Annotated in this window: 46 protein-coding genes, 3 tRNA genes and 1 other RNA gene (2 of these 50 cut by a window edge); 32 read left to right on the top strand and 18 right to left on the bottom strand. The window is 60.0% G+C overall.

Translation table 11 applies throughout. The features are described 5' to 3' along the window. The 4 genes from SSARUM2_RS16510 to SSARUM2_RS16525 form a co-directional block, all read left to right on the top strand. Positions 1-142 carry the 3' portion of an NUDIX domain-containing protein gene (locus SSARUM2_RS16510; protein WP_033635266.1) on the top strand. Its footprint begins 281 nt before the window's first position, so only the last 142 of its 423 coding nucleotides appear in the window; its start codon lies off the left edge, out of view; it ends in the stop codon at positions 140-142. 232 nt (positions 143-374) lie between these two features. Then, entirely contained in the window at positions 375-1,535 is a 1,161-nt protein-coding gene (locus SSARUM2_RS16515) for a NapC/NirT family cytochrome c (protein WP_033648001.1), read from the top strand. 12 nt (positions 1,536-1,547) lie between these two features. Next, positions 1,548-4,022 (top strand): trimethylamine-N-oxide reductase TorA, encoded by a 2,475-nt coding sequence (gene torA / locus SSARUM2_RS16520; protein ID WP_033648002.1) that lies wholly within the window; start codon positions 1,548-1,550, stop codon positions 4,020-4,022. 165 nt (positions 4,023-4,187) lie between these two features. Beyond that, positions 4,188-5,363: a sugar efflux transporter gene (locus SSARUM2_RS16525; RefSeq protein WP_033653799.1), complete on the top strand. Its 1,176-nt coding sequence runs from the start codon at positions 4,188-4,190 to the stop codon at positions 5,361-5,363. Here SSARUM2_RS16525 and SSARUM2_RS16530 read toward each other — a convergent pair. After that, the gene (locus SSARUM2_RS16530) at positions 5,360-5,614 is read right to left on the bottom strand and encodes a YkgJ family cysteine cluster protein (RefSeq protein ID WP_015378527.1); all 255 of its coding nucleotides are present in this window, start codon (positions 5,612-5,614) and stop codon (positions 5,360-5,362) included. The genes SSARUM2_RS16525 and SSARUM2_RS16530 overlap by 4 nt on opposite strands. A gap of 263 nt (positions 5,615-5,877) precedes the next feature. On the opposite strand from SSARUM2_RS16530, the gene mtr reads away from it, so the two are divergent. Then, complete coding sequence (gene mtr / locus SSARUM2_RS16535; protein WP_049234614.1) at positions 5,878-7,122, top strand: tryptophan permease; 1,245 nt, start codon at positions 5,878-5,880, stop codon at positions 7,120-7,122. Positions 7,123-7,248: 126 nt separating this feature from the next. Beyond that, positions 7,249-7,821, top strand: a complete 573-nt coding sequence (gene yeiP / locus SSARUM2_RS16540; protein WP_004935725.1) for an elongation factor P-like protein YeiP — start codon at positions 7,249-7,251, stop codon at positions 7,819-7,821. 43 nt (positions 7,822-7,864) lie between these two features. Here the strand turns inward: yeiP and uxuA are convergent, their stop codons facing one another. Continuing rightward, on the bottom strand, positions 7,865-9,055 hold the full coding sequence (uxuA, locus tag SSARUM2_RS16545) for a mannonate dehydratase (RefSeq protein ID WP_049234612.1): 1,191 nt from the start codon (positions 9,053-9,055) through the stop codon (positions 7,865-7,867). A 293-nt stretch (positions 9,056-9,348) separates the two neighbouring features. Here uxuA and SSARUM2_RS16550 point away from each other — a divergent pair, with 293 nt between their 5' ends. Continuing rightward, positions 9,349-10,821 (top strand): fructuronate reductase, encoded by a 1,473-nt coding sequence (locus tag SSARUM2_RS16550; RefSeq protein ID WP_060438466.1) that lies wholly within the window; start codon positions 9,349-9,351, stop codon positions 10,819-10,821. Between the two features lie 62 nt (positions 10,822-10,883). On the opposite strand, the gene SSARUM2_RS16555 is transcribed toward SSARUM2_RS16550, so the two are convergent. Continuing rightward, positions 10,884-11,192, bottom strand: a complete 309-nt coding sequence (locus tag SSARUM2_RS16555) for a type 1 fimbrial protein (RefSeq protein WP_033635274.1) — start codon at positions 11,190-11,192, stop codon at positions 10,884-10,886. A gap of 318 nt (positions 11,193-11,510) precedes the next feature. On the opposite strand from SSARUM2_RS16555, the gene SSARUM2_RS16560 reads away from it, so the two are divergent. The 9 genes from SSARUM2_RS16560 (at position 11,511) to yejF (ending at position 21,898) form a co-directional block, all read left to right on the top strand. Then, positions 11,511-12,485 (top strand): GTP-binding protein, encoded by a 975-nt coding sequence (locus SSARUM2_RS16560; protein ID WP_060438465.1) that lies wholly within the window; start codon positions 11,511-11,513, stop codon positions 12,483-12,485. A gap of 77 nt (positions 12,486-12,562) precedes the next feature. Continuing rightward, the gene (locus tag SSARUM2_RS16565; RefSeq protein WP_033648008.1) at positions 12,563-13,273 is read left to right on the top strand and encodes a phosphatase PAP2 family protein; all 711 of its coding nucleotides are present in this window, start codon (positions 12,563-12,565) and stop codon (positions 13,271-13,273) included. A 410-nt stretch (positions 13,274-13,683) separates the two neighbouring features. After that, a complete protein-coding gene (gene mepS / locus SSARUM2_RS16570; RefSeq protein ID WP_033635277.1) occupies positions 13,684-14,259 on the top strand; it encodes a bifunctional murein DD-endopeptidase/murein LD-carboxypeptidase in 576 nt (191 codons plus the stop codon). Between the two features lie 12 nt (positions 14,260-14,271). After that, positions 14,272-14,520 (top strand): hypothetical protein, encoded by a 249-nt coding sequence (locus SSARUM2_RS16575; RefSeq protein ID WP_125460721.1) that lies wholly within the window; start codon positions 14,272-14,274, stop codon positions 14,518-14,520. Positions 14,521-14,671: 151 nt separating this feature from the next. Further along, on the top strand, positions 14,672-16,255 hold the full coding sequence (locus tag SSARUM2_RS16580; protein ID WP_049234609.1) for a cyclic di-GMP phosphodiesterase: 1,584 nt from the start codon (positions 14,672-14,674) through the stop codon (positions 16,253-16,255). A gap of 93 nt (positions 16,256-16,348) precedes the next feature. Next, the gene (locus SSARUM2_RS16585; RefSeq protein ID WP_060452525.1) at positions 16,349-18,160 is read left to right on the top strand and encodes an extracellular solute-binding protein; all 1,812 of its coding nucleotides are present in this window, start codon (positions 16,349-16,351) and stop codon (positions 18,158-18,160) included. A gap of 9 nt (positions 18,161-18,169) precedes the next feature. After that, positions 18,170-19,264 carry a microcin C ABC transporter permease YejB gene (locus SSARUM2_RS16590; RefSeq protein ID WP_041035980.1) on the top strand — a complete coding sequence of 365 codons (1,095 nt, stop codon included), beginning with the start codon at positions 18,170-18,172 and terminating at the stop codon, positions 19,262-19,264. After that, positions 19,261-20,286, top strand: a complete 1,026-nt coding sequence (locus SSARUM2_RS16595; protein WP_049234607.1) for a microcin C ABC transporter permease — start codon at positions 19,261-19,263, stop codon at positions 20,284-20,286. The genes SSARUM2_RS16590 and SSARUM2_RS16595 overlap by 4 nt, the downstream gene beginning before the upstream one ends. 1 nt (position 20,287) lies before the next feature. Beyond that, positions 20,288-21,898 (top strand): microcin C ABC transporter ATP-binding protein YejF, encoded by a 1,611-nt coding sequence (gene yejF / locus SSARUM2_RS16600; RefSeq protein WP_047571257.1) that lies wholly within the window; start codon positions 20,288-20,290, stop codon positions 21,896-21,898. Positions 21,899-21,906: 8 nt separating this feature from the next. Here the strand turns inward: yejF and SSARUM2_RS16605 are convergent, their stop codons facing one another. The 3 genes from SSARUM2_RS16605 to rsuA all read right to left on the bottom strand — a co-directional run bounded on the left by SSARUM2_RS16605 (position 21,907) and on the right by rsuA (position 24,798). Continuing rightward, entirely contained in the window at positions 21,907-22,251 is a 345-nt protein-coding gene (locus SSARUM2_RS16605; protein ID WP_004935763.1) for a YejG family protein, read from the bottom strand. Positions 22,252-22,846: 595 nt separating this feature from the next. Beyond that, the gene (locus SSARUM2_RS16610; RefSeq protein ID WP_025303559.1) at positions 22,847-24,043 is read right to left on the bottom strand and encodes a Bcr/CflA family multidrug efflux MFS transporter; all 1,197 of its coding nucleotides are present in this window, start codon (positions 24,041-24,043) and stop codon (positions 22,847-22,849) included. Positions 24,044-24,084: 41 nt separating this feature from the next. Continuing rightward, complete coding sequence (gene rsuA, locus SSARUM2_RS16615) at positions 24,085-24,798, bottom strand: 16S rRNA pseudouridine(516) synthase RsuA (RefSeq protein WP_033648013.1); 714 nt, start codon at positions 24,796-24,798, stop codon at positions 24,085-24,087. A gap of 318 nt (positions 24,799-25,116) precedes the next feature. On the opposite strand from rsuA, the gene SSARUM2_RS16620 reads away from it, so the two are divergent. Continuing rightward, positions 25,117-26,874, top strand: coding sequence for a DEAD/DEAH box helicase (locus tag SSARUM2_RS16620; RefSeq protein ID WP_033635283.1), 1,758 nt, complete (start codon positions 25,117-25,119; stop codon positions 26,872-26,874). A gap of 162 nt (positions 26,875-27,036) precedes the next feature. Next, positions 27,037-27,321 carry a 50S ribosomal protein L25 gene (gene rplY / locus SSARUM2_RS16625; RefSeq protein ID WP_004935776.1) on the top strand — a complete coding sequence of 95 codons (285 nt, stop codon included), beginning with the start codon at positions 27,037-27,039 and terminating at the stop codon, positions 27,319-27,321. 84 nt (positions 27,322-27,405) lie between these two features. On the opposite strand, the gene yejK is transcribed toward rplY, so the two are convergent. Beyond that, on the bottom strand, positions 27,406-28,413 hold the full coding sequence (gene yejK, locus SSARUM2_RS16630) for a nucleoid-associated protein YejK (protein WP_039565050.1): 1,008 nt from the start codon (positions 28,411-28,413) through the stop codon (positions 27,406-27,408). Positions 28,414-28,623: 210 nt separating this feature from the next. Here yejK and SSARUM2_RS16635 point away from each other — a divergent pair, with 210 nt between their 5' ends. The 4 genes from SSARUM2_RS16635 to SSARUM2_RS16650 all read left to right on the top strand — a co-directional run bounded on the left by SSARUM2_RS16635 (position 28,624) and on the right by SSARUM2_RS16650 (position 30,961). After that, positions 28,624-28,851 (top strand): YejL family protein, encoded by a 228-nt coding sequence (locus SSARUM2_RS16635; RefSeq protein ID WP_004935782.1) that lies wholly within the window; start codon positions 28,624-28,626, stop codon positions 28,849-28,851. A gap of 9 nt (positions 28,852-28,860) precedes the next feature. Beyond that, complete coding sequence (gene yejM, locus SSARUM2_RS16640; protein WP_060438464.1) at positions 28,861-30,642, top strand: LPS biosynthesis-modulating metalloenzyme YejM; 1,782 nt, start codon at positions 28,861-28,863, stop codon at positions 30,640-30,642. 78 nt (positions 30,643-30,720) lie between these two features. After that, a tRNA-Pro gene (locus tag SSARUM2_RS16645) sits at positions 30,721-30,797 on the top strand. Positions 30,798-30,831: 34 nt separating this feature from the next. Beyond that, positions 30,832-30,961, top strand: a non-coding RNA gene (locus SSARUM2_RS16650) — RtT sRNA. A 47-nt stretch (positions 30,962-31,008) separates the two neighbouring features. On the opposite strand, the gene ttrA is transcribed toward SSARUM2_RS16650, so the two are convergent. The 3 genes from ttrA to ttrB are packed head-to-tail and all read right to left on the bottom strand — an operon-like array spanning position 31,009 to position 35,838. Further along, positions 31,009-34,080: a tetrathionate reductase subunit TtrA gene (ttrA, locus tag SSARUM2_RS16655; RefSeq protein WP_060452524.1), complete on the bottom strand. Its 3,072-nt coding sequence runs from the start codon at positions 34,078-34,080 to the stop codon at positions 31,009-31,011. Beyond that, complete coding sequence (gene ttrC, locus SSARUM2_RS16660; RefSeq protein WP_060430661.1) at positions 34,073-35,104, bottom strand: tetrathionate reductase subunit TtrC; 1,032 nt, start codon at positions 35,102-35,104, stop codon at positions 34,073-34,075. Before ttrC ends, ttrA begins: the two co-directional genes overlap by 8 nt. Continuing rightward, entirely contained in the window at positions 35,101-35,838 is a 738-nt protein-coding gene (gene ttrB, locus SSARUM2_RS16665) for a tetrathionate reductase subunit TtrB (RefSeq protein WP_060452523.1), read from the bottom strand. The genes ttrC and ttrB overlap by 4 nt, the downstream gene beginning before the upstream one ends. 229 nt (positions 35,839-36,067) lie before the next feature. Here ttrB and ttrS point away from each other — a divergent pair, with 229 nt between their 5' ends. The 3 genes from ttrS to SSARUM2_RS16680 all read left to right on the top strand — a co-directional run bounded on the left by ttrS (position 36,068) and on the right by SSARUM2_RS16680 (position 38,694). Beyond that, positions 36,068-37,786 (top strand): tetrathionate respiration histidine kinase TtrS, encoded by a 1,719-nt coding sequence (gene ttrS / locus SSARUM2_RS16670; protein WP_225369085.1) that lies wholly within the window; start codon positions 36,068-36,070, stop codon positions 37,784-37,786. After that, positions 37,761-38,360 carry a tetrathionate respiration response regulator TtrR gene (gene ttrR, locus SSARUM2_RS16675; protein ID WP_033648021.1) on the top strand — a complete coding sequence of 200 codons (600 nt, stop codon included), beginning with the start codon at positions 37,761-37,763 and terminating at the stop codon, positions 38,358-38,360. Before ttrS ends, ttrR begins: the two co-directional genes overlap by 26 nt. 91 nt (positions 38,361-38,451) lie before the next feature. Continuing rightward, a complete protein-coding gene (locus SSARUM2_RS16680; protein WP_004935803.1) occupies positions 38,452-38,694 on the top strand; it encodes a DinI family protein in 243 nt (80 codons plus the stop codon). A 211-nt stretch (positions 38,695-38,905) separates the two neighbouring features. Here SSARUM2_RS16680 and SSARUM2_RS16685 read toward each other — a convergent pair. From SSARUM2_RS16685 to SSARUM2_RS16700, 4 genes are all read right to left on the bottom strand, one after another. After that, positions 38,906-38,981: transfer RNA gene (locus SSARUM2_RS16685), tRNA-Thr, on the bottom strand. A 6-nt stretch (positions 38,982-38,987) separates the two neighbouring features. Next, positions 38,988-39,075, bottom strand: a tRNA-Ser gene (locus SSARUM2_RS16690). A gap of 157 nt (positions 39,076-39,232) precedes the next feature. Continuing rightward, positions 39,233-39,562 (bottom strand): osmotically-inducible lipoprotein OsmE, encoded by a 330-nt coding sequence (gene osmE / locus SSARUM2_RS16695; RefSeq protein WP_033635291.1) that lies wholly within the window; start codon positions 39,560-39,562, stop codon positions 39,233-39,235. Positions 39,563-39,689: 127 nt separating this feature from the next. Beyond that, on the bottom strand, positions 39,690-40,157 hold the full coding sequence (locus SSARUM2_RS16700) for a nuclear transport factor 2 family protein (protein ID WP_041036023.1): 468 nt from the start codon (positions 40,155-40,157) through the stop codon (positions 39,690-39,692). A gap of 107 nt (positions 40,158-40,264) precedes the next feature. On the opposite strand from SSARUM2_RS16700, the gene SSARUM2_RS16705 reads away from it, so the two are divergent. Continuing rightward, the gene (locus SSARUM2_RS16705) at positions 40,265-40,843 is read left to right on the top strand and encodes a TetR/AcrR family transcriptional regulator (RefSeq protein ID WP_060438462.1); all 579 of its coding nucleotides are present in this window, start codon (positions 40,265-40,267) and stop codon (positions 40,841-40,843) included. Here SSARUM2_RS16705 and SSARUM2_RS16710 read toward each other — a convergent pair. Further along, positions 40,837-41,253 (bottom strand): VOC family protein, encoded by a 417-nt coding sequence (locus tag SSARUM2_RS16710; RefSeq protein WP_033635296.1) that lies wholly within the window; start codon positions 41,251-41,253, stop codon positions 40,837-40,839. The genes SSARUM2_RS16705 and SSARUM2_RS16710 overlap by 7 nt on opposite strands. A gap of 151 nt (positions 41,254-41,404) precedes the next feature. Beyond that, positions 41,405-42,535, bottom strand: coding sequence for a porin OmpC (gene ompC / locus SSARUM2_RS16715; RefSeq protein ID WP_033635297.1), 1,131 nt, complete (start codon positions 42,533-42,535; stop codon positions 41,405-41,407). Between the two features lie 682 nt (positions 42,536-43,217). On the opposite strand from ompC, the gene SSARUM2_RS16720 reads away from it, so the two are divergent. The 4 genes from SSARUM2_RS16720 to rcsB are packed head-to-tail and all read left to right on the top strand — an operon-like array spanning position 43,218 to position 48,200. Beyond that, positions 43,218-43,625: a DUF4186 domain-containing protein gene (locus SSARUM2_RS16720; protein WP_072270117.1), complete on the top strand. Its 408-nt coding sequence runs from the start codon at positions 43,218-43,220 to the stop codon at positions 43,623-43,625. A gap of 54 nt (positions 43,626-43,679) precedes the next feature. Beyond that, the gene (locus SSARUM2_RS16725) at positions 43,680-44,834 is read left to right on the top strand and encodes an MFS transporter (RefSeq protein WP_033653783.1); all 1,155 of its coding nucleotides are present in this window, start codon (positions 43,680-43,682) and stop codon (positions 44,832-44,834) included. 20 nt (positions 44,835-44,854) lie between these two features. Then, a complete protein-coding gene (rcsD, locus tag SSARUM2_RS16730; protein ID WP_060438461.1) occupies positions 44,855-47,557 on the top strand; it encodes a phosphotransferase RcsD in 2,703 nt (900 codons plus the stop codon). Continuing rightward, positions 47,550-48,200, top strand: a complete 651-nt coding sequence (gene rcsB, locus SSARUM2_RS16735; RefSeq protein ID WP_004935900.1) for a response regulator transcription factor RcsB — start codon at positions 47,550-47,552, stop codon at positions 48,198-48,200. Before rcsD ends, rcsB begins: the two co-directional genes overlap by 8 nt. Positions 48,201-48,261: 61 nt before the next feature. Here the strand turns inward: rcsB and rcsC are convergent, their stop codons facing one another. Continuing rightward, entirely contained in the window at positions 48,262-51,123 is a 2,862-nt protein-coding gene (gene rcsC, locus SSARUM2_RS16740; protein ID WP_033653781.1) for a two-component system sensor histidine kinase RcsC, read from the bottom strand. A gap of 163 nt (positions 51,124-51,286) precedes the next feature. Further along, the gene (gyrA, locus tag SSARUM2_RS16745) at positions 51,287-53,929 is read right to left on the bottom strand and encodes a DNA topoisomerase (ATP-hydrolyzing) subunit A (RefSeq protein WP_060426060.1); all 2,643 of its coding nucleotides are present in this window, start codon (positions 53,927-53,929) and stop codon (positions 51,287-51,289) included. A 212-nt stretch (positions 53,930-54,141) separates the two neighbouring features. Between gyrA and ubiG the strand changes: the two genes are divergently transcribed. Together ubiG and nrdA are read left to right on the top strand one after the other, a co-directional pair. After that, on the top strand, positions 54,142-54,867 hold the full coding sequence (gene ubiG / locus SSARUM2_RS16750; protein WP_004935909.1) for a bifunctional 2-polyprenyl-6-hydroxyphenol methylase/3-demethylubiquinol 3-O-methyltransferase UbiG: 726 nt from the start codon (positions 54,142-54,144) through the stop codon (positions 54,865-54,867). 438 nt (positions 54,868-55,305) lie between these two features. Then, positions 55,306-57,467, top strand: the 5' portion of a protein-coding gene (gene nrdA / locus SSARUM2_RS16755; RefSeq protein ID WP_033635301.1) for a class 1a ribonucleoside-diphosphate reductase subunit alpha. It continues 127 nt past the right edge of the window; the window shows 2,162 of its 2,289 coding nt (coding positions 1-2,162); it begins with the start codon at positions 55,306-55,308; its stop codon lies off the right edge, out of view.

Here is a 57,467-nt window from a genome sequence, read left to right on the forward strand (position 1 = left end):
CAGCGCCGAGTTGAAAGAACCCGAAAAGTGCGCCGAGTGGCGCTGGTGCGCGCCCGACGCCCTGCCGGAACCGCATTTCGAAGCCAGCCGCACCGCCATCCGGCTATGGCTGAGCGGCCAGCCCTATTTGCCCACGGCCTGAGCCATCGCGAACGCGTCCTGCGTTCGCTTCCCCTGCCGCTCGAACTCATCGCTATATACACCAGAATATAACGCTATTTTTTGCGATATATGCCCTTTTTTTGACTACGGATAACCCTATGGGGTTAACCCTCTTCTATATTACCCCTGCAATCGACGTGGCATTCTGACCTCCGGTCGGCGGCCTTTTGGCAAGATTTTATTTTAAATTCATAATTATAAGCGGGTTTACCATGAGCAAAAAACTGACTGGCTTTGAAAAAAAGCGCCGGTGGGGATGGCTATGGCTTTTGCTGCTGGGGATTATCCTCGGCGCGGCGCTGTTGGCCGGGACCGCCACCGTATTCCATAAAACCAGCGATACCGCCTTCTGCGTTTCCTGCCACACCATGCAACAGCCGCTGGCCGAATATCAGGGCAGCGTTCACTTCCAGAACACCAAGGGCATCCGCGCCGAGTGCGCCGACTGCCACGTGCCGCACCAGCCGATCGATTACCTGTGGACCAAAATCCGCGCGGTGAAAGACATTTACGGCGAAATGGTCGGCACCATCGATACGCCGGAAAAATACGAAGCGCACAAGCTGGCGATGGCGCAGTCGGTCTGGAAAACGCTGAAAGAGAACGACTCGGCCACCTGCCGCTCCTGCCACAGCTACGACGCCATGGACATCACCGCCCAGCGCCCTGAGGCGCGCCTGCAGCACCCGGTGGCGATCAAACAGGGCGAGACCTGCATCGATTGCCATAAGGGCGTGGCCCACATCCTGCCGGACATGAGCGGCGAAACCCAGGCCGGCGCCGCCGAGCTGGCGAAGGCCGCGGCGTTGACCGCACCGGACGCCACCACCCTCTACACCATCGCCACCGAACCGTTCTTCCTCAGCGCGGATGACAGCCATAACGCCGGCAACCTGATGCCTTCCACCGAAGTGCAGGTGGTGAAGCAGGATGGCGACAAGGTGCTGGCCACCGTGAGCGGCTGGCAGCAGGACGGGGTCAGCGAAGTGTTCTACGCCGCGCAGGGCAAACGCATCCTCAGCGTGCTGCTGGGTGAAGACGCGCGCCAACAGCTGAAGACCGCCTCCACCCAGACCGATGCGGAAACCGGCCTGGTCTGGCATCAGGTCTCTTTGCAGGTGTGGCTGCCGCGTAAACAGTTGATTGACGATCAGCAAAAAATCTGGCGCTACGCCGCGGACATGATGTCGGCCAACTGCACCGGCTGCCACGGGCTGACCGCGCTCGATCGCTTCAACGCCAACCAATGGATTGGCGTCATCAAAGGCATGGCGCCGCGCACCTCGCTGACGCAGGAACAGCTGCGCGTGCTGACGCAATACGTACAAAAACACGCCAGCGACATGCCACCTGCCGCACCGGCCAAGCTTTAAGGGAGAAGCGCAATGAGCAACCAACAACCGTTAACCATGAGCCGCCGCCGCTTCCTGACCGGAGCCGCCGCGCTGGCCGCCGCCCCGCTGCTGGCGGGCTTATGGCCCAAAGCGGCGCTGGCGCAGGCCATCAGCGAAGCGCTGCCGCAGTTCATCGCCTTGCGTCAGGCGCAAAAAGGCATTCTGACCGGCGCCCACTGGGGCGCGTTCGAGGCCATCGTGCAGGACGGCAAGATGGTCGGCGTGCAGCCGGTGCAGGACGATCCCTATCCGAATGAGCTGATCGCCATGGCGCCTTATCAGGTGCACGCCGAGAACCGCATCAAATACCCGATGGTGCGTAAAAGCTGGCTGGAGGGCGGCCCCGGCAGCCGCACCGAGCTGCGCGGCCGCGACGAGTGGGTGCGCGTCAGCTGGGACAAAGCGACCGAGCTGGTGTGCAATGAAATCACTCGCCTGCAAAAAGATCACGGGCCGCAGTCGATCTACGCCGGTTCCTACGGCTGGAAAAGCGTCGGCATGCTGCACAACAGCCGCACGCTGCTGCAACGCTTGATGAACCTGACCGGCGGTTTCCTCGGCTACGCCGGCGACTACTCCACCGGCGCGGCGCAGGTGATCATGTCGCACGTGGTCGGTTCGATGGAGGTCTACGAACAGCAGACCGCCTGGCCGAACGTAATTGAGAACAGCGAGCTGGTGATCCTGTGGGGCTGCAACCCGATGGTCACGCTGAAAAACAGCTGGAACGTGCCGGATCACGTCGGCCAGACCGGCTTCGAGGCGCTGAAGAAGAAAGGCACCCGGGTGATCAGCATCGATCCGGTGCACAGCGACAGCGCCAAGTTCGTCAATGCGCAGTGGATCGCCCCGCGCCCTTATACCGACGGCGCCATGCTGATCGGCATCGCCCACACGCTGCTGACCGAGAAGCTGCATAACCCGGACTTCCTGAAAACCTACACCGTCGGCTTCGACAAGTTCCAGGCCTACCTGCTGGGCGAGAGCGACGGCGTAGCGAAAACCGCCGAATGGGCGGCCGACATCAGCGGCGTCGATGCCGACACGCTGCGCCAACTGGCGCGCGAGATGGCGAAACACCGTACCATGATCATGGGCGGCTGGGGCATTCAGCGCCAGCACCACGGCGAACAGCAGCACTGGCTGCTGGTGACGGTGGCGGCGATGCTCGGCCAGATCGGCCTGCCGGGCGGCGGCTTCGGCTTCAGCTACCACTATTCCTCCGGCGGCAGCCCGACCGCCAAGGGCGGCATCATCGCCGGCATCTCCGCCGGCAACGCGCCGAAGAACTCGCCGGCGCCGATCCCGGTGGCGCGCATCGCCGAATGCCTGAGCAACCCGGGCAAAACCATCGACTTCAACGGCGCCAAGGTCACCTACCCCGAGGTGAAAATGGTGTATGTGGCGGGCGGCAACACCTTCCACCAGCATCAGGACACCAATAACCTGGTCAAAGCCTGGCAGCGGCCGGACACCATCGTGGTCAACGAGCCTTACTGGACCGCCACCGCCAAGCATGCCGACATCGTGCTGCCGGCCACCACCAGCTACGAGCGCAACGATCTGGAAATGGGCGGCGACTATTCGCAGCTCTACGTGTTCCCAATGCATCAATGCGTGCCGCCGCAGCACGAGTCGCGCAGCGACTTCGACATCTTCTCGGCGATGGCGGCCAGGCTGGGCGTGCAGGAGGCCTTTACCGAGGGCAAGGACGAAACCCAGTGGCTGAAAGGCATGTACGACGACATGAAAAACCAGGCGCGCGCCGCCCGGGTGGCGCTGCCGCCGTTCGACATGTTCTGGCAATCCAACAACTACGTGCGCTTCCCGGTGCCGGAGGCCAACAAGCAGTGGGTGCGCTTTGCCGATTATCGCGACAACCCGCTGCTGAACCCGCTGGGCACGCCGTCGGGCAAGATCGAGATCTACTCCGACGCCATCGCCAAAATGCATTACGAGGATTGCCCCGGCATCCCGACCTGGATGCCGCCGCACGAGTGGTATCGCGGGCCGGAAGCGGCCAAGTATCCGCTGTCGCTCAATACCGCGCACCCGACCAACCGGCTGCACTCTCAGCTCGACAACACGCCGCTGCGCGAGAAATACGCGGTAGCGGATCGTGAAGCGATCCTGATCCACCCGCAGGACGCGCAGCCGCGCGGCATCAGCGGCGGCGATCTGGTGCGGGCGTTCAACGATCGCGGCCAGATCCTGGTGGGGGCGGTGGTCAGCGAAGACGTGCGGCCAGGCGTAGTGCGCATCAGCGAAGGCGCCTGGTTCGATCCGGCCGATCCGGCGCAGCCCGGCTCGCTGTGCAAGAACGGCAACGTCAACTGCCTGACCTTCGACATCGGCTCTTCCAGCCTGGCGCAGGGCAACTGCGGGCAGATGGCGCAGCTGCAGATCGAGAAGTATCGGGGGCCGGTATTGAAAAATACCGCGCACGCGGTGCCGCAAGGCGCCTGATCCCGCGATAACCCGCGATAAACTGGGGCGCGTAACGCGCCCCTTTTTTCCTCGTCGCCGCGCGACATATCCGCTTACCCTTCGTCGCAAGGGAGCGGTTTGCGTTTCATTTCAACGGGCGTATGATGCGCGCGACCTCCCTTTTTCGACGAATTATCAACCGCCATGCCGACTTCATCCGCAGTAACGCGACGCGCGCCCGATCTCACTTCGCTGGCCTTTTTGGCGGTGGCGTTTCTGACCGGCATCGCCGGCGCGTTGCAAACCCCGACGCTGAGCCTGTTTCTGGAAACCGAGGTCAAGGTACGGCCGGCGCTGGTCGGGTTGTTCTTTACCGGCAGCGCGGTGATCGGCATTCTGGTCAGCCAGTTTCTCGCCGGCCGTTCGGATAAACAAGGCGACCGCAAATCACTGATCTTCCTCTGCTGCATGCTGGGTGCGCTGGGGTTCACGCTGTTCGCCTGGAGCCGCAACTATTACCTGCTGCTGCTCGTCGGCGTGCTGCTCACCAGCTTCGGCTCCACCGCCAATCCGCAGATGTTTGCGCTGGCGCGCGAGCATGCCGATCGCACCGGACGCGAGGCGGTGATGTTCACCTCCATCATGCGCGCCCAGGTTTCCCTTGCCTGGGTCATTGGCCCGCCGATCGCCTTCGCGCTGGCGCTGGGCTTCGGCTTTAAGGTCATGTATCTGGCGGGCGCGGCGGCCTTTGTGCTGTGCGGCCTGCTGGTGTGGAAGCGGCTGCCTTCGATGCCTAAAACCGCGGCGACGAACGCGCCCCTGGCCGCACCGCGGCAGCATCGCCGCGATTCGCTGCTGCTGTTCGTCGCCTGCACCCTGATGTGGACCGCCAACAGCATGTACCTGATCAACATGCCGCTGTATGTGGTGCACGAGCTGCGGCTGCCGGAGCGGCTGGCCGGGATATTGATGGGTGCCGCCGCCGGGCTGGAGATCCCAATCATGCTGATCGCCGGCATGGTGGCGAAACGCTGCGGCAAGCGTTGTTTGATGCGCGGGGCGGTGGTCGCCGGCGTGCTGTTCTATTGCGGCCTGCTGTTTATCACCGGCAGTTGGCCGCTGATTGCCCTGCAGCTGCTGAATGCGGCGTTTATCGGCGTGCTGGCTGGCATCGGCATGCTCTACTTTCAGGATTTGATGCCCGGTCAGGCCGGCACGGCTACCACGCTGTTCACCAACACCATTCGGGTAGGCTGGGTCATCGCCGGTGCCATCGCCGGTGCGGTGGCGGAAATCTGGAATTACCATGCGGTGTTTTACGCCGCGCTGGCGATGGCGGCAGGCGCGACGCTGTGTCTGTGGACGTTGAGGGAAGCTTAAGGCGCGGTGTCCGCTTCCAGCCTGGCGAGATAAATCAGCGCCTGATCGCGGTGATCGTGGCACATGTCGCGGCTCGGCTGCAGGCTGCCGCACACCTTCGGCCGCAGCGGCGAATGAAACAGGCCACAGCGCAGCCGTTCATCCAGATGAATGCAGCGGGTATTGGCGGGCTTGCCGTTCGGCATGCCGGGGATCGGGCTGGATATTGACGGCGCGATACAGCAGGCGCCGCAGTCGCTGCGACAGTCCATCAGCGCTACTCCTGGTGGGCTGGGGAAAAGAAGCGCGACAATAGCAGCCGCGCGCGGCGGCCGCCAGCAGAATCCCTGCGCCCCGGCGATCTTTACACTCATCGCCCTGCGCCGGCCGGCTGCATCCTATGGCGAAAAAACGCCCAACAAACCTTGATTTAAAGACAAAAACGCGTGAAACGTGCAATTACCACGCTTTACATGCGCCATGCGCCCATGTACCATTAAGCTAGTACAAAAGAACCCATCCCTCAGGAGCACGCATGTCTACGGACACCATCCAGAAGCTGGCCCGCCCTTCCGTCCTCGGCGGCGCGATGATCATTGCCGGAACCGCCGTTGGCGCCGGCATGTTTTCCATTCCGATCGTCACTTCCGGTGTCTGGTTCAGCGGCTCCGTCGCGCTGCTGGTGTATACCTGGGCCTGCATGTTACTTTCCGGCCTGATGATCCTCGAAGCCACGCTGCCCTACCCGAGCGGCGCCAGCTTCAACACCATGGTCAAGGATCTGCTGGGCAAAGGCTGGAACGCCGTGAACGGCCTGTCGGTGGCGTTCGTGCTGTACATCCTGACCTATGCCTATATCTCCGCCGGCGGCTCGATCATCGCCCACACGCTGGAGGGCATCGTCGGCGTCGGCCAGACCACCGCCGGCCTGGTGTTCGCGCTGGTCGTGGCGTTTATCGTCTGGCTCTCCACCCGCGCGGTCGACCGCCTGAGCACCATTTTGATCGGCGGTATGGTGATCACCTTCGTGATGTCGGTGGGCGACATGTTCACCCACGTGCAGCCCGCGGTGCTGTTCAACACCGGCGATGACCAGGCCAGCTATCTGCCTTACGCCCTGGCGGCGTTGCCTTACTTGCTGACCTCGTTCGGCTACCACGGCAACATTCCCGGGCTGGTGAAGTATTACCATAAGGACAGCGGCTCCGTGGTGCGCAGCCTGGTGTACGGCACCCTGCTGGCATTGGCTATCTACATCCTGTGGCAGTACGTGATCCAGGGCAATATCGCGCGCGACGCCTTTAAGCAAGTGATCGCCGAGGGCGGCAACATCGGCAGCCTGCTCAAGCAAATGGGCAACGTCTCCAGCAGCCAGACCGTCAGCCAACTGCTGAACGCCTTCTCCTATATGGCGCTGGCCAGCTCGTTCCTCGGCGTGTCGCTGGGCCTGTTCGACTACCTGGCAGACTTCTGCAAGTTCAAGGACGACGCCGTCGGACGCAGCAAGACCGCGCTGGTGACCTTTGTGCCGCCGACCCTGGCCGCGCTGCTGTTCCCGAACGGTTTCCTGTACGCCATCGGTTTCGCCGGGCTGGCGGCCACCGTCTGGGCGGTGATCGTGCCGGCGCTGATGGCGCGCGCCAGCCGCCGCCGCCACCCGCAGGCCGGTTACCGCGCACCGGGCGGCAACGGCGTGATCCTGTTCGTTATCCTGTTCGGCCTGATCAACGCCGCTGCGCATATTCTTTCGCTGTTCGGCCTGCTGCCGGTCTTCCGCTAATCCCCGAGGGGAGGGCGAGCGCCCTCCCTTTCCCGCACTGTTTTTACGCCGGGCTATTGCCTGAAATCGGCGGCGCGAGTACCTTGTCGCAACTTCTCTAATACTCTTCATTGCGGATGAATTGAAATGGCAAGAGCTAACGAAATTAAGCGCGGCATGGCGATCAGCTACAACGGCAAGCTGCTGCTGGTAAAAGATATCGACGTGCAGAGCCCAAGCGCCCGCGGCGCCAGCACCCTGTACAAAATGCGCTTCTCCGACGTGCGCACCGGCCTGAAAGTGGAAGAACGCTTCAAGGGCGACGATATCCTGGACACCATTTCCCTGTCGCGCCGCAAGGTGAACTTCTCGTATATCGACGGCGAAGAATACGTGTTCATGGATGACGAAGACTACACCCCGTACATCTTCAAGAAAGACCAGATCGAAGACGAGCTGCTGTTCATTCCGGAAGGCGGCCTGCCGGGCATGCAGGTGCTGACGCTGGACGGCCAGGTGCTGGCGCTGGAGCTGCCGCAGACCGTGGATATGGAAATCGTCGAGACCGCGCCGGGCATCAAAGGCGCTTCCGCCAGCGCCCGCAACAAACCGGCCACCATGGCGACCGGCCTGGTGATCCACGTGCCGGAATACCTCAGCGCCGGCGACAAGATTCGCATTCATATCGCCGAACGCCGCTACATGAGCCGCGCCGACTAGTCGACGCCAGCGGGGCCGGAACGCGGCCCCGTTTCATTTTCCGCTACGGCAACTCCGGGAAAAAACGCCGCTTGAGCGCCAGCTCGACGCCGCGCAGCTCCGCCAGCCCTTTCAACCGCCCGATGGCCGAATAGCCCGGATTGGTTTTCTTTTTCAAGTCGTCCAGCATCTGATGCCCATGATCGGGGCGCATCGGGATCGGCCGCCGATCGCCCGCCCGCTGCCGACGCAGCTCTTCGGTCAGGATCGCTTCGATCACCGCCACCATGTCCACATCGCCCTGCAGGTGCGCCCCTTCGTGGAAGCTTTTCGGGTTCTCCTCGCGGCAGGTGGCGCGCAGGTGGGTAAAGTGAATGCGATCGCCAAAGGTTTCAATCATCCGCACCAGATCGTTGTCGGCGCGCACGCCGTAGGAACCGGTGCATAGGGTGAAGCCGTTATAGATGCTGTCGACGGTCTGCTTCAGCCATTGCATGTCTTCAATCGTGGAGACGATGCGCGGCAGGCCGAGGATCGGCCGCGGCGGATCGTCGGGGTGCACCGCCAGCCGGATGCCGACCTCTTCCGCCACCGGCACGATGGCGCGCAGAAAGACCGCCATGTTCTCGCGCAGCCGCGCCTTGTCGATGCCGTCGTACTCCGTCAACCGGCGGCGGAACTGTTCCAGCGTGTAGCCCTCTTCCGCCCCCGGCAGCCCGGCGATGATGTTGCCGGTCAGCCGGTTTTTTTCCTCCTCGCTCATGGCGGCGAAATAGGCCGCCGCCTGACTGCGCTCTTGCGGCGTATAATCGGCCTCGGCGCCGGCGCGCTGCAGGATATGCAGCTCGAACGCGGCGAAGGCGATCTGATCGAAGCGCAGCGCTTTGGAACCGTCCGGCAGCGGATAGGCCAGATCGGTGCGCGTCCAGTCGAGGATCGGCATGAAGTTGTAGCAGACGGTGTCGATGCCGCAGGCCGCCAGGTTACGCAGCGACTGTTGATAATTGGCGATGTACCGCCGCCAGTCGCCGCTGTGGGTTTTGATCTCCTCATGCACCGGCACGCTCTCCACCACCGACCACAACAGCCCCTTTTCCGCCAACAGCGCCTGTCGCGCGCGGATCTCATCGATCGGCCAGACGTCGCCGTTCGCGATATGATGCAGCGCCGTCACCACCCCGGTCGCCCCGGCCTGACGCACGTCATCCAAAGAGACCGGATCGTTCGGGCCATACCAACGCCATGTTTGTTCCATGTTTTGTCCTTATGCCTGTCTCGCACCGCGATGCTGTTATACCAGTTTAATTTAGATGTCAGCTACCTTTAACTTACTCTTTCGCCCTGCGCTGTCAAAACCGAACCCCTCATTGGTTGATCCACTTCACGATTCTGGCTTATTTTGGACTGACCAATTCCTTTAGCTGGCCGATATCCCTACACTGGTCGCAGTTTTTTATCGCCAGCGCCACCCTGCCGATGTGGCAGAAAACTGGTCTGCTAACTTGGCGCAACTGGCCCGCCAGCTGTCTTACATGCTTTGGAGATGAGATGAAAACGATCGCCAACACCCCATTGCCGGGCGCCGTGCGGCAGCCGGGCTATGACCGCCGGGCTCTGCGCAGCCGCATCGTGCACCTTGGCTTCGGCGCGTTCCACCGCGCGCATCAGGCGCTGCTGACCGATCGGGTGCTGAACGCCCACGGCGGCGACTGGGGCATCTGCGAGATCAGCCTGTCCGGCGGCGTGCCGCTGTTTGAGGCGCTGCGGCAACAGGATCATCTGTACAGCGTGCTGGAGAAAGGCGCGGACGGCCATCAGGCCATCGTGATCGGCGCGGTACATGAGAGCCTGCACCGCAAGCTGGAAGGCATCGCCGCAGTGCTGGAGAAACTGGCCGAGCCGCAGGTGGCGATCGTCTCGATGACCATCACCGAAAAAGGCTACTGCATCGAGCCCGGCAGCGGGCGATTGGATCGGCAGCATCCGGGGATCGTCGCCGATCTGGCGACGCCGCATCAGCCGCAGACCGTGCCCGGCATTTTGGTGGAGGCGCTGCGGCTGCGGCGCGAACGCGGCCTGCCCGCCTTCTCCCTGCTCTCCTGCGACAATATTCCGCAGAACGGCCACGTGCTGCGCCGGGCGGTGCTCGATCTGGCGCAGGCGCGGGATCCGTCGCTCGCCGATTGGATCGCCACCGCCGCCACCTTCCCCTGCACCATGGTGGATCGCATCGTGCCGGCCGCCACGCCGGCCACGCTGGATGAGATTGCCGCCGCGCTGGGCGGCGTGCGCGACGAATGCGCCATCGCCTGCGAGCCCTTTATTCAATGGGTGGTGGAAGACAACTTCGCCGCCGGACGCCCGGCGTGGGAGCTGGCCGGCGCCCAGCTGGTCAGCGATGTGCTGCCGTTTGAGCACATGAAACTGCGCATGCTGAACGGCAGCCACTCGTTCCTGGCTTACCTCGGCTACCTGGGTGGCTACCGCTATATCAACGAGTGCATGGCGGATGAACACTACCGTCGCGCCGCCCTGCGGTTGATGCTGGACGAACAGGCGCCCACCCTGAGCGTTACCGGCATCAGTCTGACCGACTACGCCGCACAGCTTATCGCGCGCTTCAGCAACCCGGCGCTGCAACACCTCACCTGGCAGATCGCCATGGACGGTTCGCAGAAGCTGCCGCAGCGCATGCTGGACGCGGTGCGCTGGCATCTGCGGCACGGCGGCGACTATAGCGGGCTGGCGCTGGGCGTGGCGGGCTGGATGCGTTACGTCGGCGGCGTCGATGACGCCGGTCAGCCGATCGACATTCGCGATCCGCTGGCAGACGCGCTGCACCAGACTATTGCCGCTACGCCGGACGATCGGCGGCGCGTAACGGCGCTGCTGGCGCTGAAATCGGTGTTCGGCGAATCGCTGGCAACGCATGCGGCGTTTGCCGACGCGGTGACGCAAGCCTATTTGTCGCTGCGCGATCGCGGTGCGCGTGAAACGGTGAAGGAGTGGGTGCTGCGGTGAGGAGCCTGCAGGGCCGAGAATAACCATGCCGGCGTAACGTTACGCCGGCATGGCGGAACGACTTAACGATAAACGACCGTCATAACAGCGAGTTTCTTCTGTTGGTCTACCCACTTCATTTCGGTTGTGCCTAGATTTAGCGGAAGTTCTTTGCGTGTAGTATCAAAACCTGACAACGCTTGCTGGGCCTGATAACGCTGGCCGTTGCGGTAACATTGCGTATTCGCCTTAGAATCTGCAATATTGACCGTGCAAGGACTTTCAACGATAGAACCGACGAAGCGAATTACCCCGCCGGCCACTCCTGCATGACTCACTGCCGTCCATGAAAACAACATTCCTACGATCAAAAATAACCGAAAGGTATTCATGGCAACCTCATTTTTAGTTAAGCCAATTTAACCATAGAGGATCTTGTTAGGAATAATCGCAAGGAAAGGGACGAGATTTGATCGTTAATCGCGTCATTAACAATGTAAAAACAAGCTACTAACAAAAGTTAACCGCATCTAATACAGGGTTTTATCTAAGAATTTTCTTGTTATGAACGGTGGATTTTGTCGGTTGAAAAGCGCATGGTGACGTGCAAAATTTGCGAGATAGAGCACAAATTAAATCGCGGCGGTTTCACCGATAAGGCTGCGTAACTCATTTATTAAGCAGGTTAATTTTTGCTCCAGGAATTATTAATGACCAAAACCAATTTGATTACCGGTTTCCTCGGCAGCGGTAAAACCACCACTATCCGCCATTTGCTGGCTCATAAGCCCGAACATGAGCGCTGGGCGGTATTGGTCAATGAATTCGGCGAGATCGGCATCGACGGCGCGCTGCTGGCAGACAGCGGCGCGGTGCTCAAAGAGATCCCCGGTGGCTGCATGTGCTGCGTCAACGGCCTGCCGATGCAGGTGGGCTTGAATATGCTGTTACAGCAGGCCAAACCGGATCGGCTGCTGATCGAGCCGACCGGGCTCGGGCATCCGAAACAAATTCTGTCGCTGCTGACCCAGGAGAGCTATGCCGGCTGGATCGATCTGCAGGCCACCCTGTGCCTGCTGGATGCCCGCCAGCTCAGCCAGCCCCGCTACCGCGACAACGAAAACTTCCGCGATCAGTTGGCCGCGGCCGACGTTATTTTGGCCAGCAAAAGCGATGCCTATCAGCCGGAAGACAGGCGGGCGCTGGAAGCCTGGAGGGCGCAAGATCCGCTGCGGCGGCCCTGTTATGCCATCGCGCAAGGCGAAGCGGATGTCGCGCTGTTGTCACTTCCGCGCACGAATCGTACAGAATTGCCGGACGCGCAGCATCATCATGGTCAGGCGAAAACGCAGGGGCTGGCGGCGCTGCGGCTGCCGGAGCACGCCCGCTGGCGGCGAGCGTTAAACGAGGGGCAAGGCTTCACCAGCTGTGGCTGGATTTTTGACGGCGACACCCAATTCGACACCGTCGGCTTTATGGAATGGGTGCGACTCGCGCCGGTAGAACGCGCCAAAGGCGCGGTGCGCATCCCCGAAGGCACATTGCTGCTCAATCGTCAGGGACAGGATCTCAACATCGAAACCCGCCCGGTCGCGCCGCTCGACAGCCGAATTGAGCTTATCCACAGCGAAAATGCCGATTGGAACGCCCTGCAATCCGCCTTGTTTAAGATTCGTTTAAGTTAGACCCCGTACCGTTGCCCCCCGGTTGCCGCAGGGCGGCCGGGTTTTATTTCGTTTTCATTTTGCCAACAGGTTATGTCATGACACGCCGCAATTTACCCCTCATTCTCCTCTTCAACTTACTGGGCGTTGCGCTGTTTTTGTCCTGGTTCCTGCCGGCCAATCACGGCGGCTGGTATACCCTGGACTCGGCGATCTTTTTCTTCTTTAACCGCCATCTGGCCACCGACCCGGCGTTTTTGCACCTGGTCGCCATCACCAACAACCGCGCGTTTGACGTGATTTCGCTGCTCGCCATGGGCCTGCTGTATTTGTACTTCTACCTGAAGCAGGACGCCGCCGGCCGCCGACGCCTGGTGATCACCGGCGTGGTGATGCTGCTGACCGCCGTGGTGCTGAACCAGCTTGGCCACCTGCTGCCGGTGAAGCATCCGAGCCCCACCCTGACCTTCGACAATATCTATCGCGTCAGCGAGCTGACCGGCATCCCCACCAAGGACGCTTCCAGCGACAGCTTCCCCGGCGACCACGGCATGATGCTGATTATTTTTTCCTGCTTTATGCTGCGCTATTTCGGCCGCCGCGCCTTCGCCGTCGCCCTGCTGATTACGCTGCTCTTCTCATTGCCACGCGTGATGATTGGCGCCCACTGGTTTACCGATATTGCCGTCGGCTCGCTGTCCGTGGTGCTGGTTGGCGCCAGCTGGGTGCTGATGACGCCTTGCAGCGACTGGATCGTCGATCGGTTGAATCGCCTGTTGCCCGGCAAGCATCGCCCCGGCCAACCATAACTTGCGTCTATGACTCATGCCGGGAGGCGCTCGCCTACCGGCCTTAATCCCTTCGCTGAGCGCAAAATATCGTCACCGCCCGTTAACGCTTTTGCAACCTGATTTCACGCCAGATTCATACATCGGACAATTGGCGTTTTTTATATGAAGATTTACATTATGTTACATCACAAATTCATATAAAAAAGACGGGAAAAAGGCTCGCAATCCCCTATTTGTTCCGGTAATCTCAGATGCGTTTGTGCCTGGTTTAAGTCGAATCAGTATGGAATCCGATAAAAATGTGCGTTCTCGCACGTTTTCAACGGTAACTGGTTGTCGATGCAACAGGTGCGGACTAGGCTCGTTTCGTTTGGCATTTTTCAGGTAGCGACTTTCGTCGTTAAGGACTTCAAGGGAAAACAACAACAATGGTCAAATCTCAACCGTTTCTGAGATATTTTTTGCGGGTAGTCCCTGCAATTGCCGCTGCGGTTATGCTCTCCGCATGCAGCTCGACTCACACTTCGAACTTGAATAACGCACAAACTGAGATGCGTGCAGTTAATGACAAAGACGGTCTTTTACTGCAAGCCTCTCAGGATGAATTCGAAGCGATGGTCCGCAACGTTGACGTCAAGTCAAAGATTATGGATCAGTACGCGGACTGGAAAGGCGTTCGCTACCGTTTAGGCGGTGACAGCAAGCGCGGCATCGATTGCTCGGCGTTTGTTCAACGCACCTTCCGCGAACAGTTCGGCATGGATTTACCGCGTTCTACCTATGAACAGGAAGATCTCGGCAAGAAAATCCAGCGCACCAAGCTGCGCGTCGGCGATTTGGTGCTGTTCCGCGCCGGTTCTACCGGGCGCCATGTCGGCATCTATTTAGGCAACGATCAGTTCGTTCACGCCTCCACCAGCAGTGGGGTCATGATTTCCAAGCTGACCGATAACTATTGGAATAAACGTTATCGAGAAGCGCGCCGGGTGTTGACCAACGGTTAACGGCGCAATGCCTTGAAGATCCTGAATACCAAACGAGCGATAAGCGCCGCCTACGGGCGGCGTTTTTTTTGGTTGTCTAACAGATATCATCAAGATTGCTCCCTGCCTTATCGCCATCTTTCTCCGCTTAACGCTGCCGCACGCCATTATTTTGATAAACTGTTGGCAGGAAATCGCGCCATCGAGGAAAAACTCGCCTATTATCGTCAGATGACGGCAACGGCGCCCCGGCGTTATTTAAAACGTTTCCGCTTAAAATAGGCGCATTATATTTCTGTCGGCGACGCCGCATATTTAAACAACGCCGCCGGTTGGTACGGGATAAAAAGGCAAAAATGAAAAAAAAGCCGTTGGCACAATCCATTAAATGGCTGCGCGACACCCCTGACGCCCTGTTGCAGAGGACTCGGTTATGGGCTTGAAAAGAGCTTTTGCCCGCAGCGTGTCTCACCGACAGCGCAGCCTGGCTAAAAGCGGCGTCGCCGCCCTGGTATTTTTTACGCTCTTCACCGCGGTCACGCTTTCTTTGATTAACCACCAGCGCACGCAATATCAACATAAGGTCGAAGCGCGCACGCAAAAGTTCACGCTGGGTTATATCTCGCACCTGAAGACGGTGATGCAGCAAATGATGCCGCTGCTGGCCAAGCCTTGCCTCTCAAGCCAGTCGGACATTACCTACCAAGCGGCCTTTACCAGTGGCGTGCGCACCTTCCTGTTGGTGAAAGACGGCTACGCCTATTGCTCTTCCGCCACCGGCGACATGATGTTGCCGATGAAAAATCTCTACCAGGATATCGACTGGAATCTGCCCCTGGATCTCAAGCTGCAGCAGGGCACGCCGATCGTGCCGAACAAACCGGCGGTTGCAGTTTGGCTGCGGCATCCCGACGAAAAGGCCACCGGCATCCTCGCTACGCTGGACATCGATCTGATGCCCTATCTGCTGTTCACCTCGCACGACGAACAGGCGCCGGGCATCGCCATCGTGATGGGCAACCGCGCGCTGACCACCTTCAGCCCGAACCTGATGCCGGCCGATCAGTTGCCGAAGGGCAAGGCGGATAAACTGACGCTGCCCAATCTGCCGCTGACCATCCTGTTCTACAACGAGAAACTGACCCCCAACGACATTCGCCTGACGCTGCTGGGCAGCCTGGTGCTGTCATTGATGATCGGCGTACTCTGCTATTACATGCTGCTGCTGCGGCAAAGCCCGGAACGCGCGCTGCTGCGCGGCATCAAGCGCAACGAGTTCTTTATCGAATACCAGCCGGTGTTCCATACCGACAGCAACAGCATCGGCGGGCTGGAAGCGCTGATCCGCTGGCAGCATCCGATCGAAGGCCGCATCCCGCCCGACGTCTTTATCCCCTACGCCGAAAGCAACGGGCTGATCGTGCCGCTCACCCGCCACCTGTTCAGGCTGATCGCCGAAGATGCGCCGCAGCTCGCCAAAGCGCTGCCGCGGGGAGGCAAGGTCGGGCTCAACATCTCCCCCGCCCACCTGAGCGCGCCGTCGTTCCACCAGGACGTGTATGAACTGTTGACGCAGCTGCCGGGCGATTACTTTACGCTGGTGTTTGAAATCACCGAGCGTGGCATGGTGGAAGAAGAGAGTGCGCTGGCGGAGTTTGACTGGCTGCACAAACAGGGCATCGAGATCGCGGTGGACGATTTTGGCACCGGGCACAGCGCGTTGATCTATCTTGAGCGCTTCACCATGGATTACCTGAAGATCGATCGTGGCTTCGTCAACACCATCGGCCAGGACACGGTCACCGCGCCGGTGCTGGATGCGGTGATCTCGTTGGCGAAAAAGCTGAAAATGCTGACGGTGGCCGAGGGCGTGGAAACCGCCGAGCAGATGCAGTTCCTGCAAGAACACGGCGTTAACTTCATGCAGGGCTACTACTTCAGCAAGCCGCTGAGCATCGACAATTTCGTCGCTTACTGCAATGCTCATCAGGTCTTTGATTATCAGGCAAAAAAATAGTTAATCTTTAAGCATCTTTACCCTGCGCTCACCCGAAGAATGTTATGCTGGGCGCAGGTTGTACTTTATTCCACAGCAGGAGCTTACCGTCCGATGTCCGTGCGCATTTTCGCTGCTCTGGTGCTCTCGGCACTGAGCTTCGGTCTGCAGGCCGAAGCCCTCAACGAAAGCTACGCTTTCGCCCTTCTCGGTGAACCGAAATACGCCACCGACTTCAGCCATTTCGACTACGTCAACCCGGCGGCGCCCAAGGGCGGCGACGTGCGGCTGGCGGCCATCGGTACCTACGACAACTTCAACCGCTTCGCCACCCGCGGCGTGCCCGGTGCCCGTACCGAACAACTGTACGATACCCTGTTCGCGACGTCCGACGACGAACCCGGCAGCTTTTATCCGCTGATTGCCGAATCGGCTCGTTATCCCAGCGATCTGCGGTGGGTCGAAGTGGATATCAACGCGCGCGCCCGCTTTCAGGACGGCAGCCCGATCACCGCCGCCGACGTGGCCTTCACCTTCAATAAATTCATGACCGAAGGCGTGCCGCAGTTTCGCTCTTATTACAAAGGCGTCACGGTCAAGGCTATCTCGCGTTTGACGGTGCGTATAGAGTTTCCGCAGCCGAACAAAGAGGCGATGCTGTCGCTATTCGGCAGTCTGCCGATCCTCCCGGCTGCTTTTTGGCAAGGGTATAAGCTCAATGAGCCGCTCAACATCCCGCCGCTCGCCAGCGGCCCGTATAAAATCGGCGATTACCGCCTCGGCCAGTACATCACCTACCAGCGAGTACGCGACTACTGGGCCGCCAACCTGCCGGTGAACCGCGGCCGCTATAACTTCGACAGCATTCGCTACGATTATTACCTGGACGACAAAGTGGCGCAGGAAGCCTTCAAGGCCGGCGCTTACGATTTCCGCATCGAGCCGTCGCCCAAAAGCTGGGCCACCCAGTATCAGGGCGGCAACTTCGCGCGCAACTACATCATCAAGCAGGACGAGACCAACCAGGCGGCACAGAATACCCGCTGGCTGGCATTCAACATCCAAAAACCGCTGTTCGCCGATCGTCGGGTACGGGAAGCGATTGGCCTGGCTTTCGACTTTAACTGGATGAACAAGGCGCTGTATTACAACGCCTATCAGCGCGCCGACAGCTATTTCCAAAACACCGCCTACGCCGCCCGTAGCTACCCGGACGCCGCCGAACTGGCCTTGCTGGCACCGCTCAAAGGCCAGGTGCCGCCGGAGGTGTTCACCAGCATCTACCAGCCGCCCTCCTCCGACGGCAGCGGCAACGATCGGCAAAACCTGCTGAAAGCGACCCAACTGCTGAAAGAAGCCGGTTGGGTGGTCAAAAATCAAAAGTTGGTCAACGCCAAAACCGGCCAGCCGTTCACTTTCGAGCTGATGCTGCTGAGCGGCAGCAACTTCCAATATGTGCTGCCATTCCGCCACAACCTGCAGCGATTGGGCATCGAGATGCAAATTCGCGAAGTTGACGCCTCACAGTACACCCGCCGCCTGCGCGAACGCGATTTCGACCTGATGCCGACGGTCTATCAGGCGATGCCGTTCCCCACCGCCAACTTGCAAATCATTTGGGATTCGGAGTACGTCAACTCCAGCTACAACACCCCTGGCGTCAAAGATCCGGCGGTCGATAGCCTGGTCAGACAAATCGCCGCCCATCAGGGCGACGAAAAAGCCCTGCTGCCGCTCGGCCGCGCGCTGGACCGGGTGCTGACCTGGAACAACTACATGCTGCCGATGTGGTACTCCAACCACGATCGCTACGCCTATTGGGACAAGTTCTCCACGCCGCCGATCCGCCCGGCCTATGCGATCGGCTTCGATAACTGGTGGTACGACGTCAACAAGGCGGCGCGTTTACCGGCTCAACGGCAATAAGGAGTCGGAATGGCGGCCTATCTGATACGCAGACTGTTACTGGTGATCCCCACGCTGTGGGCGATCATCACCATCAACTTTTTTATCGTGCAAGTTGCCCCCGGCGGCCCGGTCGATCAGGCCATCGCCGCCATTGAGCTGGGGCATGGCAGCGGTTTTGGCAGCGGCGGTGTCGGCGAAGGCCTGGGCCATGTTCGAGCCGGCGTTCCCGCCGCAACCGAAGGACAATACCGCGGTTCACGCGGCCTGGATCCGGAGGTGATCGCCGAGATCACAAAACGCTACGGCTTCGACAAACCGCTGCACGAACGCTACTTCACCATGCTGTGGAACTATATGCGCTTCGACTTCGGCGACAGCCTGTTTCGCGGCGCTTCGGTGATGCAGCTGATCGGCCAGAGCCTGCCGGTCTCCATCACGCTGGGCCTTTGGAGCACGCTGATCATTTACCTGGTGTCGATCCCGCTCGGCATCCGCAAGGCCGTCCACAACGGCAGCGCGTTCGATACCTGGAGCAGCACGCTGATCATCATCGGCTACGCCATTCCGGCTTTCCTGTTCGCCATCCTGATGATTGTGCTGTTCGCCGGCGGCAGCTACCTGGACTGGTTCCCGCTGCGCGGCCTGGTGTCCAGCAACTTCGACACCCTCTCGTGGCCGGCAAAGATCGCCGACTACCTGTGGCACATCACCCTGCCGGTGCTGGCGACGGTGATCGGCGGCTTCGCCACCCTGACCATGCTGACCAAGAACTCGTTCCTCGACGAGATCCGCAAGCAGTACGTCACCACCGCCCGCGCCAAGGGGCTGGATGAGAAAAAAATCCTCTACCGCCACGTGTTCCGCAACGCCATGCTGCTGGTGATCGCCGGTTTTCCGGCCACCTTTATCAGCATGTTCTTCACCGGCTCGCTGCTGATAGAAGTCATGTTCTCGCTCAACGGCCTGGGGCTGCTGGGCTACGACGCCACGCTGCAGCGCGACTACCCGGTGATGTTCGGCACGCTGTATATCTTCACCCTGATCGGCCTGCTGTTGAATATCCTCAGCGATATCACCTACACCCTGGTCGATCCGCGCATTGACTTCGAGGCCCGCCAATGAGCCGCCTTAGCCCGATCAACCAGGCGCGCTGGGCGCGTTTTCGCCGCAACCGCCGCGGCTACTGGTCGCTGTGGATCTTCTTGGTGCTGTTCACCCTGAGCCTGGCCGCCGATCTGATCGCCAATAACAAACCGCTGTTGGTGCGTTATGAAGGCCGGTTGTACCTGCCGTTTATGATTAACTACAGCGAAACCGCCTTCGGCGGCGAGCTGAACACCGAAGCCGACTATCAGGATCCGTTCGTACAGCGGCAGATCGAACGGCACGGCTGGGCGGTTTGGGCGCCGATCCGCTTCAGCTACGACACCATCAACTTCGCCACCGAGGTGCCCTTCCCCTCGCCGCCTTCGCGCCACAACCTGCTCGGCACCGACAGCAACGGCGGCGACGTGCTCGCTCGTGTGCTGTACGGTTTTCGCATCTCGATGCTGTTCGGCCTGGCATTGACGCTGTTTTCCAGCCTGATCGGCGTGTGCGTCGGCGCGACCCAGGGGTATTACGGCGGGCGTTTCGATCTGTGGGGGCAGCGCTTTATCGAAGTGTGGTCGGGCATGCCGACGCTGTTTCTGATCATTCTGCTGTCGAGCATCGTCCAGCCCAATTTCTGGTGGCTGCTCGGCATCACCATCCTGTTCGGCTGGATGAGCCTGGTGGGGGTGGTGCGCGCCGAATTTCTGCGCACCCGCAATTTTGACTACATCCGCGCCGCGCGCGCCATGGGCGTGCCGGATCGCGTTATCATGTCCCGCCATATGCTGCCCAACGCCATGGTGGCGACGCTGACCTTCCTGCCGTTTATCCTTTGCGGCTCGATCACCACCCTGACGTCGCTCGATTTCCTCGGTTTCGGTCTGCCGATCGGTTCGCCGTCGCTCGGTGAGTTGCTGCTGCAAGGCAAAAACAATCTGCAGGCGCCGTGGCTCGGCATCACCGCCTTCCTGGTCTTGGCGGTGCTGCTTTCGTTATTAATCTTTATCGGCGAAGCGGTGCGCGACGCCTTTGACCCCAGCAAGGCGCATTGATATGGCCACTCCTTTGCTCGCTATTCAGGATCTCAGCATCGCCTTCCGCCAGGGCGACACCGTCACGCCGGTGGTCAACGAACTCTCGCTGCAAATCGCGCCGGCGGAAACGCTGGCGCTGGTAGGGGAATCCGGCTCCGGCAAAAGCGTCACCGCCCTGTCGATACTGCGCCTGCTGCCCGCGCCGCCGGTGGTTTACCCTGCCGGCGACATTCTGTTCAACGGCGATTCGTTGCTGCATGCGCCGGAAGCGGCGCTGCGCAAGGTGCGCGGCAATCAGATCGCGATGATCTTTCAGGAACCGATGGTGTCGCTTAACCCGCTGCACACCATCGAGAAACAGCTGGCGGAAGTGCTGATGCTGCACCGCGGCCTGCGGCGCGATGCCGCGCGCGCGGAGATCGTCGAGTGCCTGGAGCGCGTCGGCATCCGCCAGGCCAAAAGCCGGCTGCAGGACTATCCGCATCAGCTGTCCGGCGGCGAACGCCAGCGGGTGATGATCGCCATGGCGGTATTGACCCGCCCGAAACTGCTGATCGCCGACGAACCCACCACCGCGCTCGACGTCACTATCCAGGCGCAGATCCTGACGCTGCTGCAAGAATTGAAACGAGAGATGGACATGGGGCTGCTGTTCATCACCCATAACCTGAATATCGTGCGCCGCCTGGCGGACAACGTGGCGGTGATGCGCCAGGGGCGCTGCGTGGAGCAAAACGCCCGCGCGCGGCTGTTCAGCCGGCCGCAGCATCCTTACACGCAGCAGCTGCTGGCCGCCGAAGACGTCGGTGAACCGCTGCCGTTGCCTGCCGCGGCCAACGGGCGCCCCGGCGACGAACGGCCGCTGCTCAAGGTGGAGAACCTGCAGGTGCGCTTCCCCATTCGCCGCGGCCTGCTGCGCCGCACGGTGGATTATCACTATGCATTGAAATCATTGAGTTTCGAGCTGCGGGCCGGGGAAAGCGTGGGGCTGGTGGGGGAATCCGGCTCGGGCAAAAGCACCACCGGGCTGGCGCTGCTGCGCCTGTTGGCCTCGCAGGGCGCCATCTGGTTCGACGGCGAACCGCTGCACCCGCTCACGATGAAGCAGATGCTGCCCTACCGCAGCCGGATGCAAATCGTCTTTCAGGATCCCTATTCCGCCCTGAACCCGCGCCTGAACGTGCAGCAGATCATCGCCGAGGGGCTGGAAGTGCACCAGCAGCTTAGCGCCGAGCAGCGGGAACAGCGCGTGATCGAGGTGTTGCAGGAGGTCGGCCTGGATCCGCAGCTGCGCCACCGCTATCCCACCGAGTTTTCCGGCGGGCAGCGCCAGCGTATCGCCATCGCGCGCGCGCTGATCCTGCAGCCGCAGCTGCTGATCCTCGACGAACCGACCTCTTCGCTGGATAAATCGGTGCAGGCGCAGATCCTGACGCTGCTGAAATCGCTGCAGCAACGCCACCGGCTGGCTTATCTGTTCATCAGCCATGACCTGCAGGTGGTGCGTTCGCTATGCCACCAGGTCATCGTGCTGCGACAGGGAGAAGTGGTTGAACAGGGAGACTGCCGGGCGATTTTCGCGGCGCCCGCCGCCGACTATACCCGTCAACTGCTGCAGTTGGCGGATTAGCGGCGAATTCAGAAGGGGTACTGCGCGCTGAGCGGTTCGGCGATCGCGGCGCCGACGTTTTTCAGGCGGCACATGGTGGCGCTCTCGTCGCTGCGCTGCACGAACAGGCAAGGTTCTCCTTCCCATTCGACAATCGCGCAGTCGACCTGAATCTCCTGCAGCGACAGATTGAGCTGTTGCATTACCTGCCAGGCCTCGGCCCCTTCATGGCTGAGCAACTTCAGCCCAATCAGGTTGTTATCTTCGTCTATTCCGTTAAACGGAATCGGTTCGACCTTCACGCCGGTGAAACCGGATAGCCAACGATAACTTTGCGGCAAGCGATGCACTACCGAAAGTTGGATACTCTCCACATGAAATCCCTAGTTTGAAAAGGTGAAACACTTTTACCTGACAGGGTTACTAAGTTATAGCCGTTGACTCCCGACTCTGCCGCGCACAAATGTTATTTAAATGTAAATTTTGCCGCAAACCATTAACCTGACCCCGTGCTTGCCGATGCCGCGCCATTTTTTTGGCGCACCGTGCGGTGTTATTTCACGGCATTTTGCGACTCAGCTCGCATTTTTGCGTTATATGTAACCCTTTCCCGCAGCGATCTCAACTCTTTTTTCTTGCAATGCGACTACTTTTCCGTCGCCATATTTTTACATTGAAGAAACATTTCACCCGCCACGTTAGCGCAGCCTCTCCTGCTAATGCCTTGATTTACATCAATCCTAATACAAACCACTCGCGCGGCGCAGCCGACAGAACGCCGCGCCTCCCGGGGAATATCGGGCGGCACGATGGCGGAGTTTTTTAACAAAAAGCACACAGATGGGAAAATTACCGATTAATTAGCAGGCATATATTTAGCAACAAATTATTCATTGCCGGTTGCACCCTGAAATGGCAGGGCGCAACCCCATGACGCTGCGGGGCGAAACGCCCCGAGTCGGGAGAACGTCAGGCTGCGCGATCGCGCGGCCGACTGGCGTAAACGTAGAACAGCACCGCCACGATGCTGCACAGCGCCATCGAGGTGACCATTGGCCAGGCGCTTTTGCCCGGCGCCATCGACAGCACCGCCCCCACCAGCGCGCCGATGCTGAAGCGCAACGTGCCGGCCAGGGAAGACGCGGTGCCCGCCATATGCGGAAAATCATCCAGGATCACCGCCATGGCGTTGGAGGAAATCATCGCGATGCACCCCAGGTAGACCGCTACGCCGATCACCAGCGCCCAGAAGCCCAGGCCGACGGCGCTTACCGCTAGCAGCCACAACCCCATCGCCAGCTGCACCAGCAGCCCCAGCTTGAACATCTTGACCGCGCCGAACCGCCGCACGTTGCGGCTGTTGATCAGCGTCGTCAGGAACAGGAAGACGATGTTCAGCGCAAAATAGTAGCCGAAGTGCTGCGGCGAAACGTGGTTCAGTTCGATGTAGACGAACGGCCCGGCGCTGAGGAACGAGAACATGCCAGCAAACGAGAAGGCGCTGGCCAACATGTAGCTCAGCACCCGCTTGTGGCGGAACAGCGAACCGAAATTGCCCAGCGTGGTGCGCAGGTGGAACCGCTGACGCCGCTCTTTCGGCAGCGTCTCCTTGATGAACAAGGCCACCAGCAGTGAACCGATCAGCGCCGCGGCGCCCATGGTCCAGAAGATGGCGTGCCAGCTGAACCACAGCAGCAGCGCACCGCCGATCATCGGCGCCAGCAGCGGCGCGATGGTCATCACCAGAATGACGAACGACATCATGCGCGAGAACTCATCCTTGGTGAACATGTCGCGCATCAGGGCGTTAATCACCACGCTGGCGGCGGCGGCGGCCAGACCGTGCAGGAAACGCAGCCCGATCAGCTGATCGATAGACTGCGCCATGGCGCAGGCGCAGCCGGCGATGGCAAAGATCAGCGTTCCCCACAGGATCACCGGCTTGCGGCCGATGCTGTCCGACATCGGCCCATAGAACAGCTGCCCGAAGGCAAAGCCGAGCATATAGGCGCTGAGCGTCATCTGCACGCTGCCGGACTCGACGCCAAACTGGGCGGCGATCACCGGCATACTGGGCAGGTACATGTCGATCGCCAACGGCATCAACATGGACAACAGGCCCAGAATGAAAATCAAACCGAGATGAGAGGTTCGGTTCTGTTGCACGTTCCACGACTCCTTAATCGGCCGCAATCAATGATCGGTTATCAGTCCTGCAGGTGCGGCGCGCCCACGCTGGCGATCTCTTCTTCGGTCAGTGGGCGGTATTCGCCCGGCGCCAGATCGTCATCCAGCACGATGGCGCCGATGCGCTCACGGTGCAACTCGATCACCCGGTTGCCGACGGCGGCGAACATCCGCTTCACCTGGTGGTAGCGCCCTTCGCTGATGGTCAGGCGCACCACGCGCTCGTCGACCTGCTCCAACGTCGCCGGCCGCGTCAGATCTTTCTCGTTGTGCAGTTGCACCCCTTCGGCGAAACGCTGCGCGGTGTCTTCCGCCAACGGGTGCTCCAGCGTGACCAAATAGGTTTTCTCGCAGTGGTGGCGCGGCGACGTGACGCGGTGCGACCACTGGCCGTCGTCGGTCATCAGCACCAGCCCGGTGGTGTCGATATCCAACCGCCCGGCGGCGTGCAGCTTGTACGCGACCGGCTCATCGAGGAAATACAGCACCGTCGGATGATCGGGATCGTCGGTGGAGCAGACGTAGCCCTGCGGTTTGTTGAGCATGAAATAGCGCGGGCCGTTCTGCTGCTGCAGCGGATTGCCGTCGAACGCCACTTCTTGCTCCGGGGTCAGTTTGATCGCCCCGCTCTTCACCACCTCACCGTCAACGGTGACGCGTTTAGCCCGAAGTTCGCGCGCGACCAGCGCACGGCTGATGCCTAACTGCTGAGATAAAAACTTGTCCAATCGCATGGGATCTGCTTTGCCTGTCGTTGTTATGATCGCATTGATCGTATTGCCAAAATATGACGCCCGCCGTTGCACCGGGTGCAAATGGCAGGTTCAGGGGGGAAATCGCGTGGGGGAACAGCGATTGCTGTCACACGAGTATAGCGGCACAACGCGTTGCCCGACAGGGGTAATTTTCACGCTTCTCGCACCGCGCGCGCGCAGAAGGCATAATAATGGAAATTTTTCGGCCGCCCGGGGCGTAAAATGTCACGCTTTCTGTGGGAACAGAGGTGACAAAACCGCTTCCCGGCGGCCCATTCCAACCTACGGCGTTCATTTATGGCCTTTACCCTACGCCCCTACCAACTGGAAGCGGTCGAAGCCACCATCAATCATTTCCGGCGGCACCCCGAACCGGCGCTGATCGTGCTGCCGACCGGCGCCGGCAAAAGCCTGGTGATCGCCGAACTGGCGAAGCGCGCCCGCGGGCGGGTGCTGGTGCTGGCGCACGTCAAGGAACTGGTGGCGCAAAACCACGCCAAATACTGCGCCTACGGCCTGGAAGCGGACATCTTCGCCGCCGGCCTGCAACAAAAAGAGAGCGCCGGCAAGGTGGTGTTCGGCAGCGTGCAGTCGGTGGCGCGCAACCTGCCGCTGTTCGACGGTGCCTTCTCGCTGCTGATCGTCGATGAATGCCACCGCATCAGCGACGACGACGACAGCCAGTACCAGCAAATCATCCAGCATTTGCAGAAAACCAACCCGCAGCTGCGGCTGCTGGGGCTGACCGCCACGCCCTATCGCCTGGGCAAAGGCTGGATTTACCAGTATCACTACCACGGCTTCACCCGCGGCGACGGCGCCAGCCTGTTTCGCGACTGCATCTACGAGCTGCCGCTGCGCTATATGATTAAGAACGGCTTCCTGGTGCCGCCTGAGCGGCTGGACATGCCGATCGTGCAGTACGATTTCAGCCGGCTGGAGGCCAGAAGCAACGGCCTGTTCAGCGAAGCGGATCTGAACCGTGAGCTGAAGCGGCAAAACCGCGTCACGCCGCATATCATCAGCCAGATTGTAGAGTACGCCCAAGATCGTAAAGGGGTGATGATCTTCGCCGCCACCGTCGAGCACGCCCGCGAGATCCACGGCCTGCTGCCGAACGGCGAGGCCGCGCTGGTCAGCGCCGAAACGCCGCCCGCCGAGCGCGATGCGCTGATCGAGGCGTTCAAACAGCAGCAGCTGCGCTATCTGGTCAACGTAGCGGTATTGACCACCGGCTTCGACGCGCCGCACGTCGATCTGATCGCTATTCTGCGCCCGACCGAGTCCGTCAGCCTGTATCAGCAGATCGTCGGCCGCGGTCTGCGGCTGGCGCCCGGCAAGGAGGATTGCCTGATCCTCGACTACGCCGGCAACCCGCACGATCTGTTCACGCCGGAGGTCGGCGTCAGCAAGCCGCACGGCGACAGCCAGCCGGTGCAGGTGTTCTGCCCGGCCTGCGGCTTCGCCAACCTGTTCTGGGGCAAGTGCACCGAGAATGGCGACATCATCGAGCACTACGGCCGCCGCTGTCAGGGCTGGCTGGAAGACGACGACGGCCACCGCGAACAGTGCGATTACCGCTTCCGGTTCAAGAGCTGCCCGCACTGCGGCGCGGAGAACGACATCGCCGCGCGCCGCTGCCATCAGTGCCAGGAGGTGCTGGTCGATCCCGATGACATGCTGAAGGCGGCGCTGAAGCTGAAAGACGCGCTGGTGCTGCGCTGCGGCGGCATGGAATTGCAGAGCGGCCGCGACGACAAGGGCGAATGGCTGAAGGCCACCTATTACGACGAGGACGGCACCAGCACCAGCGAGCGCTTCCGCCTGCAGACGCCGGCGCAGCGCAAAGCGTTCGAAATGCTGTTCCTGCGCCCGCACCAGCGCGCGCCGGGCGTGCCGTTCGCCTGGCACACCGCCGCCGACGTGCTGGCGCAACAGCAGGCGCTGCGCCATCCGGATTTCGTGGTGGCGCGCAAGCGCGGGCAGTTTTGGCAGGTGCGCGAGAAAGTGTTCGATTATCAAGGCCGTTTCCGCCGCGCCAATCAGTTGGCCTGAGCGAACGGCCCTCAATCTGGGCAGGTTTTCGTTGCCCTGCAGGCGGCTTTCCGTTAAAATGCCGCGCGCTTTACCTGGGCCTGCCCAGCGTTAAAGCGGAATTCCGAACTTGCTACTTGGGTCGCCTGTAGCAGGGTAAATTTTCTTTTAAGAGAAAAAACAATGTTCACTATCAATGCAGAAGTACGTAAAGACCAGGGTAAAGGTGCGAGCCGCCGCCTGCGTGCAGCAAACAAATTCCCAGCTATCGTTTACGGTGGCAAAGAAGCTGCAGTTTCCATCGAATTGGACCATGATTCTGTCAAGAACATGGAAGCTAAACCAGAATTCTACAGCGAAGCAGTAACTCTGGTTATCGACGGTAAAGAAACCAAAGTTAAGGTTCAGGCTGTACAGCGTCACCCGTTCAAGCCAAAACTGGCTCACATCGACTTCGTTCGCGTTTAATCGCTACGTTTTCGAACCTTTCGGGACGCCGAAATAAAGAACGCCGCAATTGCGGCGTTTTTTATTGTCTGCGATTCGGCGCGCTTACTTGCCGCTGCCGGTCCGGCGCTGCAGCTGATCGCGCAGATTCGGCGGCGTACCTCTGATGGTCAGCGTGTCGGTGGCCGCATCCCAGAAAATGCGCTCGCCCAGCAGCATGGCGTCGAAGTTCAGGCTGATACCGCCGCCGCTGCCGGCGAATTTGGTCAGCTGGCGCAGCGTGCCGCGATCCGCCGGGAAGCTTTCTTCCAGCTCATACCCTTGCTCGCTTGAGAACTGCATGAAGTCTTTCTCGCCGACCGGCGACAGCTCCTGCGACAGCGCCTGCAGCTCAATCTCTTCGCCCGCCTGCAGCTGTTCGTTGCAGTAGCTGTACACCTGCTGGCGCACTGACTGGCGCTCGTTCTTGTCCAGCTGCGCATCGGCGCAGTAGTCGTCCACCGCCTGCAGCAGCCCACGGTTTTGCGCCTTGGTGTCCAACCCTTCGGACGCCGCCAGGAAATCCATGAAGAAGTCGGCGACCTTGCGGCCCACGCGCCCGCGCAGGAAGGTCAGGTAGCGGGTCGATTCCGGGTTGGTTTCCCATTCGGTCAGATCAATGCGCGCGACGATATCGGCGTTGTTGATGTCCAGATAGTGCGTGGTGTTGATATCCAGCTCTTCGTTGACGCGCATGCTGTTACGGCTGTTCAACACCGCGATCAGCAGATACTCCACCGCCAGATAACGGTATTGGCCAAACAGCACCACGCCGCCTTCGGCGAACGGATACTTCGCCAGTTCGTCGCGCAGGCGGCCAGTCGCCGCGCGGCTGAAGGCCAGAAAGTCCTTATCGTCCTTGCGGCAGGTGCGCAGCGCTTCCGCCAGCTCGCTGCCTTCGTTGAACAGGCCCAAGGCCTTGCTCTTGGCGCTATAGACGCGATGCAGTTCCGTCATCATTTCTTCCACCGCCGCGTTGGTGGGAAGCAAGGAATCGCGCAGCACCACGTCCAGCGTTTGCTCGTCGCGTTTCACCAACTGGTGCAGAGCGATCTGGTCGATATCCAGACTCATGGTAAATCCTCCTGTTCTTTAGGCGCGTATTCAAACACTGAAGGCCCCGCCCTGCAATACTAAAAACCGCGGCAAACCGGAAAGGCGCTGCGAGGGGCAGCCCCGGCGCGGGCGAACAATTTCCCGAATGACAGGAAGTGATAAAAGAGCGGAAAATCACTGCCCTATACGGTAAGATAGGGCACTTTGCAGATTACTAAGCGCAATTTTATGCCACAATCATCCCGTTACAGTGACGAACACGTTGAACAACTGCTCTCAGAGCTGGTCAATGTTCTGGAAAAACACCATACCCCCACCGATCTTTCCCTGATGGTGCTGGGCAATATGGTCACTAATTTGATCAACACCAGCGTTGCCCCCGCGCAGCGGAAAACCCTGGCGAGATCGTTCGCGGAAGCCCTGCAGGCTTCTGTCCGTGAAGATAAAGCACATTAATATTGACTTATGGTGACAAACCGTCAGCGTTATCGTGAAAAAGTCTCCCAGATGATCAGCTGGGGGCACTGGTTCGCCTTATTCAACATTTTGCTCGCCCTTGGGCTGGGCAGCCGTTACCTGTTTGTCACCGACTGGCCCGCATCCCTGCTGGGCCGGGTTTATGCCTTTGTCAGCCTGCTGGGGCATTTCAGCTTTATCGTGTTCGCCGGCTATTTGCTGGTGATCTTCCCGCTCACCTTCGTGGTGATGTCGCAGCGGCTGCTGCGATTTATTTCCGCCGCGCTGGCCACCATCGGGCTCACGCTGTTGCTGGTCGACAGCGAAGTGTTCTCCCATTTCCACCTGCACCTCAATCCGGTGGTGTGGGATCTGGTGGTCAACCCGGACCAAAGCGAACTGTCGCGCGACTGGCAACTGATGTTCATCTGCGTGCCGGCGATCTTCCTGGTGGAGATGCTGTTCGCCACCTGGAGCTGGCAGAAGCTGCGCAGCCTGAACCGCCGCCGCTTCGGCAAACCGCTGGCGGCGCTGTTTATCAGCGCCTTTTTCGCGTCGCACCTGATTTACATCTGGGCCGACGCCAACTTCTATCGCCCGATCACCATGCAGCGAGCCAACCTGCCGCTCTCGTACCCGATGACCGCGCGCAAGTTCCTCGAAAAACACGGCCTGCTCGACCAGCAAGAGTATGAGCGCCGCCTGATGCAACAGGGCAATCCGGAAGCGGTGGCGGTAGAGTATCCGCTCAGCGATCTCAGCTACGGCGATAAAGGCAGCGGCTATAACCTGCTGATGATCGTGGTGGACGGCATTCGCGCCAAAGACGTGACGCAGGACATGCCGGCGCTGACGCGCTTCGCCCAGGAAAACGTGCGTTTCAGCGATCATTACAGTTCGGGCAACCATGCCGATACCGGGCTGTTCGGCCTGTTCTACGGCATTTCCCCGACCTATCTGGACAGCGTGCTCGCCGGCCGCAAGCCGTCGGCGCTGATCGCTGCGCTCGGCGATCGGGGCTACCAGCTGGGGCTGTTCTCCTCCGATGGCTTCAACGCCAGCCTGTACCGTCAGGCGCTGTTGACCGACTTCTCGCTGCCGACGCCGGCGCCGCAAAGCGACGCGCAAACCACGCAGCAATGGCAGCGTTGGCTGGCGGATCAGGGTAGCAAAGAGCCGTGGTTCTCCTATATCAGCTTCAGCGGCGCCGAGGCTGTCGAAGGCGACAAAACCCCGGCGCCGGCAGACTTTATTCGGCGCTATCGCACCGGCGCGCAAGACGTGGACGCCCAGATAGCCCAGGTGCTGGACACCCTGAAACAGCGCGGCCTGCTGGATAAAACCGTGGTGGTGATCACCGCCGAGCACGGCGTCGAGTTCAACGACAGCGGCAAAGGCCAATGGGGCGCCGGCACCGGCTTCAACCAGGCGCAGCTGCAGGTGCCGTTGGTGATCCACTGGCCGGGCACCCCGGCGCAGACCATCAGCAAACTGACCGGCCATAACGACGTGATGCGCACCCTGATGCAACGATTGCTGCACGTGAAGACCGCGCCGAAAGACTATTCGCAGGGCGAAGATCTGTTCACCGCCCAGCGCCGCAACGACTGGATCGCTACCGGCGATGGCAATCAGCTGGTGATCATCACGCCGACGCAGACGCTGATGCTGGACAACAGCGGCAACTATCGCGTCTACGATCAGAACGGCGATGAAATAAAAGACGAGAAACCGCAGCTTGCTCTGCTGTTGCAGGTACTGACCGATGTAAAACGCTTTATCGCCAACTAACTGCTTAAAACTAAAGCAATCAAGTGGTGAGGCGCTTGCATTAACATCGGGAATCGGTAGTATGATTTTTCATAGCGTCGGCATGTAGCGCAGCCTGGTAGCGCACCGTCATGGGGTGTCGGGGGTCGGAGGTTCGAATCCTCTCATGCCGACCAAATTCAAAAAAACCTGCTGTTACAGCAGGTTTTTTTTCGTCTGCACACTGAGAGGATGAGAATCTCCGAAGGAGGTTTGAGCCGAACGTAGTGAGACCACGTTGCTTTAGCAACGGCCCGCAGGGCAAGCATCGAAGATGCGCATAATCCTCTCATGCCGACCAAATTTAAGAAAACCTGCTGTTACAGCAGGTTTTTTTTCGTCTGCCGTTTACGCGGAAAGTTTGACGATCGCCGCTGGAATCCCCTGGCGCACCGCCGCACCGGTCACCCAGTCCAGCCAGGTGTTCGGCACTTCACGCGTCGGATCGGCAAACCCCAGATCGTTGAGATTGATGCCGGCGGCAATGCGCTTATCCATCGCCAGCGGCTCGCCGTCCAGGTAGTGCTGGCTGGCGCCCATCTCCCGGTGGCCGTAGCCGTGTTCCACCGCGATCACGCCGGGCATCACCCCCGCCAGCAGACTGATCTGCGCCTCCCGGCTGCCGCCCGGGGTGCTGATGCTCACCCAATCACCGTGTTGAATGCCGAAACGCGCCCCGTCCGCCGGGTTCAGCGCCACCAGGTTCACCGGCTTCACGTCGTGCAGGCGCCGGATCACCGCGGTGGAGCTGCTCATCACATTGGATTTGAAGGACATCAGCCGCAGCGGCCACTGCCGCTCAGGGTAGAGTTCTTCCACCGCGCGGCCGTCAGACAAACGCGCCGGGTAGCAGGTTGGGCAGCCGCTGAAACGCTCGCCGGTAATCGCATGCCGGTGCTTCGCCACTTCCGCATTCCAGATCTGCAGCGGCTTCTCCCAGCGGTTGCCCACGCTGCCGTCGCGGCGTCCGCTGTCATGACCGGCGAAGCGGCCGCCGCGGCTGTAGATAAACGCCACGCGGCCGATCTCATCGGCGCGCAGCGTCTGCGCAAGCTGCGGCAACAAGCGATCGACGCCGCTCAGCGCCAGCTCTTCCTCCCTCACGGCCGGCACCGGCGCCTTGCCGGCAAACGCCACGTTGGCGGCGGCGCGCAGATAATAATCCTCGGCGCGGTTGAGCGGCAGCAGCCCGCCCCGGCCGTCGCCGATAGCGCGATCGCCGAACCCCGGCAGCGCCAGGCGTTTGGCGACGGCGATGCAAAACGCCTCCATGGAGATCGGCTGCCCTTGCGCCGTTTTCGCGGTCGCCGGCGTCACTATCGGCCAGCGCGCAGTGGTGGCCTTGCTGGCGACGCCGCCCCAGGGGGCGCTGAATCCCCAGCTCTCAAAGTTATGGGTGTCCGGGACGATATAGTCGGCCAATGCCGTCGTTTCGTTGATAAACGCATCGATGGCGATAAACAGCGGCAAACGCGCCGGATCTTTCAGCCGCTCTTCCGCCACGCCGCGCAACCCGGCGATACCGTACAAGGGGTTGGTCATGTTCGAGATCCAGGCTTTCAGCCCGTACGGATATCCCGCCAGCGCCGACGTCAGCAGCTCGGTCAACTGCCCGGCGACGAACGGATACCAGGGCGCCCTGGCCGGCCAGGGCGAAACGCCCGCCGCGACTTTTTCGCGGTATTCGTCGGAGGCTTCATAGGCGGCCTTGCTGCGCGCGATATTCAACCCCTTCGGTTTTACCAGGCCGGGAAACTCGACCAGGTTATAGCGCGGCCCCTCGGCGAAACCGTTGAATTTGCCGCCGCCGACGAACACCCCGCCCGCCAGGCTCAGGTTACCGATCAACACGTTGAGCATCATCACCGACCAGGTATTGTAAAACCCGTTCGCCGCCATCATCCCGCCATGGGCGATCACCGCCGCCTTGCGCCCGTGGGCGGTAAAGGCCTCGGCCAGCGCCGCGATGCGCGCCACCGGTACGCCGCATTCCCGGCTGTAGGCTTCCGGCGACAGCTTGTCGGCCGCCTCTTTCAGACACTGAAAGCCGCTCTTCACCGCCACCTGCGCGCCGTCGTGCAGCGTCACCGTGCGGGTTACCCACAGCTCGGCGCTGTCGCACGTCTCGGCCGCCACCAGTTCCCCCGCGCCGTTGACCACCAGCGGCGACGCCGACTCCGCGCCGTTCAGATGGGCCAGCGTCAGATGCTGCCCCGCCAACGGGTGCTCGCTCTCGGCGATCACCAGATGCGTGGCGTTGGTCCAGCTCTTCTCGCCGACGCGTTGCATGGCCGCCTCCGACGGGATGGCGAGATAACCGGCCTGATAACGCCGATTGTCGAGGATCCAACGGATCATCGCCATCGCCAGCGCCGAGTCGGTGCCCGGCAGTATCGGGATCCAATGGCCATGATCGTCCGCCAGCGTGGTGGTCAACGGCAGCGCCGGTGCCACTACCGCGTAGCGGAATTCGCTGCGCAATCTGGCGCTGGCCAACTGCCGGGCCTGACGCTTGAACGGGTTGCCGGACTGCGCCGGCGAGGTGCCCATAAACAGCGCGAATTCGACCTGTTCCCAGTCCGGTTTCACGTGCGGATTCTTGTCCAGATCGTTCATCAACGCGCCGGAACCGGCGCGGTAGGCCAGCCCGCAGTAAGCGCCGTGCGCGCCGAAATTTTTGCTGCCGAAGCTGTTCTGGGCGAAGCGCCGCAGGAAGCTGTCGCGCCCGTCATCACCGGCGTTGGTCACCAGCAGCTGGTTGGCTTTCGGCCCCAGCCCCGGCTGTCGGGCATCGATCGGCGTTTCCAGATCGCGGATCGCCCGCAGGCCGTCCACATGCCCCTCGCCGAACAGATCGCCGCCCTCCACCACTTCGGCGATCAACTGCTCGAAGCTGATGCGCTGCCACTTTCCCTCGCCGCGCTTGCCGACGCGCTTCATCGGCTCCAGCACGCGCAGCGGGCTGTAAAGCCCCTCCAGCAGCGTAGCGCCCCGCGCGCAGGCGGTGGAACGCGCGTCGAGGCCGCTCTCCCCGCCCAGCTGCGCCAACGCGTCCTGCAGCGGCAACGCAGAATCGAGGTGCCGCTCCTGAGACAGCGGATGATACGGGTTGCCGGCGATACGCAGTACCCGGTCGGTCTGCCTGTCCACCCGCACCCGCACGCCGCATTGCGTCCAGCAACCGAAGCACTGGGTCATCGAGATGGCCTGCTGCGGATTGCCTTGCCATTCCGGCACCGCCCGCCCTTCGGGCAGCAGAGAGTTGCCGTTGATGCGATCCAGAGTCACGCGCCCTGAGGTGCCGTGAATCAAACCGTCGATCGCCCGTTTGGCGACCTCGCGATAGCTCAGGCCGAAAGCGGACAGCCCGCCGAAGGCCAGGCCCACTTTCAACCACTGACGCCGGGTGAGTTTAGCCATGTTGTTTTCTCCGCAGTAAAAACGCCTGTGCTTCACGCACCATGATCATTAACGCCAGCCACAGCCCGAAGGTGCCGACGATCGCCAGCAAGCCGTCGGTACCAAGCGGCAGACTATAGGGGGAATAAGACGCGTTGTATTTCGGGATGGTTTGCACCTCAATCAACAGCGTCCAGCGCATCAGCCAGCTCAGCCCCAGCGCGCCGGCCACCAGCAGCGGCGCGCCGCCGCGCGGCAAACGTCGATAGGCCGCCCAGGCGGCGCACGCCAGCGCCAACCCCCACAGCGCGATCCAGCCGGCAGCATACTGACGCGCCGTCGCCGTCGCCTGCGTCTGCAGCCAGTGGCGTACCGCCGCGCCGGATAGCGTATCGCCGCATACCCACAGCAGGATCGCCCCGCCGAGCGGCAGCAGCGTCAGCAGCATCCCGCGCGCCAGCGGCGCCTGCAGGCCGGGCCGTTTGCGCATCGCCAACAGCAACAGAGCCAAGAGTGCCTGCAGCGCGCTGAGGAACATCACGATCGGAAATGCGTAGCTGAACCAGATTGGGCGCGCGCGCACGACGGAAACCTCGCGCCCGGTGTACAACAGCAGGCCGATAGCCACCAGCGCGCAGGCGGGCGCGATCCCACGCAGCAGCGCAACCGGTCTGCCCGTCAGTCGCGTAAATTCAATCGCGATAAACCACAGGCCGATCAGCAAGGTAAACAGCGGCAAGAACAGCGCGCCCCACGGCATCCACGACCAGGGCGTCGGGTAGGCGTAAAAATGCCAGAAACGGGCGGTTTGATGCAGATCGGCGGTCAACGCCAGCGGCGCGGTGATGGCGCACGTCAGCCCGATAAACAGCGCCGCGCGCTCCAAATGTGCGGCGTTGTCTCCACCGCGCCAGCGCCACACGCAGGCCAGCAACGCGGCGCAGGCGGCAATGCCGATAAAGAAGAAATATTGCACGGCCCACGGCAGCCAGCTCACCGCCTGCGGCTGGCTCAAAACCTCTGCGATCATCAGTTGGCGGCTCATCGTCCCTCCCCCCATAAGACGACCTGCGCCCGCCCCGGCAGCGGCGTGACGAAGGCGTCATCCAGCCCCAGATAAAATACGTGGGGCGCGGTTTGGTTCTCCGGCTTGAGGACTTTGATCTCGGCCTCGTGACGCCGCAGCAGCTTGCTCAGCGTGCTGTGCGGATCGCGCATATCGCCGATGATCCGCGCCCCGCCCACGCACGACTCCACGCATGCCGGCAGCAATCCCGCCTCCAGCCGGTGTACGCAGAAGGTGCATTTGTCCGCCGTTTGGGTGGCGTGATTGATAAAACGGGCATCGTACGGGCAGGCCTGCACGCAATAGGCGCAACCCACGCAGCGTTTGTTGTCGACCACCACGATCCCGTCCTCGCGCTGGAAGGTGGCCTGCACCGGGCACACCGGTACGCAGGGCGGGTTGTCGCAGTGGTTGCACAGCCTGGGCAGCAGCACGTTGGTCGCCACCGCTTCGCCTTCGAGACTGACCTGGTACTGGTTTACCGTAGTGCGAAACTCCCCGTGCGGGGTCTGGTTTTCAATGGCGCAACTGACGGTACAGGCCTGGCACCCGACGCAGCGCCGCAGATCGATCAGCATCGCGTAGCGGCGGCTGGCATCCCCCTCGCGCCGCGTCGGCGCTAACGTCAGCCCGGCCTCCGCCACGGGGATCAGCGAAGCCCCCGCCGTCAACACGCCCAGCCGCTGCAAAAACTGCCGTTTACCGAAATCCATGCGCCTCTCCCATGCCCTGGGCATCATCCCGATCACGCTATTGATGCCCGTTAGATGAATAAACAATGTCGATGATTTACAGTGTAAAAATGACATTGGGCTCAGCTCTATTGTGGTTAACCACATACCGAACCCAACGTTGATCTAAAACAAGTGGCGGCAGGCAAATTGCCCATCAGGAGGGGCCGTGAGGGTCGTGTTATTACTGCTGTTCAGTCTCGGCTGGGGGATGGCGGCACAGGCGGGCGAGTGGTCGGTCGGCGTGCTGGCGATGCGCGGCGATGCGGCGACCGAGCGTGACTGGCAGCCGCTGATCGACAGGCTCAACGGCAGCGTCGGCGGAGAACGCTTCCGCCTGCGGCCGCTCGATCTGGCGCAGATGCGCGAAGCGGTCAATCGGGGCAGCGTGCAGTTCGTGGTCACTAATCCGGCGCAGTTTGTGCAGCTGAACAGCCACTATCATCTGCGCTGGCTGGCGTCGTTGCGCGCCGCCAACGGCGATCGGGCAACGGGCAACATCATCGGCAGCGTGATTCTGGTGCGGCGCGACAGCGGCATTACGACGCCGCAGGCGCTGATGGGCAAAACGGTGGGCGCCATCGATCCGCAGGCCTTCGGCGGCTATCTGACCGGCTATAAGGCGCTCAGCGACGCTGGCATACGGCCCGAGCGCGATTTTCACCTGCGCTTTACCGGTTTCCCTGCCGACGCCCTGCTCTATCTGTTGCGCGAGCGCGCCATTCAGGCCGCCATCGTCCCGGTCTGCCTGCTGGAGAAAATGGGCAAGGAAGGCCTGATCAACCCGGCGGATTTTCGCCCGCTGCTGCAACAGGCCACGTCGGCTCCCTGCGTCACCAGCACGCCGCTTTACCCCAACTGGTCGTTCGCCGCCCTGCCCGGCCTGGATAACTCACTGGTGGATGCGGTGGCGAGAGCCTTGCTGACCGCACCGCCCCAGTCTCCCTTCCTGTGGGGCGCACCGGCCTCGACCAGCGAGGTGGAAGCGCTGCTGCGCGCCGTCAATCAGCACCCGGAACAGCGGCGGCTGTGGCTGGATATCAAGAGCTGGCTGATCCAGCATCAGACGGCCGTCGGCCTGTCGCTGGCGCTGCTGGCGCTGCTGATCGTCAACCATATCTGGATCGCGCTGCTGGTACGCCGACGCGGGCGACAGCTGCTCCGCGCCGACGAGCAACTGCGGCGGCAGGAACGGGCGCTGGAAAACGCCAGGCAGCTGAACGTACTGGGGGAGATGGCCTCCGGCTTCGCGCACGAGCTCAACCAGCCGCTGGCGGCCATTCGCCACTATGCGCAGGGGTGCCTGATCCAACTGCGCAACACGGACGCCGGGCATCCGCTGCTGGGGCCGCTGGAAAATATCGACCGGCAGGCGCAGCGCGGCGGCGAGACGATTCATAACCTGCGCCAGTGGGTGCAGCCCACCGCGGAGGCGATAGACCAAACGCGCTGGCGCCCCACCGCGGTAAGCAAAACCGCCGAGCGGGTGTGGACGCTGCTGCGCCTGACGCAGCGCTATCCCGACCTGACGTTGTTCAATAACGTGGCGCCTTCGCTGACGCTAACCCTGCCGCCGGCGCTGCTGGAACAGTTGCTGGCGAACCTGCTGCTGAATGCGGCGCAGGCCGGGGCCAATGCCGTCTGGCTTTCCGCCGCCAAGAGCGAACGGGCGATAGAGTTGCATCTGCAGGACAACGCGGGCGGCATGACAACGGCCGGGCTGGAACAGGCTTTTCGCCCCTTCAACACCACCAAGGCCGGCGGCATGGGGCTGGGGTTAGCCATTTGCCGGCGCCTGGCCCGCTATGGCGGCGGCGAAATCCGCCTGGCTAACCGCCCGGCTCCCGACAGCCGCAACGGGCTGTGCGTAACGCTGCATTTCATATTGGATAACGAGGAAAACCATGTCGCTAATTTATCTGGTGGATGATGACGTCGCCGTCACCGACGCCTGCCATTTTTTGCTGACCAGCCTCGGCCACGGCGTGCAATGCTGGAATGACAGCGCCGATTTTCTGGCGCAGGCGGACCTGTTTCAGACCGGGATCGTCTTGCTGGACATGCGGATGCCGAAGCTCGATGGTCACCAGGTTTACGGGGAGCTGCGCCGCCGCGGCAGCACGCTGGCGGTGGTGTTCCTGTCCGGCCATGGCGACGTGCCGATGGCGGTTGAGCAGATGAAGTACGGCGCGGTGGACTTCCTGCAAAAACCGATCGCCGCTGAACCGCTGATCGCCGCCCTCGAACGGGCGCAGCAAGTCTCCGCCGAGGCCTGGCAACGCCATGAAACTTGCGGCCGCTACCGCACGCTCACGCCGAAAGAACGCGACATTGCGCAGCTGGTGGTGCGGGGCATGATGAACAGGGAAATGGCTGAGCGGTTGAATATCGCCCTGCGCACCGTGGAGGTTCACCGGGCAAAAGTGATGGAGAAAATGCAGGCCGCCAGCCTGGCGGAATTGGTGATTCAGCTGCAGGATTTACCGCACGCCGCGCAAGAATGAACGCATCATGCAAAATTCCGCGCCCCCTCTTGCCAACCGGTCTTCCTCAGGCCAGAATACTGTACATTAAATCAGTACTTACAGGTGAGTCATGTTTGTAGAATTGGTGTACGACAAACGCAACGTCGCTGGGTTACCCAACGCCGCCGAGATTATTCGCAACGAGCTGGAAAAACGCGTGCATGCACTGTTCCCGGAAGCTGACGTGCGCGTGAAGCCGATGCAGGCCAACGGCCTGAACTCCGACGCCAGCAAAAGCGATCGTGAGAAGCTGAACCGAATGTTGGAAGAGATGTTCGAAGAAGCGGATCAGTGGCTGGTCACGGATATTTGAACCCTATCTGATAGCCGGCTCGTCCACCGGCTATATTTCTGCCAGAATAAGCCACATCCCCCCCCAATCCCTCAGTGATAAATGCCCTAGGTTCCAAGCTCCGTGCGGCTGATAAAACCCCGGCTATAGGTTAATACCTATACTGTTTGTTCCTGCGGAAGTGTAAAGCTCATAACAAAAAGCCCCAGCATTGCTGCTGGGGCCTCTGTCATGGTGCCGGCTACCGGAATCGAACTGGTGACCTACTGATTACAAGTCAGTTGCTCTACCTACTGAGCTAAGCCGGCTGAATTTGGCGGAAGGACAGAGATTCGAACTCTGGGAGCTGTTACACTCGACGGTTTTCAAGACCGTTGCCTTAAACCACTCGGCCATCCTTCCAATGGGCGCTGATATTAGCGATACCGTTATGAAATGTCTATCGTTTTGATGCAAAAAAATGGCATGGGCGGCGCAGTTGCCTAAACTTCAGGCCTTAAACGCCTAAAAAATGAAAAGCCCCGCGCAAGCGAGGCTTTTTTGGTCGGCCGAAACGCGATTATTTCGGCTGAGAATCGTAGTCTGAACAGGTTTGATAGCCCTTGTTCATGACATGGCCCGTGTCGTTGTAGCTGACAAAGTACGTCTGCACCTTGCCGTCGCGCGGCGCCACCGCATAGGTGTCGCAGGTGCCCTGCGCATGGATCAGCGTGGCGGACGTCGACGGCGGACCGGCGATAGCCCGCACCTGCTGCTTGGTCATCCCTACTTTGACATCGCTGACCACCGGCTCATTGACATAACTGGCTGCGCGATCATAGGTGGTGCAACCGGCAAGAATGGAAAATACCGCCGCGGTGCCGACGGCCAAAACCAACTTCTTCGTCATAGCTTGTCCTCTTGGAGTGCATTTGTTGTTCCCTAAGTCTAGAAGCGGGAAGGCTTTTCTACAAATTCCCCTTTGTCGATCGGTGCGCTTTTGCACTCAAGAGGCCATCGCCGGCGTGCCAGCAGATTCAAAAACCGAAATCGCTCAGCGCTGGAATATCGTCCGGGCGCCGACCGAGCGGCCAATGAAAACGCCGATCCTGTTCGAGAATCGGCATGTCGTTGATGCAGGCATGACGGTTGATCATCAGCCCCTCCTGATTGAACTCCCAGTTTTCATTGCCGAAGCTGCGATACCAGTTGCCGGAATCGTCGCGCCATTCATAGGCGAAACGCACCGCGATGCGCGCGCCGTCAAACGCCCACAGCTCCTTAATCAGCCGATACTCCAGTTCTTTCGCCCATTTGCGTTGCAAAAAGCCGACCACCGCCGCGCGCCCGTCGACAAACTCCGCGCGGTTACGCCAGTGGGTATCGAGGGAATACACCTGCGATACGCGTTCGGGATCGCGACTGTTCCAGGCATCCTCCGCCAGCCGCACCTTCTCGATGGCGGATTCGCGGGTAAAAGGCGGCAATGGGGGTTTAATGCTCATGTTCATCTCCTGAGTGAAGGCATGTAGACAACTCTGTCTACACCTTTACGCTAGCGCAAGTAGACAGAGTTGTCTACAATCACTCGAAAATAGCCCCGGAGAAAATGATGACCGCCGATCTCAACGCCTTGCCCGCCCGCCAGCGCATCCTGCTGACGGCGCACGATCTGTTTTATCAGGAGGGGATCCGCGCCACCGGTATCGATCGCATCATCAAGGAATCGGGCGTGACCAAAGTGACCTTCTACCGCCACTTTCCCAGCAAGAACGATTTGATTACGGCGTTTTTGACCTATCGCCATCAGCAGTGGCTCATCTGGTTCAGCATATCACTGGCCCGCCATGTGGCGCAGACCGGCGGGTTGCTGCCGGCGCTGGTACCCTGCCTGGCGGAATGGTTCGACGATCCGCGCTTTCGCGGCTGCGCGTTTATCAATACTGCGGTGGAGATAGCCGATCTGCTGCCGGAAAGCCTGCACATCGCCGGCCGGCATAAGCGGCAGATGGCGGATGAACTGGCGCGCCACCTGCCCGCCGGGCCGCAGCAGGAACAGCGGGCGGCAATGCTGGCGATGCTGATCGACGGCGCCATCATCAGAGTGCAGATAGAGCAGCAACCACAGGCCGCGCTGCAGGTGCTGAATGCCGCGTTGGACATGTTGGCGCAAGGCGGGTTCGATCAGTAATTGGCCCAGATGCCCGGCGTCACCAGTTCCAGCAGGTGGGCGTCGGGATCGCGAAAATAAATGCTCTCCCCGCCGTGTTCCCAACGCATTCGCCCCTCAATCTCCACGCCGTTGGCCACCAGATGCCGTTCCCAGTGCGGCAGTTGCTCTTTCGCCACCGCCAGCCCGATATGCGCCGGCCCCACGCCATCGTGCGCGGGAATAAACCCGGTCGGATACTGCGCCCCGCGCAGCGAATCGCCCTCGATAAACAGCAACAGTACGCTCCGATCGCCGACGTTATAGGCGCGAAACCGTTCATTGGCGACCATTGCCGGCAGCTTCAGCACCTGCCGGTAAAAAGCGTCCGCGCGTTCAATATCGCTGACGTACAGCACCGTTTCGATCACCTTATCGATCTTGAGTTCCATATCACCTCCGTTCTGTTTGCTGTACTCACAGCGTAGGCCGAGCGGAGGCGATCCGAAGCGCTTCCCATGCCGACAACGGATCAATCCGTGCTTTTTACCGGCAAAAAAAACGCGGCCCGAAGGCCGCGCTGTGTCATTCACACGCTGGTGCTTAGAACTGGTAAACCAGGCCCACGGCAACCACGTTGTCGGTGTTGATGCCGGCAGCGTCGGTGAAATCGTTGTTGTCCACCAGGTTGATTTTGTAATCAACATAGGTAGACATGTTTTTGTTGAAGAAGTAGGTCGCACCCAGGTCGACGAATTTGACCAGATCTTGATCGCCGTAGTCCTTGCCGTTGCCGGCGCGGCCCAGGTCTTTACCTTTGGTCTGGTTATAGCCCACGAACGGACGCAGACCGAAGTCGAACTGGTAGTGCGCGTAGGCTTCGAAGCTCTGCGCCTTGTTGGCGTAGCCATAAACGCTGCTGTCGGAACTGCCGAAACGCGCCGCGTTGTAGGACTGGGTGAACATCACTGCCAGGTAGACGTCGTTGGCGTCATATTTCAGACCGCCGGAGTAACCTTCTGCCTTGTCGCCGCGGCCCATAATATTGCGGTACGCGCCGGCGCCGTTCTGCTCGCTGGTGCGGCGAGAGTTGAAGAAGGCGCCCGCGGCGCTGATGCCGTAGCCCATGTCATAGCTCATGGACATACCGTAGCCTTCGCCGTTTTGGCCCAGGACGTCACGACCGTTGTTGGTCTCTTCGCCGTTGCCGTTTTTACCCTGGTACTGCAGGGCGAAGTTCAGGCCGTCAACCAGACCGAAGAAGTCGTTGTTACGGTAAGTCGCCAGGCCGCTGGAACGCTGGAACATGAACTGGTCGGCGCCGTAGGTCATACCGTCGAACTCAGGCTGCAAGTCGGTATACGCCGCGACGTCGTACAGCACGCCGGTGTTACGGCCGTAGTCGAAGGAGCCATAGTCGCCGAATTTCAGACCGGCGAAGCCGTAACGGGTGAAGTTCTTGTTGTCCTGGTTTTCAGCGTGGTTCAGGTTCGCCTGATATTCCCACTGGCCGTACCCGGTCAGCTGATCGCTGATTTGCGTTTCGCCGCGCAGGCCAAAACGCATATAAGACTGATCGCCGTCCACGCCGTTGTTGCTGGAGAAATAGTGAAGACCGTCGACTTTACCGTACAAATCCAGTTTATTACCGTCTTTGTTGTAGATTTCCGCCGCGCCTGCTGTGCCTGCAACCAGCAGTGCGGGTACCATCAGAGAGAGTACTCGAAGTTTCATCGTTATTATCCTCGTTAATTATGTCGAGCTACGGCCACTGCCCTTTTCGAGCATTATTAGCACGACTGTGCATTACCATTCTGGTAACAAGGGTTATATTAATCCAGAAAGAAAATGATACCAAGTATCCGATAGTGTTTCAGTGTAATTAATAAAGGTTTCAAAATGTAAATACGCGCGAACTTTCACAAAACCTTACAGACAAACAAAATAAAGCACTTAAAGACAAAGAATAGATTAATTGATAAAAAATCATGTAGTTATACATATCTTTAAGAAAAAAAAGCCAACCATACAATTGAGACGGGCAATAAGCACATTGTGCCAAAACGCGCCCCACACGCAGCCGCTATCATCATTATTTTCATTATTACCTTCATTATCGGAAGATAATTTCTGCATTCCTTTTAACCGGCTTCTGGCCGGTTTTTTATTTCCCTCCATACTCCCCTCACAATTTCGACTCGCACAAATAGCAAGCAAATAAATAACCCAATGATATAGTTTCACTAATTTACCGCCGCACTAATTGCTAATCTTTTTCCTTATTTTAGCCTACAAATTGAACTTGTTTTTCATTTCGTGCTTTATCTTGCCGATTATTTCCCGCCGCAGGCACAATTAGCCGCAGAGTTTCAGTACTGGTAATCTGAAAAAAGCGCACCTTCAGCGAGTAAAATTCATGATGCCCTTTCAACCCGACGTGCTGTGGCGGCGGCTGCAAAGTTCCCCCTTCCGCGCTCGCTTCCGTTTAAATGCCAAAGACCAGGCTTATCTCGAGGGTAAAGGATTGCCCCTTATCCTCAGCCATGCCCGCGATTTTATCGATCGCCGCCTGGCCGCCGCCCACCCTAAAAACGACGGCAAGCAAACGCCGATGCGTGGCCACCCGGTGTTCGTCGCCCAGCACGCCACCGCCACCTGCTGCCGCGGCTGCCTGGAAAAGTGGCACGGCATACCGCAGGGCGTCGCACTGGACGAGCGGCAAAAGGACTATATTGTCCAGGCTATCGCGCTGTGGCTGGTGCGCAGAGGCGGCGCCTGGGATGTGTCAGGCACGAATATTTTCGACCCGGATCGCGGATTGTGATAAAAACTGTCAGTAACTTTCACCATTCTTTTGACCCAAGATCCTGACGCTTACATGACAGCCACCTTGTGCAATGAACAGCAAACGCCCGGCGTTCCTCAACAGATCGCCACCCGTCTGGCCTTTTTCGTCGCCGGTCTCGGCATGGCCGCCTGGGCGCCGCTGGTCCCCTTCGCCAAAGCGCGCATTGGCATCGACGACGGATCGCTCGGCCTGTTGCTGCTCTGTATCGGCGCCGGCTCCATGCTGGCGATGCCGCTGACCGGTTTCCTGACCGGCAAATTGGGCTGCCGCGCGGTGATCTTGATGGCGGGGCTGGGATTGTGCATCGATCTGCCGCTGCTGGCGCTGATGGACTCTCTCGGCGGCATGGCCGTGGCGCTGCTGCTGTTCGGTGCGGCGATCGGCATGATCGACGTAGCGATGAACGTTCAGGCGGTGATCGTCGAACGCGCCAGCGGCAAGGCGATGATGTCCGGCTTTCACGGTTTCTTCAGCATCGGCGGCATTGCCGGTGCCGGCGGCGTCAGCGCGCTGCTGTGGCTGGGGCTGACGCCGCTGCAATCCACCCTGCTTACCGTACTGGCGGTGATAGTGCTGCTGGCGCTCGCCAGCCGCCATCTGCTGCGTGAGAGCGGCGCCGACGACGGCGGGCCGATGTTCGTCTTGCCGCGCGGCTGGGTGATGTTCATCGGCATTCTTTGCTTCATCATGTTCCTGGCGGAAGGATCGATGCTCGACTGGAGCGCGCTGTTCCTCACCACATTGCGCGGCGTCGAACACAGCCAGGCCGGTCTGGGCTATGCGCTGTTTTCCATCACCATGACGCTCGGTCGCCTCAATGGCGATCGGGTAGTGAACTCACTGGGCCGCTACCGGGTGTTGCTGCTGGGCAGCCTGTGCGCCGCTCTCGGCCTGAGTCTGGCCATCGCCTTCAATCACGCCACCGTGTCGCTGGTCGGTTTCATGCTGGTCGGCCTGGGCGCCTCGAACGTGGTGCCGATCCTGTTCAGCGCTGCAGGCAACCAGCGCGACATGCCGGCCAATTTGGCGATCGCCTCCGTCACCACCGTGGGCTATGCCGGTATTCTGGCCGGCCCGGCGCTGATCGGCTTCATCGCTCAGTTTTCCAGCCTGACGGTGGCCTTCGCCTGCGTAGCCGCTCTGCTGTTGGCGGTGACCGCCAGCGCCAGGGCCGTCACTCGCTGATTCAGGAATGCGCAGCCACTATGCAAAATAAACAATTGACCATCAGCTCCAGCAACATTACCCGCTGCTTCCTGCTGTTTATCGTGCTGCTGACGATCGGCATCGGCCTGTATGGCTACAACTACACCAACGCCTGGCTGGCGGAAAAAAAGTACGCGCTGAACAGCATTGCCGGTTCGCTGCAAAAGCGCATCGATACCTACCGCTATATGACCTATCAGGTCTATGACAAATTCGGCAATGCGCCGGCGCAGAATGTCGATCCCGGTTTGCAGGAAACCCGCCTGCGGCCCGACGTCTATTATATCGAGAAACCGCACAAGAAAACCGACGCGGTGATCTTCGGCAGCCATGACGAGAGCACGCTGGCGATGATCGCCAACATCTCGGATTACCTGGACACCCGCTGGGGCGCCAAGACCGAAAACTACGCCATGTATTACCTCAATGGTCAGGACAACAGCCTCAGCCTGATCACCACTCAGCCGCTCAAAGAGCTGGCTTCGCGCTTTCGGGAAAGCTACCTGACCACCTCGGCGGACGAACGCCGCGCCGAGATGCTGCAGCAGGCCAATATGCTCGACGAGCGCGAGAGCTTTTCCGATCTGCGCAAGCAGCGCTTCCAGAACGCCTATTCGTTCTCGATTCGCACCACTTTCAATCAGCCAGGGCATCTGGCGACGGTGATCGCCTTCGACTTGCCGATCAACGACATCATTCCGGCCAATCTGGCCCGCGCCAATTTCCTGCTGCAGCCGGACGATGTCGATCTCGACGACAGCACCATCCCGGCGGAAACCGTCCTCGGCACCCATGCGACGATGAGCGGCGGCTGGGTGGAGTTCAGCGCCGCCCTGCCCAATGCGCCGCTGAAGGTGGTGTATCGCGTTTCGGCCATCAATCTGGCCATCGACCTGCTGCGCAACAACATCTGGCTGATCGCGGTCAACTTGCTGCTGCTGGCGCTGTCGATGCTGAGCATCTACTTTATCCGCCGCCAGTACATTCGCCCGAGCGAAAACATGGCGGTGGAACTGGAGGCCGAGCGCGCGCTGAATCAGGAAATCGTCTCCAGCCTGCCTTCCGGCCTGCTGGTCTACAGCTTCGCCAACAATGCGGTGATCGCCAGCAATAAAATCGCCGAGCACCTGTTGCCGCACCTCAGTCTGCAAAGGATCGCCCATATGGCCGAACAGCATCACGGGGTGATCCAGGCGACGGTCAACAACGAGGTGTATGAAATCCGCATCTTCCGCAGCCAGCTGTCGCCGGACACCTACCTGTTCCTGATGCACGATCAGGATAAAGAGGTGATGGTGAACAAGCGGCTGCAGCAGGCACGGCGCGAATACGACAAAAACGTTCAGGCGCGCAAGCTGATGCTGCACAACCTGGGCATTGAGCTGAATCAGCCGGTACGCCAGATGCACGATCTGGTCGATCGTCTGCACGGCCGGCCGGATGAGGAACAGCAGCAGGCGCTGCTGGGCCAGCTGACGGCGGCGTCGGCTTCGGTGCTGGAATTGATCGATAACATCACCCTGCTGACCCGGCTGGAAACCCAGGACTGGCAACCCTCGCGCGAGCCGTTTAGCCCGACGGCGATGATCGACGAGTTGCTGTTGGAGGCCCTGCCCGCCCTTAATCAGAAGGGGCTGGCGCTGTTCAAGCATTTCCAGCTGGACGTCGAGCAGAACTATATCGGCGACGCCAACGCGCTGCGCAAGGTGATCTCGCTGCTGGTGCATTACGCCATTATCACCACCGCCTGCGGCAAGATTTCCCTGGTTGTCGACCATGAGCCCGAGCACCCGGATCGCCTGATTTTCCAAATCAACGACACCGGCTCCGGCATCTCCAACGAAGAGATCAGCAACCTCAACTATCCGTTCCTCAGCCAGACGCTGGTGGACCGCTTCAACCACGGTTCCGGCCTCACCTTCTTCCTGTGCAATCAGCTGTGCAAGAAGCTTAACGGCCAGTTGGACATTCGCAGCAAGGTGGATATCGGCACTCGCTACACCATTCGCGTCGCCATGGAGATGGAGAAAAAAGAGCCGCAGGAGCAGGAAAAACTGCTCGACGGCGTCACCGCCCTGCTGGACGTCACGTCGGATGAAGTGCGCGGCATCGTGACCCGTCTGCTGCAGGCCTACGGCGCCGACTGCCTCGTCGCCGACGATCGCGCGGTCAATCGCGATTATGACGTGCTGCTGACCGATAACCCGCAGCGAGCCGATGATTACACCCTGCTGCTGGCGACCGATGAGCCGGGTTGGCAAGCGCTGGATAAACGCTACATTCGGGTGAACTACAACCTGAACGGCGCATTAATCGACGCCGTGCTGATACTGATCGAACAGCAAATGGCCGCGCTGGAACAGGAAGAAAGCCCGCTTTCATTGAGTTCAGAAGATATCCAACTCTATGAAAAACAATTGAAATCAAGTGATTACTATGGGCTGTTTGTCGATACAGTACCCGACGATGTCAAAAAACTGTATACTGAGGCGGGCAGCAGTGATTTCAATGCGCTGTCACAAACCGCACATCGCCTGAAAGGCGTGTTTGCCATGTTAAATCTGCTTCCCGGCAAGCAGCTGTGCGAATCGTTAGAACAGCGCATCGCAGAAGGTGATGCGCCCGAGATCGAGAATAACATCAGTCAGATTGATTTTTTCGTCAGCAGACTGCTGAAGCAAGGTAGCCAACAACATGAATAACCTGAACGTAATTATTGCTGATGACCATCCTATCGTACTGTTTGGCATCCGGAAGTCACTTGAGCAAATTGAATGGGTGAATGTCGTTGGGGAGTTCGAAGACTCAACCGCACTGATCAACAATCTGTCCAAGCTGGACGCCAACGTGCTGATCACCGATCTGTCGATGCCGGGTGACAAGTATGGCGACGGCATCACGCTGATTAAGTACATCAAGCGTCACTATCCGCAGTTGTCGATCATCGTGCTGACCATGAACAACAACCCGGCGATCCTGAGCGCGGTATTGGATCTGGATATCGAAGGCATCGTGCTGAAACAAGGCGCGCCGACCGATCTGCCGAAGGCGCTGGCCGCCCTGCAGAAAGGCAAGAAGTTCACGCCGGAAAGCGTCTCTAAACTGCTGGAGAAGATCAGCGCCAGCGGCTATGGCGACAAACGCCTGTCGCCGAAAGAGAGCGAAGTGCTGCGCCTGTTCGCCGAAGGTTTCCTGGTGACCGAGATCGCCAAGAAGCTCAACCGCAGCATCAAAACCATCAGCAGCCAGAAGAAATCGGCGATGATGAAGCTGGGCGTCGAGAACGACATCGCCCTGCTCAACTACCTCTCCTCCGTCAGCATGACGCCGTTGGACAAAGACTAAAGCCTGACTCACGGCAGGTTAACACCAAACAGGCACGGCATTCGCCGTGCCTGTTTGCTTTTCAAACCTCGCTGCGGCTGTAGCGCACCTGCTGGCTGTAGTAAGCCAACGTCTGTTCCAGCGTCTCCAGCGTGACCGGTTTCGACAGGCAATTATCCATACCCGCCTCGAGGCAACGCTGCTTCTCTTCCGCCAGCGCGTTCGCCGTCACGCCGATCACCGGCGCGCTGAACTGCATCTGCCGCAGCGCCTGCGTCAGACGATAACCGTCCATATTCGGCATATTGACGTCGGTCAGCACAATATCGACGCGATGCTGTTTCAGCACGCCGAGCGCGTCGACGCCGTCGTTGGCGGTCACCACCTGATATCCCAGCGATCCCAGCTGATCGGACAACAGGCGACGGTTGATCGGATGATCGTCGACCACCAGCAGATGAATATCGCCGTTGTCCGCCGCGCTGGCCTTGGCGGGCACCGGCAGCTGCACCAGCGCTTCTGCCGCGCCGCTGCCGACGCCGAACAACCGGTTGAGCAAGGTCAGCGTTTCACGCGGCGTGGAGGTGCTGTGCATCCAATAGCCCGGCCGGGTTTCCTGTGATGGGCCGATATGCTCGGTGGAGAATTGGATCTGAGCCAGCAGCGGCGCATCCAGCATCAGCGGATGATCGCTGAGCAGCACCTCTCCCGCGGCGGTCTCCTGCCCGTCATAGCGCTGGATATCGGCGCCGTAGCCGCCCAGGATCGCCATCAGGTAACTTTCCAGCCGCTGATTGCGGATATCCAGCCACAGCCGACGCCCCTGCCAGGTATCGCTGGCCTGCGGGATCGGGAACTGGGCGTTAAACAATGGAATGCGAATGCTGAACAAGCTGCCCAGGCCCGGCTCGGACTCGACGGAGACGTCGCCGTCCATCAGGTTGACCAATTTCTCGCAGATCGCCAATCCCAGGCCGGTGCCCTGGAAATGACGCTGCACGCCGGTCCCCACCTGGAAGAACGGATCGAACAGGCGCGAAATCTCCTTCTCCGGGATGCCGACGCCGGTATCGCGCACGCTGAACTCCAGGTAGCTGCCGCGGGTGCAGACCTGCAGCACGATACAGCCGGTATCGGTGAACTTGATGGCGTTGTTCACCAGGTTGGAGAGCACCTGCTGCAGCCGCACCGGATCGCCGAAGATGCGCTCCGGCACGTTCTGTTCGATAAAGCAGTACAGCCCCAGACGTTTCTTGACCACCAGCGGCAAATAGTTGCCGGCGATATGGGTGATCACCTCCAGGCAGGAGAACTCGCGCGGTTCAATCTTCAACTGCTCGGACTCGATTTTGGAGAAATCGAGAATGTCGCTGATGATTTTCAGCAGCAGGCCGGAAGAGTTGTTCATCGCATTGACCAGCCGATCGACCCCTTGCGGCAACGCCTTGGTTTGCAGCAGATCAAGGTTGCCGATAATGCCGTACAGCGGCGTGCGCAGCTCATGGCTGACGGTGGCCAGGAACATCGATTTCGACTGGCTGGCCTGCTCCGCCGCCGCCGCCATCTCCTGCAGCGACTCTTCCATCTTCACGCGCGCGCTGACGTCCACCAACACGCAAATCGCCACCTCTTCGTTACGGTAGCGCGAATGGACAAAGCTGATCTGCAGGTTGTTGTTGTTGCTGGTCATCACATCGACGAAATTCGCCTGCTGTTCGCAAATGATGCGCGTTATGCGATCGCGATCTTCGTGGGTCAACAGGTTGATGTAGTTGTGCGCCAGTTCGTTACTCAGGATATTGGTGCCGTCGCTGATGCGCAGGATACAGATGCCCACCGGCGCCGAAGCGACGATCTTGCGGTTGAACTGCTCGTGCTCTTCCAGGCGAAACGCGTTGTCCTCCGCCGGCAGGAACATCTTGCGCTCAAACAGCCACGCCAGCGTGAACAGCACGATGGCCGACAGCAGGTTCAGCAACAGCGCGTTGAGGATCAGCATTTTGAAGCGTTCCACCACGCTTTTCACCGGCAGCGCATAGACGATGCTCAGCGAAGAAGGCGGCAGCGCTTTCTTCAGGATCAGGTCGCGGTAATTGTCGACATAACCGAAGTAGGCATGCTCTTCGGGGTAGCTGTTGAGCGCAGCGGCATAGCGTTCGCCATCCGCCAGGCGCAGCACCGGCTCGTTGTTCTCATCCAGCAGCGTGACGCCGATCGGCAGGTTGCCGGCGGTAACGAAATCTTCCAGCCGAACGGTTTGCTCGATGCCCAGCAACGCCTCCAGCTTGTTGCCGATATAGAGAGGCGTCAGCACGTACAGATAACCGACGTCCGGCCGCTGCGCGCTGGGGCTGATCCAATACAGGTTGTTGTCTTTGTCGAGATTCTTGGCGTTGCGGTATTTCAGAATGCGCTCGTGCAGCAACTTCAGCATGTTTTCCCGATTGGCGCTCGCGTTGCCGCCGCCGAATTCCGCCATACACAGGCTGTCGCCGCCGATGAAGAACACCCGGTTGAGATCGTAGGCCGCCACGAAGTTCTCTTTCCAATACTGGATCAGGCCGCTCAGCGAATCGAGCGAACTGCGATAGGTGGTGCTCAGCGCGCAGTTGGACTCCGGGTACAGCGGAAAGAATTGCGGCGGGCTGCCCTTGCCGGGGATCACGCCGCTGAACATGTCCAGGCCGCTGACCGAACCGTTGAGGCGATTTTCCGCCATATACTTGATGTCGCGAATGATGTCAGCGGAGTGACGGATGTAGCCCTGCGCCTGGTCGAAGTTGAGGTTGTACTCCTGCCGGATGTCCGATTCTTTCTGATGCAGGATATTCAGAATATAAAAGGTGGTGAGCAGCGCACCCAACGACCACAGCAAAATCGCCAGTACCCGGAACAGATAGCGGGATATCTTCAGCGTAGTTCGAAAAGAGGCTAAGTATTTCAATCGGATACCATACGAAAGTCAGTGGCGGCGCACGCTGTCGCCGGCGCGGCGGCCGGCGGCTCGGTGCGCCAATTAAATCATATAACTGAAAAAGGGCCTAGCATCGCTGCCAGACCCTTTTGTCTCAGTGCATCATGGTGCCGGCATGCCGACGCCCTTTGCTTTAAACGTTGTCGTCATCCATCGGCTCAGCCGCGTCGTCGCCATCGTCCAGCGGCGTGGTGTCTTCTTCCACCGCTTCCGCGCCCGGCTCCAGGCTGTCCAGCTCTTCGTCTTCCACCGGCTCGGCCACGCGCTGCAGACCGACGACGTTTTCGTCTTCCGCCGTACGGATCAGCGTCACGCCCTGGGTGTTACGGCCCACCACGCTGACTTCCGAAACGCGGGTACGCACCAGCGTGCCGGCATCGGTGATCATCATGATCTGGTCGCTGGTTTCCACCTGCACGGCGCCGACCACCTGGCCGTTACGCTCGCTCACCTTGATGGAGATAACCCCCTGGGTGGCGCGCGACTTGGTCGGGTACTCGGTCACCGCGGTACGTTTACCGAAGCCGTTTTGCGTGACGGTCAGGATGTCGCCTTCGCCTCGCGGCACAATCAGCGAGATCACGCTGTCGCCTTCGCCGAGGTTGATGCCGCGCACGCCGGTCGCGGTACGGCCCATCGAACGCACCTGCGTTTCCGGGAAGCGCACCACTTTACCGTTGGCGGAGAACAGCATCACTTCGTTGCTGCCGTCGGTCAGATCGACACCGATCAGCTCGTCACCCTCGTTGAGGTTGACGGCGATGATGCCGGCGCTGCGTGGGCGGCTGAACTCGGTCAGCGCAGTTTTCTTCACGGTACCGCTGGCGGTGGCCATGAACACGTGGCGCCCTTCTTCATACTCGCGCACCGGCAGAATGGCGGTGATACGCTCATCGGCTTCCAGCGGCAGCAGGTTGACGATTGGGCGACCGCGCGCGCCGCGGCTGGCTTCAGGCAGTTGGTACACCTTCATCCAGTACAGGCGGCCACGGCTGGAGAAACACAGGATCGTATCGTGGGTGTTGGCCACCAGCAGACGATCGATAAAGTCTTCTTCTTTGATACGCGCCGCAGACTTGCCTTTGCCGCCGCGGCGCTGCGCTTCATAGTCGGACAGCGGCTGATACTTCACGTAGCCCTGGTGAGACAGGGTCACCACCACGTCTTCCTGGTTGATCAGGTCTTCGATGTTGATGTCGGAAGTATTGGCGGTGATCTCGGTGCGGCGGCCGTCGTTGTACAGCTCTTTGACTGCCACCAGCTCTTCGCGGATCACTTCCATCAGGCGCTCTGGGCTTTCCAGGATAAAGATCAGCTCGGCGATAAAGTTGAGCAGCTCTTTATATTCGTCCAGCAGCTTCTCGTGCTCCAGGCCGGTCAGTTTCTGCAGGCGCAGATCCAGAATCGCCTGAGCCTGCTGCTCGGTCAGGTAGTATTTGCCGTCGCGGATGCCGAACTCCGGCTCCAGCCACTCAGGGCGGGCGGCGTCGTCACCGGCGCGCTCCAGCATGGCGCTGACGTTGCCCAGATCCCACGGCTGCGCCACCAGCGCGACTTTCGCTTCGGCCGGGGTCGGCGCACGGCGAATCAGCTCGATGATCGGATCGATGTTGGCCAGCGCGATAGCCAGCGCTTCCAGGATATGGGCGCGGTCGCGGGCCTTGCGCAGTTCGAAGATGGTGCGACGCGTAACCACTTCGCGGCGGTGACGCACGAAGGCTTCGAGGATGTCTTTCAGGTTCAGCAGCTTAGGCTGGCCCTGATGCAGCGCGACCATGTTGATGCCGAAAGTGACCTGCAGTTGCGTCAGCGCATACAGGTTGTTCAGCACCACTTCGCCGACCGCGTCGCGTTTGACTTCGATCACGATGCGCATGCCGTCTTTATCGGACTCGTCGCGCAGCGCGCTGATGCCTTCCACACGCTTTTCTTTCACCAGCTCGGCGATCTTCTCGATCAGACGCGCCTTGTTCACCTGATACGGGATCTCGTGAACGATGATGGTTTCGCGCCCGGTCTTGGCGTCGGCTTCCACTTCCGCGCGCGCGCGCAGGTAGACTTTGCCGCGCCCGGTGCGGTAGGCCTCTTCAATGCCGCGACGGCCGTTGATGATCGCCGCCGTCGGGAAGTCCGGCCCCGGGATGTGTTCCATCAGCCCTTCGATGCTGATGTTTTCATCGTCGATATAGGCCAGGCAGCCGTTGACGACTTCCGCCAGGTTGTGCGGCGGGATATTGGTGGCCATGCCCACGGCGATGCCCGACGAGCCGTTGACCAGCAGGTTCGGGATCTTGGTCGGCATGACGGCCGGGATCTGCTCGGTGCCATCATAGTTAGGCACGAAGTCGACGGTTTCTTTTTCCAGATCCGCCAACAGTTCGTGAGCAATCTTGGACATGCGCACTTCGGTATAACGCATCGCCGCGGCGGAGTCGCCGTCGACGGAGCCGAAGTTACCCTGACCGTCCACCAGCATGTAGCGCAGTGAAAACGGCTGAGCCATACGCACGATAGTGTCGTAAACCGCGCTGTCATCGTGCGGGTGATATTTACCGATCACGTCCCCGACGACACGGGCCGATTTCTTGTATGGTTTATTCCAGTCGTTACCCAATACGCTCATCGCGTACAGAACGCGGCGGTGAACCGGCTTCAGTCCATCACGAACATCTGGCAGCGCACGTCCGACAATAACGGACATCGCATAGTCCAGATACGAGTTTTTCAACTCGTCTTCGATGTTTACCGGTGTGATTTCTCTGGCAAGGTCGCTCATGGAGCTGCTATCCCTCTACTAATGATTCATCTGCCCGCTGCCATAGTGGCAAAGGTGTAAAACTATATCACAAAGCACGCTTTACGGGAAAATAACCGCCGCTGTTTCACGGAAATTGTGCAGATAAGTGCGCTAAAAACGCATCGGCGCAGACGATGCCGCGCCGGAACATGTATAATCCGCGCAACGAGAACAAGGAGCCAGACAAGCCCATGAACGCAGAATCATCCAGCCGAGTGCAAAACGTTGACCACCAGGAAATCGCCAAGTTCGAGGCCGTCGCCTCCCGCTGGTGGGATTTGGAAGGCGAGTTCAAACCGCTGCACCGCATCAACCCGCTGCGCCTGAACTACATCATGCAGCGCGCCGGCGGCATTTTTGACAAGCAGGTGCTCGACGTGGGCTGCGGCGGCGGCATTCTGGCGGAAAGCATGGCGCGCGAAGGCGCCAAGGTGACCGGGCTGGACATGGGCGCGGAACCGCTGCAGGTCGCGCGGCTGCACGCGCTGGAAAGCGGCATGGACGTCACCTATGTGCAGGAGACGGTGGAAAGCCACGCTCAGGCCAACCCGCAACGCTACGACGTGGTCACCTGCATGGAGATGCTGGAGCACGTGCCGGATCCGGCCTCGGTGGTGCGCGCCTGCGCCCAGCTGGTGAAACCGGGCGGCCACGTGTTCTTCTCCACCATCAACCGCAACACCAAAGCCTGGCTGATGGCGGTGATCGGCGCGGAGTACGTGCTGAAGATGGTGCCGCAGGGCACCCACGATCATAAGAAGTTCATTCGCCCTTCCGAACTGATCGGCTGGGTCGACGGCACGCCGCTGCGCGAAAAGCACATGATCGGCCTGCATTACAACCCGATCACCGATCATTTCAAGCTTGGGCGCAACGTTGACGTGAACTACATGGTGCACACCCAGCACGAAGGTTAAGCGCTGTAAACCGCGCCGGCCCTGCATTACCGGGGGGCGGCGCCGTTGGCGCATTCGGAAAAATACCTAATTTCCGCGATTTCGCTCAAAATACCCGTTGTAAACAGTTTTTTAGAATATTAAATCAGATCAATATGCCGTTTTTTTCTAACGTTTAATAAAGCGCCAAACGATCGATTTTTTCAGTTTTTCAGTAAAATCTGATCGCGCTTATTGACAAGCTTGTCGCGCCAGTCACGGCGCGCACTGTGAACGGCAAGTTACATTTCACCCCCAAGTTATCCACAAATTAGGCCGGTTTTGTTCACTTGCAAACGCCGTTTTTTCTCACTATCTTGTTACCTCACCGACATACAACCCCTATATATAGTGTTTACATACTGAGCAGAGCGACTACACTTCTGCTTAGGGGCACCATACGGACAGGTAAAACACCACATGAACCAAAGTCTGCTTGTAACTAAACGCGATGGCCGTAAAGAGCGCATCAATCTCGACAAAATCCACCGGGTCATCGATTGGGCCGCAGAGGGATTACACAACGTCTCGGTTTCTCAAGTAGAGTTGCGTTCACACATTCAGTTTTATGACGGCATCAAAACCGCCGACATTCACGAAACCATCATCAAAGCCGCAGCCGATCTGATCTCCCGCGATGCGCCGGACTATCAGTACCTGGCCGCTCGCCTGGCGATCTTCCACCTGCGTAAAAAGGCTTATGGCCAGTTCGAGCCGCCGAAGCTGCACGCTCACGTGACGCGCATGGTCGAGATGGGCAAATACGATAAGCATCTGCTGGAAGACTACAGCGCTGAAGAGTTCGAGCAGATGGATTCCTTTATCGATCACTGGCGCGACATGAACTTCTCTTATGCCGCCGTCAAGCAGCTGGAAGGCAAGTATCTGGTGCAGAACCGCGTCAGCGGCGAGATCTACGAAAGCGCCCAGTTCCTGTACATGCTGGTGTCCGCTTGCCTGTTCTCCAACTACCCGCGTGAAACCCGTCTGGACTACGTCAAACGTTTCTACGACGCGATTTCCACCTTCAAGATTTCGCTGCCTACGCCGATCATGTCCGGCGTGCGCACCCCAACCCGCCAGTTCAGCTCCTGCGTGCTGATCGAGTGCGGCGACAGCCTGGATTCCATCAACGCCACCTCCAGCGCCATTGTGAAATACGTTTCGCAGCGCGCCGGCATCGGCATCAACGCCGGCCGCATCCGCGCGCTGGGCAGCCCGATCCGCGGCGGTGAAGCCTTCCATACCGGCTGTATTCCGTTCTACAAACACTTCCAGACCGCCGTCAAATCCTGCTCGCAGGGCGGCGTGCGCGGTGGCGCGGCAACGCTGTTCTACCCGATGTGGCACCTGGAAGTGGAAAGCCTGCTGGTGTTGAAAAACAACCGTGGCGTTGAAGGCAACCGCGTGCGTCACATGGACTACGGCGTGCAGCTGAACCGCCTGATGTACCAGCGTCTGATCAAGGGCGAAGACATCACCCTGTTCAGCCCGTCCGACGTGCCGGGGCTGTATGACGCGTTCTTCGCCGATCAGGACGAATTCGAACGCCTGTATACCCAGTACGAGAAAGACGACAGCATTCGCCAGAAGCGCGTGAAAGCGGTTGAGCTGTTCTCGCTGATGATGCAAGAGCGCGCCTCTACCGGCCGCATCTACATCCAGAACGTCGACCACTGCAACACCCACAGCCCGTTCGATCCGCAGATCGCGCCGGTGCGTCAGTCCAACCTGTGCCTGGAAATCGCCCTGCCGACCAAGCCGCTGGAAGACGTCAACGACGAAAACGGCGAGATCGCGCTGTGCACCCTGTCGGCCTTCAACCTGGGCGCGATCGACAGCCTGGACGATCTGGAAGAGCTGGCGACCCTGGCGGTGCGCTCGCTCGACGCCCTGCTGGATTACCAGGATTATCCGATCAAGGCCGCGCACCGTGGCGCGATGGGCCGCCGCACCCTGGGCATCGGCGTTATCAACTTCGCCTATTACCTGGCGAAGAACGGCGTGCGCTACTCCGACGGCAGCGCCAACAACCTGACGCACAAAACGTTCGAAGCCATTCAGTACTACCTGCTGAAAGCCTCCAACCGCCTGGCTCAGGAACAAGGCGCTTGCCCGTGGTTCAAAGAGACCACTTATTCGCAGGGTATCCTGCCGATCGACACTTACAAGAAAGACCTGGATGCGGTCTGCAGCGAGCCGCTGCACTACGACTGGGAAACCCTGCGTAAAGAGATCCAGGAAACCGGCCTGCGCAACTCGACCCTGTCTGCGCTGATGCCATCGGAAACCTCTTCGCAGATTTCCAACGCCACCAACGGCATCGAGCCGCCGCGCGGCCACATCAGCATCAAGGCGTCGAAAGACGGCATCCTGCGCCAGGTGGTGCCGGAGTATGAGCGTCTGAAAGACAACTACGAGCTGCTGTGGGAAATGCCAAGCAACGACGGCTATCTGCAGCTGGTGGGGCTGATGCAGAAATTCATCGACCAGTCGATTTCGGCCAACACCAACTACGATCCGACCCGCTTCCCGGGCGGCAAGGTGCCGATGAAGCAGCTGTTGAAAGACCTGCTCACCAC

The sequence above is a fragment of the Serratia sp. K-E0102 genome, assembly GCF_029962625.1.
GTDB lineage: Bacteria > Pseudomonadota > Gammaproteobacteria > Enterobacterales > Enterobacteriaceae > Serratia > Serratia sarumanii.

What these genes read in the sequence shown, in the direction of transcription:
- SSARUM2_RS16515 (WP_033648001.1), top strand. Translation starts at nt 375, where the DNA reads ATGAGCAAAAAACTGACTGGCTTTGAAAAAAAGCGCCGGTGGGGATGG.
- torA (WP_033648002.1), top strand. Translation starts at nt 1,548, where the DNA reads ATGAGCAACCAACAACCGTTAACCATGAGCCGCCGCCGCTTCCTGACC.
- SSARUM2_RS16525 (WP_033653799.1), top strand. Translation starts at nt 4,188, where the DNA reads ATGCCGACTTCATCCGCAGTAACGCGACGCGCGCCCGATCTCACTTCG.
- SSARUM2_RS16530 (WP_015378527.1), bottom strand. Translation starts at nt 5,614, where the DNA reads ATGGACTGTCGCAGCGACTGCGGCGCCTGCTGTATCGCGCCGTCAATA.
- mtr (WP_049234614.1), top strand. Translation starts at nt 5,878, where the DNA reads ATGTCTACGGACACCATCCAGAAGCTGGCCCGCCCTTCCGTCCTCGGC.
- yeiP (WP_004935725.1), top strand. Translation starts at nt 7,249, where the DNA reads ATGGCAAGAGCTAACGAAATTAAGCGCGGCATGGCGATCAGCTACAAC.
- uxuA (WP_049234612.1), bottom strand. Translation starts at nt 9,055, where the DNA reads ATGGAACAAACATGGCGTTGGTATGGCCCGAACGATCCGGTCTCTTTG.
- SSARUM2_RS16550 (WP_060438466.1), top strand. Translation starts at nt 9,349, where the DNA reads ATGAAAACGATCGCCAACACCCCATTGCCGGGCGCCGTGCGGCAGCCG.
- SSARUM2_RS16555 (WP_033635274.1), bottom strand. Translation starts at nt 11,192, where the DNA reads ATGAATACCTTTCGGTTATTTTTGATCGTAGGAATGTTGTTTTCATGG.
- SSARUM2_RS16560 (WP_060438465.1), top strand. Translation starts at nt 11,511, where the DNA reads ATGACCAAAACCAATTTGATTACCGGTTTCCTCGGCAGCGGTAAAACC.
- SSARUM2_RS16565 (WP_033648008.1), top strand. Translation starts at nt 12,563, where the DNA reads ATGACACGCCGCAATTTACCCCTCATTCTCCTCTTCAACTTACTGGGC.
- mepS (WP_033635277.1), top strand. Translation starts at nt 13,684, where the DNA reads ATGGTCAAATCTCAACCGTTTCTGAGATATTTTTTGCGGGTAGTCCCT.
- SSARUM2_RS16580 (WP_049234609.1), top strand. Translation starts at nt 14,672, where the DNA reads ATGGGCTTGAAAAGAGCTTTTGCCCGCAGCGTGTCTCACCGACAGCGC.
- SSARUM2_RS16585 (WP_060452525.1), top strand. Translation starts at nt 16,349, where the DNA reads ATGTCCGTGCGCATTTTCGCTGCTCTGGTGCTCTCGGCACTGAGCTTC.
- SSARUM2_RS16590 (WP_041035980.1), top strand. Translation starts at nt 18,170, where the DNA reads ATGGCGGCCTATCTGATACGCAGACTGTTACTGGTGATCCCCACGCTG.
- SSARUM2_RS16595 (WP_049234607.1), top strand. Translation starts at nt 19,261, where the DNA reads ATGAGCCGCCTTAGCCCGATCAACCAGGCGCGCTGGGCGCGTTTTCGC.
- yejF (WP_047571257.1), top strand. Translation starts at nt 20,288, where the DNA reads ATGGCCACTCCTTTGCTCGCTATTCAGGATCTCAGCATCGCCTTCCGC.
- rsuA (WP_033648013.1), bottom strand. Translation starts at nt 24,798, where the DNA reads ATGCGATTGGACAAGTTTTTATCTCAGCAGTTAGGCATCAGCCGTGCG.
- SSARUM2_RS16620 (WP_033635283.1), top strand. Translation starts at nt 25,117, where the DNA reads ATGGCCTTTACCCTACGCCCCTACCAACTGGAAGCGGTCGAAGCCACC.
- rplY (WP_004935776.1), top strand. Translation starts at nt 27,037, where the DNA reads ATGTTCACTATCAATGCAGAAGTACGTAAAGACCAGGGTAAAGGTGCG.
- yejK (WP_039565050.1), bottom strand. Translation starts at nt 28,413, where the DNA reads ATGAGTCTGGATATCGACCAGATCGCTCTGCACCAGTTGGTGAAACGC.
- SSARUM2_RS16635 (WP_004935782.1), top strand. Translation starts at nt 28,624, where the DNA reads ATGCCACAATCATCCCGTTACAGTGACGAACACGTTGAACAACTGCTC.
- yejM (WP_060438464.1), top strand. Translation starts at nt 28,861, where the DNA reads ATGGTGACAAACCGTCAGCGTTATCGTGAAAAAGTCTCCCAGATGATC.
- ttrA (WP_060452524.1), bottom strand. Translation starts at nt 34,080, where the DNA reads ATGGCTAAACTCACCCGGCGTCAGTGGTTGAAAGTGGGCCTGGCCTTC.
- ttrC (WP_060430661.1), bottom strand. Translation starts at nt 35,104, where the DNA reads ATGAGCCGCCAACTGATGATCGCAGAGGTTTTGAGCCAGCCGCAGGCG.
- ttrB (WP_060452523.1), bottom strand. Translation starts at nt 35,838, where the DNA reads ATGGATTTCGGTAAACGGCAGTTTTTGCAGCGGCTGGGCGTGTTGACG.
- ttrS (WP_225369085.1), top strand. Translation starts at nt 36,068, where the DNA reads ATGGCGGCACAGGCGGGCGAGTGGTCGGTCGGCGTGCTGGCGATGCGC.
- ttrR (WP_033648021.1), top strand. Translation starts at nt 37,761, where the DNA reads ATGTCGCTAATTTATCTGGTGGATGATGACGTCGCCGTCACCGACGCC.
- SSARUM2_RS16680 (WP_004935803.1), top strand. Translation starts at nt 38,452, where the DNA reads ATGTTTGTAGAATTGGTGTACGACAAACGCAACGTCGCTGGGTTACCC.
- osmE (WP_033635291.1), bottom strand. Translation starts at nt 39,562, where the DNA reads ATGACGAAGAAGTTGGTTTTGGCCGTCGGCACCGCGGCGGTATTTTCC.
- SSARUM2_RS16700 (WP_041036023.1), bottom strand. Translation starts at nt 40,157, where the DNA reads ATGAGCATTAAACCCCCATTGCCGCCTTTTACCCGCGAATCCGCCATC.
- SSARUM2_RS16705 (WP_060438462.1), top strand. Translation starts at nt 40,265, where the DNA reads ATGACCGCCGATCTCAACGCCTTGCCCGCCCGCCAGCGCATCCTGCTG.
- SSARUM2_RS16710 (WP_033635296.1), bottom strand. Translation starts at nt 41,253, where the DNA reads ATGGAACTCAAGATCGATAAGGTGATCGAAACGGTGCTGTACGTCAGC.
- ompC (WP_033635297.1), bottom strand. Translation starts at nt 42,535, where the DNA reads ATGAAACTTCGAGTACTCTCTCTGATGGTACCCGCACTGCTGGTTGCA.
- SSARUM2_RS16720 (WP_072270117.1), top strand. Translation starts at nt 43,218, where the DNA reads ATGATGCCCTTTCAACCCGACGTGCTGTGGCGGCGGCTGCAAAGTTCC.
- SSARUM2_RS16725 (WP_033653783.1), top strand. Translation starts at nt 43,680, where the DNA reads ATGACAGCCACCTTGTGCAATGAACAGCAAACGCCCGGCGTTCCTCAA.
- rcsD (WP_060438461.1), top strand. Translation starts at nt 44,855, where the DNA reads ATGCAAAATAAACAATTGACCATCAGCTCCAGCAACATTACCCGCTGC.
- rcsB (WP_004935900.1), top strand. Translation starts at nt 47,550, where the DNA reads ATGAATAACCTGAACGTAATTATTGCTGATGACCATCCTATCGTACTG.
- gyrA (WP_060426060.1), bottom strand. Translation starts at nt 53,929, where the DNA reads ATGAGCGACCTTGCCAGAGAAATCACACCGGTAAACATCGAAGACGAG.
- ubiG (WP_004935909.1), top strand. Translation starts at nt 54,142, where the DNA reads ATGAACGCAGAATCATCCAGCCGAGTGCAAAACGTTGACCACCAGGAA.